We start from the raw sequence: 56,951 nt of genomic DNA on the forward strand, positions 1-56,951 counted from the left end.
TAGGCGGTGGAGCAGAACTGGCAGACCACCTCGACCCGCCCATCGTCGATCTTCAAGCTCTGCACCTCGTCCCGCGGCAGGCGGGACAGCATGTCCGACACCCGCTCGCGCGAGCAGCGGCAGCCGAAACGCAGGGCCTTGGGCTGCCAGACCCGCACGCCGTCCTCGTGGAACAGGCGGAACAGCAGGTCGCGGGCCGGCAGCTCCGGGTCGAGAAGCTCGTCGCCGGTGGTGCTGGACAGCAGGACCATGGCGCGGCGCCACGCGTCCTCGTCGCCGGAGCCGAGCACCTTCTCCGTGGCGTCCTGGGGCAGGCGCTGGATCATGATGCCGCCGGCCCGCCAGGCGCCCTTGCTGCCGTCCGGCAGGGTCTCCTGGTCCACCGACACGGTCAGGCCGGTGTCGATCTGCTCCGACTGCCGGAAATAGTGCTGCACGCAGTCGGCCAGCGTCTTGCCGTACAGCTCGACAATGCCCTGGTAGCGCTCGGTGTTCGGCCCCTGGTCCACGGTGAAGGCGATGTGGCCCTTGCCGAGCAGGGCCGGCGCCGGGGCGATGGCCACGTCGTCGCCGGCCTTGGCCAGCGCTTCCTCGTCGAACTGGGCGTAGGCGCGGATGTCGCCGACCGAGGTGATGTCCGCCACCATCAGCCGGACCGGGCCGTCGCCCTTGGTCTGGAGCGTGAAGATGCCGTCGTACTTCAGCATGCTGGACAGCAGCATGGCGAGCGTCATCGTCTCGGCCAGGAAGCGGGCGACCGGCTCCGGATAGGCGTGGCGGGTCAGGATTTCGTCCAGCGCGGGGCCCAGCTTCACCATGCGGCCGCGCAGGCGCGACGCCTCGATCTGGAAAGGCAGAACGAGATCGTCGGTGATCGGTTGGACGGAAGGATCGTCCATGATGTCCTCGAAGTTACGACAGGCCATGGCCCGGCGCCGCCATCCCGCTCATCGCGGGGGGCGGCGCCGGGCCATGACTCCAATTCCAAGGGCTCTCAGCCCCAAGTGCTCTTAAATAGTGGCGCCGAGGCACCATGCCAGTATGGCCTTCTGGGCGTGCAGGCGATTTTCCGCCTCGTCCCAGACGACCGAATGCCGGCCGTCGATCACCCCGTCAGTCACTTCCTCCCCGCGATGGGCGGGCAGGCAGTGCATGAACAGGGCGTCGGGGGCGGCGAGCGCCATCAGCGCCTCGTTGACCTGATAGGGCCCGAGGATCGCCGCCCGCTCGTCCACGTCGGTGTTGTGCATCGAGGCCCAGGCGTCGGTGACCACGCAGTCGGCGCCGCGCACCGCCTCCTCCGGCGAGGTGGTGACGGTGATGCGCCCGCCCTCGCGCTTGACCCAGTCGAGCAGTTCCGGCGCCGGGCCGTAGATGTCCGGGCAGCCGAGGCGGATCTCCACGCCGAAGCGCACCGCCACATGGACCCAGCTCACCGCCACATTGTTCACGTCGCCGATCCAGGCCACCGTGCGCCCTTCGATGGGACCGCGATGCTCCTCGAAGGTCATCACGTCGGCCATGATCTGGCAGGGGTGCGACTGGTCGGTCAGGCCGTTGATGATCGGCACCGAGGCGAACTCGGCCAGCTCGTGCACGCGCTCCTCGCCCATGGTGCGGACCATCACCGCGTCCACGTAGCGCGACAGCACGCGGGCGGTGTCGCCGATGGTCTCGCCGCGGCCGAGCTGCATGTCGTCGGGCTTCAGCACCACCACGTCGCCGCCGAGCTGGCGCATGCCCACCTCGAAGGAGACGCGGGTGCGGGTCGACGGCTTCTCGAAGATCATCGCCAGCGTGCGGCCCGCGAACAGCGAGCGGTAGGCCGGGATGTCCTTCTTGATGGTCGCGGCCATGGCGAGGATCTGGCGCAGGGTCGCCTTGTCCAGCCGGTCGATGTCGAGGAAATGACGAACGGCGGACATCACACCAGCTCCTTGGCGGTCTTGGCGAGGATGGCCACGGCCTCCTCGACCTCGGCTTCGCCGATGTTCAGCGGCGGCAGCAGCCGGACCACGTTGTCGCCGGCCGGAACGGACAGCAGGCCGTTGGCGCGCAGCGCCACCACCACGTCGCCGACCGCCGGGCCGCAGGCGAGGCCGAGCATCAGCCCCTTGCCGCGCACGCCCTTGAAGACCGCCGGATTCTCGGCCACCAGCCCGGCCAGCCGGTCCTGGAGCAGGCCGCCGATGCGCTGCACATGGTCGAGGAAGCCGGGCTCCAGCACCTTGTCCAGCACGGCGTTGCCGACCGCGGTGGCCAACGGGTTGCCGCCGTAGGTCGAGCCGTGGGTGCCGGCGGTCATGCCCGACGCCGCCTTTTCCGTGGCGAGGCAGGCGCCCAGCGGGAAGCCACCGCCGATGCCCTTGGCCACCGCCATGACGTCCGGCGTGATGCCGGCCCATTCATGGGCGAACAGCTTGCCGGTGCGGCCCATGCCGCACTGAATCTCGTCCAGGAACAGCAGCATTCCGTGCTGGTCGCACAGCGCGCGCAGGCCGCGCAGGAACTCGACCGAGCCGGCGCGGATGCCGCCCTCGCCCTGGATCGGCTCCAGGCAGATGGCCGCGGTGCGGTCGGTGATGGCCGCGCGCACCGCCTCCAGATCGCCGAAGGGCACGAGGTCGAAGCCGTCGAGCAACGGGCCGAAGCCCTTGATCAGCTTCTCCTGCTGCGCCGCCGACACCGCGGCCAGCGTGCGGCCGTGGAAGGCCTGCTCGAAGGTGATGATGCGGGTGCGGGCCTTGTCGCCCTTCTCGTAATGGTATTTGCGGATCAGCTTGGCGCCGCACTCCCACGCCTCGGCGCCCGAGTTCGTGAAGAACACGGTGTCGGCGAAGGTGGCCTCGGTCAGCCGCTTGGCGAGGCTCTCCTGCCCGGCGACCCGGAACAGGTTGGAGGTATGCCAGAGCTTGTGGGCCTGGGCGGTCAGCGCCTCGACCAGATAGGGATTCGCGTGGCCGAGGACGTTCACCGCCACACCGGCGGCGAAGTCGAGGAATCGTCGCCCGTCGGTCGCGTACAGATACGGACCTTCGCCGCGCTCGAACACGATGTCGGCGCGGGCATATGTGGGCATGACGACCGGAATCACAGCGAAAACCTCCAAATGAGGAAAGCCCGGCGGGCACCCTCGCCCGCCGGGAACCGTCGAATATCAAGATGTCACTTCACCCTGTCAACGGATTGGCTACGCCGACCGGCTGAATTCGGCCGAATTCCGGCGGATTTACGCCTTCAGCTTGTAACCCGTCTTCAGCATGCGCCAGGCCAGCCACCACAGGCCGCCGTTGACGGCCAGCATGACGAGAATCCCGATCCCCAGCGTGCCGTCCGACCGCCCGATGAAGCCGTAGCGGAAGCCGTCGATCATGTAGAAGAACGGGTCGAAATGGGCGATCCACCAGAACACCGGCGGCAGCGTCTCCACCGAATAGAAGGTGCCGGACAGGAACGACAGCGGCGTCACCACGAAGTTGGTCACCGCCGCGATGTTGTCGAACTTCTCCGACCAGATGCCGCCGACCAGCCCGAGCAGCGACAGCAGCATCGAGGCCATCAGGGCGTGGAAGATGACGAACTCCGGATGGGCGATGCGCACCGGGACGAAGGCCCAAATGGCCAGCCCGGTGACCAGCCCGACCAGCAGGCCGCGCGTCACGCCGCCCATGACGAAGCCGAAGGCCAGCTCCAGAGGGGCCATCGGCGGCATCAGGATGTCGACGATGTTGCCCTGGACCTTCGCGATCACCACGGAGGAGGAGGTGTTGGCGAAGGCGTTCTGGGCCATCGCCATCATGATCAGGCCGGGGGCCAGGAACTCCAGATAGGGCACCGTGCCGATCATCCGCACCGCACCGCCCAGCGCCAGCGCGAAGACGGCGTAGAACAGCAGGGTGGTGACCACGGGCGCCCAGACGGTCTGCTGGTGCACCTTCAGGAACCGGCGCACCTCGCGCGCGTAGAGGGTCCACAGGCCGACCCAGTTGACGGCGCCGACCTGGCGGGGCATGGGAGGGAGAGGATGAGTCATCGCACCACGATTCACAGGAACGGACCGGACTTTAGGGCGCGCCGCCCGTTCCGGCAACCGCCCCCGGACGGGAGACAGCCATGACCCGCGACCAGCCGCCGGCCCGCAAGCCGCCGCGCCGCGTGACCGCCCAGTATCTGGAGAACGCGGCCCTGCACTATCTCCAGCGCTTCGCCAGCTCCTCGGCCAGCCTGCGGCGCGTGCTGATGCGCAAGGTCGACCGCTCCGCCCAGGCCCACGGCACCGACCCGGCGGAGGGGGCGCGCTGGGTCGAGGACCTGATCGCCCGCTATCTGCGCAGCGGCCTGCTCAACGACGCGGCCTATGCGGAGATGCGGGCGGCCAGCCTGCACCGCCGCGGCACCTCGACCCGCGCCATCCGCGAGAAGCTGTCCGCCAAGGGCATCGGCCGCGACGAGGCCGACCGCGCGCTGGAGTCGCTGGACGAGGAGGTGGAGGGCGACCTGAACCTGACCGCCGCCCTGGCGCTGGCCCGCCGCCGCCGGCTCGGCCCCTACCGCCTGCCGGAGAAGCGCGCGGAATTCCGCGACAAGGATCTGGCGGCGCTGGGCCGCGCCGGCTTCGCCTACGACATCGCCCGGCGGGTGGTGGACGCCGAAGACCCCGACTCGGTGGAGTAACCCCCTCCCCTCCGTGGCCCGTTCGCCCCGCCCGGCTGTTGTTGGGCAAACGCCACCGGTTCGGGAAAGCAGACATGCGCCACGCCGCTCTCGCGGGCCTCACCCTCGCCGCCGGGCTGCTGGCCCTTGCAGGCACCGCCAGTGCGCAGGACGACAAGCGCATGGCGCTGTCGTCGGAGCTGCCGATCACCGTCGAGGACGCCGCCGCCATCGAGAAGGGCAGCGTCGATGTGAAGGTCCGCGCCTTCTTCGACCGGCTGAAGGGGGACGGCGGGCGCAACCGCCTGTCCTTCGATCCGGAACTCCAGGTCGGCGTGGCCAACGGCTTGGCGCTGAAGGTCAATCCCGGCTACCGCGTGGGCAACGCCGACGACGCGCAGCAGGGCGACGTCAAGCTGTCCGCCGAATACAACATCCGCGAACCGTCGCAGGGACGGCTGGGCCTCTCGGTGGAGCCGCTGGTCAGCATCCCCTACGGATGGGGAAGCAAGACGACCGAAGCCGGGATCACCGGGCGCCTGACCCAGCCGCTCGGCACCGCCGCCGGCGCGCCGCGCCTGCACGCCAACCTGTCCTGGCGGCATCTGTTCGATCCGGCTTCGGACGAGCGCGACAACCGCTTCATCATGGCCGCCGGGATGAACGCCCCGGTCGGCCCGGCCACCGCCGTGGCCTTCGACGTGGTCCGCGAGCAGTCGCAGGAGCGCGGCAAGGCCGACAATTTCGTGGAAGCCGGCGTCCGGCATCTTGTCGGCGAAGACCTCGCCGTGGGTGCCGGTGTCGGCGTCGGGTTCGGCCCCGATTCGCCGCGCTACCGCCTCCTGCTCGGCGTGCAGCGATCGTTCTAGACTCGTTGTCCGGAAACGACAAAACGCGCGCAAAGCCTTTCGGCGATGCGCGCGGCACTCTCAACCGGGGTTCGGTGCAACCGAGAGTCGGAGTCGTCCTGGTGTGGGGCTCAGCACCCGGCCGCGGAGTTTGCCGCTCCGCGGTAACATCACCAGAATCGCCTGGATGCGCTCCGGCGCCTCCAGGCGGTCAGCCTCAGGCCGCGACGGCCTGCTGCTTGTCCTGGGCCTTGGCGATGCGGCGCTTCAGGCGGCGCGCTTCCAGGCTGAGGACGTCGTCCTTCGCGTCGAGCAGGAAGGCGTCGAGGCCGCCCTTGTGCTCGATCGAACGGATCGCGTTGGTGGAGATACGCAGGCGCACCATCTGACCCAGAGCGTCGCTCAGCAGCGCGGTTTCCTGCAGGTTCGGCTGGAAACGGCGGCGGGTCTTGTTGTTGGCGTGGCTGACGTTGTTGCCAAACTGCGTGCCCTTGCCGGTCACGGAGCACCGACGTGCCATCGGAGTGATCCTTTATTTTAGCAAATGAAACCCGGTCCCGGGCAGCATACCGCCCGAAGGAGGCGGCGTTATAGTCGAACAAGCGCGCGCCCGTCAAGGAAGGAAGAGACGGGCGCGCGCCGATCGACGGTCCCCGGGCCGGCGGGGACCGCGATCCGGTGGAATCACTCGGCGGCGGGAGCGGCGGCCTTCTTCTCCTCAGCCTTCGGGGCGGCCTTGGGCGCTTCCGGCTTCGGCGCGTCCGCCTTGGGGGCCTCCGCCTTCTTCTCCTCGACCTTCGGGGCGGCCTTCACGTCAGCCTTCACCTCGGCCTTCGGGGCCTCCGCCTTGGGCGCCGGGGCGGGAGCCGCCTCGACCTTCGGCGTTTCGGCCTTCACCGGCTCCGCCTTCGCAACGGGCGCCTCGGCCTTCTTCTCTTCAGCCTTGGGCGCCTCGACCTTCGGAGCGGCGGCCTTGGCCGGAGAGGCCTTGCGGGCCGCCGGAGCCTTCTTCGGCGCCGGGGCGGGAGCCGGCTCGGCCTTCGCTTCCGCCTTCACCTCGGCCTTCTTCTCTTCGACCTTGGGCGCCTCGACCTTCGGAGCGTCCGCCTTCGCGGCGGCCTTCGGAACCGGCGCGGCGACCGGAGCGGCCTTGGGCGACGGGGCGGCCGGCGACAGGGCCAGCGGGCTGACGCCCAGTTCGGCGGCGATCTTCGAAGAGACGTCGAGGACGGTCTGCACTTGGTTGACGACGCGGGCCTGGGCGACGGTCGCCCATTCGCGCTGCACGGCGACGAGGTCCGCCGGGCTGCGCACCTTGGCGAATTCGCTGGCGAGGTGGGTCGTTTCGCCGATGCCGGCGGTCACGCCGTCGAGCAGGCGCCGGCAGCCGTCCTGCATCACGCCGGCGACGCGCGTGCCGCGGGCGGCGTAGGTCTCGGCATTCGCCTTGCCCAGCGGCGACAGGGCGAGAGGCCCATTGGTCAGGGGATTGAAGCGCTCGAAAAGATCCAGAAAATTGGCGGCCATGTCCTAAGGTCTCCCGTTGACGACTCGACGCGGAGGCGGTGTCGGACAAGTCAACTCCGGCTCATACCCCAGGAGACTGCGGGCAAACCTCTCGCCCAAGCGCCACGGAGGCGCTCCTTTCCCGCCCAGGCCACCTTATGCACGGGAGAATCGCGGCGCAACGGAAATGTTGCGGTGCAGCATACCCGAAAGGACCTACTCCACCGCGCGCCCGAGGAACTTTTCAAGCAAAACGCGTGCAGCGGCGGTGGGGGTGATGGCGCCGCCGGTCACGCGGGACTCCAGCGCGGACAGGTCGGCGCGCACGGCGGGATGCGCCTTGAAGGCGTCCACCAGCGTCTCGCGGATCTCGCTCCACAGCCAGGCGCGGGCCTGCTCGGCGCGGCGCGTGGCGCGGACTCCGGACGCTTCGGTGATCGCCTTGTGCTCCCCGATGGTGTCCCACACCGAATCGATGCCGGCCCTGGTGATGGCCGAGCAGCTCAGCACCGGCACGCGCCAGTCGCCGTGGCGCAGCAGGGTCAGGGCGTGGCGGTAGTCCGCGACGGTATGCCGCGCCGTGTTGGCGAGGTCGCCGTCCGCCTTGTTGACGACCACGAGGTCGGCCAGTTCCACGATGCCCTTCTTGATGCCCTGAAGCTCGTCGCCCCCGGCGGGCAGCAGCAGCAGCATGAACAGGTCGACCATGTCGGCCACCGCCGTCTCCGACTGGCCGACGCCCACCGTCTCCACCACGATCACGTCGAAGCCCGCCGCCTCGCAGATCAGCATGGCCTCGCGCGTGCGGCGGGCCACGCCGCCCAGCGTGGCGCCGGCGGGCGATGGGCGGATGAAGGCGTTCGGCTCGCGCGACAGGTCCACCATGCGGGTCTTGTCGCCGAGGATGGAGCCGCCGGTGCGCTGCGACGACGGGTCGATGGCCAGCACCGCCACCTTGTGCCCCCGCGCGATGACGTGCTGCCCGAACGCCTCGATGAAGGTCGACTTGCCCACCCCCGGCACGCCGGAAATGCCCACCCGCACCGAGTTGCCGGTGTGGGGCAGCAAAGTCTCCAGCAGGGCGTCGGCCTGGGCACGGTGGTCGCGCCGGGTCGATTCGATCAGCGTGATGGCGCGGGCAAGCGCGCGGCGGTCACCCCGCAGCACCGCGTCGGCGAGCGCGGCGGGGGTGTTGAGGGCGGGAGCGGTGGTCATGCAGGGAACCTAGCGGGCGCGGCGGGCGCGGTGAAGCCCCCGCATCGATCCGCTGCGTCGATCCGCCGGCCCCTGTAAGCGTCACGCCGCCTTCGCGGCCAGCCCGTCCAGCCAGACCTCCAGCGCGGCGAACAGGGCGACCGTCGTGGCGCAGGCGGACTGCGCCGACTCGGGCGCCTCCAGATCGCTCTCCAGCCGGGCGAGCAGCGCCTTCCACCGGCCGGCCATGTCGATCCCGGCGGATGCCAGGAAACGCGCCCCGCGCGTGGCGTCGAAGCCCAGCGCGCGGGTGACGTTGGGCAGCATCGCCCGCCCGCCATGGGCGGAGCCGTCCAGCACATAGCGCGCCGCCAGCCGCGCCGGCAGGCCGTCCAGCGCCGGCAGCGACCCGGCCACCGGCAATGAGTCCGCGTCCACCCCCAGATCGGCCAAATCGGCGCGCAGCAGGTCCAGCCGTTCGGCCCCCTCGCCCAGCGCCCGTTCGATGGGGGCGTTGAAGCCGTGCAGGGCGATCAGGGCGTCGCGGTACTCCTCCACAGAGATTGTCGGGCTGGTCAGCGGGCGCAGGACCGCCGCGCGGTCCAGCCGTTCATGAATGTCGCGGGTCGCCTCGCGCAGCGCCTGCCGTACCGGTCCCAAAGGGAAGCTCCGTCGTGATGATGGGATGAGGTGGGAAAGGGCTCAGGTGGGGGCAAGGACTTCCGGAACCGGTTCCGGCCCCTGGGAGGATTCCTGCTGCCGCGCCCACAATGCGGCATAGGCGCCGCCGCGCGACAGCAGTTCCATGTGGCGTCCCCGTTCGATCACACGCCCGGCCTCCATCACCAGGATCTCGTCGGCATCGATCACGGTGGACAGGCGGTGGGCAATCACCAGCGTGGTGCGGCCCCGGCTGACCTCGCGCAGGTTGGCCTGGATCTCCCGCTCGGTGTGGGTGTCGAGCGCCGAGGTCGCCTCGTCGAACAGCAGGATCGCCGGGTTCTTCAGAATGGTGCGGGCGATGGCGACGCGCTGCTTCTCGCCGCCGGACAGCTTCAGCCCGCGTTCCCCCACCGTGGTCTCGTAACCGTCGGGCAGCGCCATGATGAAATTGTGGATGTGGGCCAGCCGGGCCGCCTGCTCGACCTCCGCCGGGCTGGCGCCGGGGCGGCCATAGGCGATGTTGTAGTAGACCGTGTCGTTGAACAGCACCGTGTCCTGCGGAACGATGCCGATGGCGCCGCGCAACGATTGCTGGGTCACCTCCCGGATGTCCTGCCCGTCGATCAGGATGCCGCCGCCCGACACGTCGTAGAAGCGGAACAGCAGCCGGCCGATGGTCGATTTGCCCGCCCCGGACGGCCCGACGATGGCCACCGTCCGCCCGGCGGGCACGGTGAAGCTCACCCCCTTGAGGATCGGGCGCCGCGGGTCGTAGCCGAACTCCACCCCGTCGAAACGCAGCTCGCCCCCGGTGATGGCCAGCGGGGGAGCGTCCGGCCGGTCGGCCACCTCGCGGTCCACCGACAGCAGCGTCACCATCGACTCCACGTCGATCAGCGCCTGCTTGATCTCGCGGTACACCACCCCGAAGAAGTTCAGCGGCTGGTAGAGCTGGAGCAGGTAGGTGTTCACCAGCACGAAGTCGCCCAGCGTCATCGTGCCGTTGACGATGCCGCGCGCCGCCATGCCCATGACCACCGCCAGCCCCAGCGAGATGATCGCCGACTGGCCGATGTTCAGCAGCGACAGGCTGCGCTGGCTCTTGACCGCCGCCTGCTCGTAGGAGGCCAGCGCCTGGTCGTAGCGCCGGGCCTCGTGCCCCTCGTTGCCGAAATACTTGACGGTCTCGTAGTTCAGCAGGCTGTCCACCGCCTTGGTGTTGGCCTTGTTGTCGGTCTCGTTCATGGCGCGGCGGAACTGGATGCGCCATTCCGACACGAAGAAGGTGTAAGCGATGTAGCTTCCCACCGTGGCGAAGGTTGCCAGCGCGAACCAACCGTCGAACATCCGCCACAGGATCACGCAGACCAGCGTGATCTCGACCAGCGTCGGCACGATGGAGAACAGGGCGTAGCGCAGCAGCGTCTCGATGGCGCGGGTGCCGCGCTCCAGCGAGCGGGTCAGGCCACCGGTCTGCCGCTCCAGATGGAAGCGCAGCGACAGGGCGTGCAGGTGCTGGAAGACCGACAGGGCGACCTTGCGGATCGTGCGCTGGGCGACGTTGGCGAACACCGCGTCGCGCAGTTCGGCGAAGACCAGCGACATCACCCGCGCCAGACCATAGGCGACGATCAGCCCCAGCGGGATCGTCACCAGCGCTCCGGCATCGCCCGGCGACAGGGCGTCGACCGCCCGCTTGTAGAAGATCGGCACCCAGACGTTCGCCACCTTGGCGCCGACCAGCAGGATCAGCGCGACCACGACACGCAACTTGGTCTCGAAGGAATCCCGCGGCCACAGATAGGGGACGAGCGAGCGCAGCGCCGCCATGTCGCCGGTGCTGGACGCGGCCTCCGCATAGGAGGGGGCCGGGCTGGGGTTGCTGGTGCGGCGGCGCATGGAGGAGTCCGGGAAAAGGGTCGGTTGCCAAAGGCGGCTGCCCTAACCTAGGGCCAGTTACCGCGCCAACCAAGGAAGACGGGCCGTGCGCCGGCTGCATGGCGGTCCGCCGGAGCCCTTCCACACGGTGGACGAGAATCGGTCTCTGAAAAATTGCACGCGGACGAATGGATAAAACCGTATTAGACTTATTGTCTATCTCCGTTGGCGAGGGCTGCGGAGCGATTGCCGCATAGGGCCGAACGTGCTGAAAAACCTCTCCCTGACCGCCAAACTGTCCCTGCTGAACGTGCTGGGGCTGTTCATCCTGGCCATCGTGCTGACGCTGGCCTCCAGCCATGTGCTGAGCGACCGCAGCGCCGCCTCCGCGCAGGAGCAGCGGGAACGCAGCATGGCGCTGGCCCACATGCTGCTGAAGCAGAACGGCGCCGACTACAGCCTGCGCGACGGCGCGCTTTACGTCGGATCGGTGCGGGTCGACGGCGACACCCGCATGGTCGACCAGATCCGCGAGCTGACCGGCGGTGCGGCCACGGTGTTCCGCGGCGACACCCGCGTCGCCACCACCGTGCAGAACCCCGACGGCAGCCGGGCCAACGGCACGAAGCTGGGCGCCGGGCCGGTCTTCGACAGCGTCATCACGCAACGCAAGCCCTACCGCGGCGAGGCCGACATCCTGGGCGAGCGCTACTTCACCTCCTACGACCCGCTGCTCGACGCCTCCGGCTCGGTGGTCGGCGTGCTGTTCGTCGGGCTGAAGCGGGCCGACGTGATGAGGGTGGTGGACGAGGTTGAGCGCACCATCCTTGTGGTGGCGCCGCTGGTCACGCTGGCCTTCGGGCTGGTCAGCTTCTTCCTGGTCCGCCGCCAGATGGGCGCGGTGCGGGCGATGAGCGCGACCATGCACGACCTTGCCGCCGACAAGCTGGACGTCGCCGTTCCCGGCCTCGACCGCGGCGACGAGATCGGGCAGATGGCCCAGGCGGTGCAGGTGTTCAAGGACAACGCCATCCAGAAGAAGGCGATGGACGAGGCCGAGCGCGCCCGCCTGGAGGCCGAGCGCCGCGCCGACGAGGCGCAGCGCGCCCGCGAGACGGCCATCGGCGAGGAGATCGCCGCGCTGATCGACGGCGTGTCGAAGGGCGACCTGTCGCGCCGCCTCGACCTGACCGGCAAGGACGGCTTCTACAAGACCATGTCGGCGGGCATCAACCGCCTGACCGACACGGTCGAGGCGGTCATCGCCGATCTCGGCGCAGTGCTCAGCGCGCTCGCCCAGGGCGACCTCAACAAGCGGGTGCAACGCGACTATGAAGGCGCTTTCCAGACGCTGAAGACCGACGTCAACGCCACCTCCGCCAAGCTGTCGGAGATCGTCGGCCAGATCACCCAGGCGGCGGACACCATCGCCTCGGCGGCGGGCGAGGTCTCCATCGGCTCGTCCGACCTTGCGGAGCGGACGGAGCAGCAGGCGTCCTCGCTGGAGGAGACCGCGGCGAGCATGGAGGAGCTGGGGGCGACGGTACGCTCCAACGCCGACAACGCCCAGCGCGCCAACGGCATGGCCGCCGACGCCCACACCGCCGCAGAGTCCGGCGGCACGGTGGCGGGCTCGGCCATCGACGCGATGAAGCGCATCGAGGCGTCGAGCCGCAAGATCACCGACATCATCGGGGTGATCGACGAGATCGCCTTCCAGACCAACCTGCTGGCGCTGAACGCGGCGGTCGAGGCGGCGCGGGCCGGCGACGCGGGCCGCGGCTTCGCCGTGGTGGCCCAGGAGGTGCGCAACCTCGCCCAGCGCTCCGCCCAGGCGTCCAAGGAGATCAAGGGCCTGATCCTGGACAGCGACGCCCAAGTGAAGGACGGGGTGGAGCTGGTCAAGAAGGCCGGCGACGCGCTGGAGGGCATCGTGTCGGGCGTCCAGCAGGTCGCCGGGCTGATCGCCGAGATGGCCTCCGCCTCCTCGGAGCAGGCGGCGGCGCTCGACGAGATCAACGCCACCGTCTCGCAAATGGACGAGATGACCCAGAAGAACGCCGCGCTCGTCGAGGAAACCACCGCCGCCGCTCAGGCCATGGCCGGTCAGGCCAACGACCTGAAGGGGCTGATCGGCTTCTTCAAGCTGGACCCGCGGGCCGTGCCGGTCGCGGTTGCGAGCACCGCTGCGCCACCGCGGCACGTCGCCCCGGTGGCCCGTCCGGCCGCTCCGGCGTCCCGTCCGACCCGCGCCGCGGCCAAGCCGGCGGCTCGCGCAGTGGCCCATTCGGGGGCCGCGCTCAAGCGCAACGTCAGCGAGGATGACGACTGGAAGGAGTTCTGAGGGCCAAAGTCATCATTGCCCCCACCCTAACCCTCCCCCGCTGACGCAGGGGAGGGGACTTTTCTCCCTCCCCCGCCCAGCGGGGGAGGGCCGGGGTGGGGGCAAGCGGTCCCCCCGCCTCAGTTCGCGATCGGCGTCGCCTCGATCTTGCGGCGCGGGGCGGCCTTGATCGAGGGGCCGGCGTTGTCCTCCGGCTTGGCGACGGTGGTCGTCGTGCCCCGGGCGGTCTGGATGGGCGCGCTGCCGCGCAGGCGCAGCAGATGCATCCGCACATAGGCGGTCGACCCCACCGCCTGCACCGCCACCCAGTCGGTGCCGCGGGCACGGCCCAGAACCTTCAAAGGCTGGCCGGGCGGGAAGGTCGCGACGATGGGCGCGCCGTTGCTCGGCTGCGACCGCAGCGCGGTGGTCTTGTCGGTTTCCCACTCGCCGGAAACGGTGTCGAGTCCGGCCGGGGAGGCGCTGGCGGTCCCCTGCACCACGGGCGCGCGGTTGGTCCGCTCGCCCGTCTGGCAGGCGGTCAGCATCACCGCGCAGGCCACGGCGAGGGAGACGGGAACGAGGCGCAGACGTCTGGTCATCACGGACTCGGTTGGGTAGCCCTTTCGATCGGGCGACCATACAGGATGCGCCCCCACCCGCGCCACCGCGCCGCGGCAGAACGGCTATGCACTGTTTGTGGCAGGAAAGTGGCAACCGCCCTTAGGCGAGAACGCCCAGCTGCCAAGTAAAGAAGACGCCCAGCGCCACGGCGATGGTGAGAAGCTGCTTGCCCGTCACCACGCAGGCCAGCACGGCGGCCAGCGCGCCGACCAGCTGCGGGTTCGTCCAGGTCAGCTCCAGCCCCTCGCCGCTCGGCGACAGGATCATCGGCACGATGATGGCGGTCAGCACCGTCACCGGGACGAAGCCCAGCGCCTGCTTCAGCAGCGGTGGGAAGACCACCCGGTCGCCCAGCACGAACAGCGCCGCCTTCACGAAGACGGTGACCGCCGCCATGCCCAGGATCATGACGGTGTTGGTCAGGACGGTCCCGGTCATGCCGCTTCCTCCTCCCGCCGTCCGGCCTCCAGCCCGCCGGAGCGCCAGCGCTGCAGGGCCATCCCGACGGCGACGCCGGCCACCACGGCGGCCATCAGCCCCAGCTTGTAGGGCACCTCCTGCCCCAGATAGGCCACGCCCCCCGCCGCCACCGCCGCCGCGAAGTTGGGCAGGCTGGCGAGCTGCGGCACGACGATGGCGATGAAGGTGGCGACCATGGCGAAGTCGAGCCCCAGCGACTGGAGCTGCGGGAAGGCCGCGCCGAACAGCAGGCCGACCAGGGTCCAGAACTGCCAGTTCGCGTACATTGACAGGCAGGAGCCCAGGAAGTACCAGTGCCCGAGCGGCGCCCGCGGGTGCCGGGCGTAATAGCCGGCCATCACCGCGAAGGTCTCGTCCGTCAGGAAGAAGCCCAGCGTCCAGCGCCAGCGCGCCGGCAGATGCGCGACGTGCGGCAGCAGTGTGGCGGCGTAGAGGGCGTGGCGCAGGTTCACGATGAGGGTGGTCAGCCAGATCACCGCCAGCCCGGCGTGCCCGGCCACCAGACCCAGCGCGATGAACTGGCTGGACCCCGCATAGACCGACAGGGACATGAGCTGCCCCTGCCACGCCGCCAGCGGCCCGGCGGCCACCAGCGTGCCGAAGATCACCCCGAAGGGCGCCGCACCGATGACCATCGGCAGGGTGTCGCGGGCGCCGGCAGCGAAGCTGGATCGTCTGGTCATGATCGTTCTGAAGCGTCTTGTCTGACCGGTCCCTAGAACCGTGTCGGGCTGCGGACCATAGCGCTGCGACGGGCGCGCCGCCCGCCTTTTATTGTCCGGGAGACAAGTCCGACCGTCTCCGCTCACCCTTGCGAGGGGGTACCGATTCCGATGGGGACGGGAATGCCGGGGGGAGGGCTTTCCATCCGCCCGCCTTTCCGGCAGGCTGGTCCCATGAAACCCGATTCCTGCTTCGAGTTTCCCGTTTACACGGCGGGGGAGCGTGCGGCGGACGCGGTCATCCACGCCATCGGCGTGATCGCCGGCCTGATCGGCGCATCCTGGCTGCTGGCTGTGACAGCGGGCCATGCCTCCGCGACCGAGATGGTGTCGCTGGCGGCCTACGGCGCCGGGCTGGTCGGCATGCTGAGCGCGTCGGCCGCCTACAACATGTCCCCGCCGGGGCGGCGCAAGGCGGTGCTGCGGCGGGTCGACCACGCGATGATCTATGTGATGATCGCCGGCAGCTACACCCCCTTCACCTTGAACCGTCTGGACGGCGCCGCGGGAATCCCGCTGGGCGTCGCGGTGTGGGTGGTGGCGCTGGGCGGGGTGGCCCTGAAGCTGTTCGCCTCCTGGCGGTACGAACGGCTGGGCTTCGTGCTCTATCTCGGGCTCGGCTGGGCCATCCTGTCGGTGGCCGAACCGCTGTGGCGGTCGCTGTCGCCGACGACGCTGCTTCTGCTGGCGGTCGGCGGGGTGGTCTACACGGTGGGGGCCTTCATCCACACGCTGGACCGCCTGCCCTACAACATCCCGGTCTGGCACGCGCTGGTCATCGTCGCGGCCTCCTGCCACTTCGCCGCGGTGGCTCGGGAGTTTGCGGTGACGTGACGAACGAAGGGCCTCGCGACAGGCCCCTCGCCGATGACCGTCAATGCACGGCCATCAATGAACCGTCGTCACCGGCTGCGTCGCCGCGCTGCGCACCTGGGCGGAGACGGGCAGGCCGTTGATGGTCAGCTCGCCGCCTTCCGCCCCCACCTTGACCGTCTGGCCGTCGGCGACGCGGCCCTCCAGGATCATGGTGGCCAGCGGATTCTGAAGCTCCCGCTGGATCACCCGCTTCAGCGGGCGCGCGCCGTAGACCGGGTCGTAGCCGGCCTCGGCCAGCCACTGCGTCGCCGCCTCGTCCACCTCCAGCGTGATGTCGCGATCGGCCAGCATGCGGACCAGCCGGCCGAGCTGGATCGTCACGATCCCGCCCATGTGGCTGCGGTCCAGGCGGTGGAACAGCAGGATCTCGTCCAGCCGGTTCAGGAACTCCGGCCGGAAGTGGGCGCGCACCACCTCCATCACTTCGTCGCGCACGGCGCCGCTGTCCTGGCCTTCCGGCTGGGCCGCCAGCACCTCGGAGCCGAGGTTCGAAGTCATGATGATGACCACGTTGCGGAAATCCACCGTCCGCCCCTGCCCGTCGGTCAGGCGCCCGTCGTCGAGCACTTGGAGCAGCACGTTGAAGACGTCCGGGTGGGCCTTCTCGACCTCGTCGAACAGCACGACCTGATAGGGCCGGCGGCGCACCGCCTCGGTCAGCGCCCCTCCCTCCTCATAGCCGACATAGCCCGGAGGCGCGCCGATCATGCGGGCGACCGAGTGCTTCTCCATGTATTCCGACATGTCGAGCCGGACCATCGCCGTCTCGTCGTCGAACAGGAACTCGGCCAACGCTTTGGTCAGCTCCGTCTTGCCGACGCCGGTCGGGCCGAGGAACAGGAAGGAGCCGATCGGCCGGTTGGGGTCCTGCAGGCCGGCGCGGGCGCGGCGGACGGCGTTGGAGACCGCCACGATGGCCTCGTCCTGGCCGATCACGCGGGTCTTCAGGCGGGTCTCCATCGCCAGCAGCTTCTCCCGCTCGCCGGCCAGCATCTTGTCGACCGGCACGCCGGTCCAGCGGCTGACCACGGCGGCGATGTCGCTGTCGCGCACCTCCTCGTTCAGCATGCGGTTGGCGGCGTGGGCCTCCGCCTCCTTCAGACGCTTCTCCAGGTCGGGGATGACGCCGTAGGCCAGCTCGCCGGCCCGTCCCCAATTGCCGTCGCGCTGGGCCTGCTCCAGCTCGGTGCGGGCCTTCTCCAGGTCCTCCTTGATCTTCTGGGCGCCCTGGAGCTGGTCCTTCTCGGCCTGCCACTTGGCGGTCAGCTCGGCGGATTCCTGCTCCAGATCGGCCAGCTCGCCTTCCAGATTGGCGAGCCGGGCGCGCGAGGCGTCGTCGGACTCGCGCTTCAGCGCCTCCCGCTCGATCTTGAGCTGGATGATGCGGCGGTCCAACTCGTCGATGTTCTCCGGCTTGCTGTCCACGGCCATGCGCAGGCGGCTCGCCGCCTCGTCGATCAGGTCGATGGCCTTGTCGGGCAGGAAGCGGTCGGTGATGTAGCGGTTCGACAGGGTCGCCGCCGACACGATGGCCGCATCGGTGATGCGCACGCCGTGGTGCACCTCGTAGCGCTCCTTCAGGCCGCGCAGGATGGAGATGGTATCCTCCACCGTCGGCTCCGGCACGAAGACGGGCTGGAAGCGCCGCGCCAGCGCCGCGTCCTTCTCGATGTGCTTGCGGTACTCGTCCAGGGTGGTCGCGCCGACGCAGTGCAGCTCGCCGCGCGCCAGCGCCGGCTTCAGCATGTTGGAGGCGTCCATGGCGCCGTCCGCCTTGCCGGCGCCGACCAGCGTGTGCAGCTCGTCGATGAAGACGATGATCTCGCCCGCCGCCGCCTGGATCTCCTGGAGCACGGCCTTCAGCCGCTCCTCGAACTCGCCGCGGTACTTGGCGCCGGCCACCATGCCGGCGAGGTCGAGCGACAGCAGCTTCTTGTTCTTCAGCCCTTCCGGCACGTCGCCCTTGACGATGCGCTGGGCAAGGCCCTCGACGATGGCGGTCTTGCCGACGCCCGGCTCGCCGATCAGGACGGGGTTGTTCTTGGTGCGCCGCGCCAGCACCTGGATGGTGCGGCGGATTTCCTCGTCGCGCCCGATGACGGGGTCGAGCTTGCCCTCGCGCGCCGACTCGGTCAGGTCGCGGGCGTACTTCTTCAGCGCGTCGTAGCCCTGCTCGGCGCTGGCGGTGTCGGCGGTGCGGCCCTTGCGCACCTCGTTGATCGCGGTGTTCAGCGCCTGCGGGGTCACGCCCGCGCGCTTCAGCACGGCGGCGGACGGCGTGCCGTCGGCCATGGCGAGCGCCAGCAGGATGCGCTCCGCCGTGACGTAGCTGTCGCCGGCCTTCTTGGCGACCGTCTCGGCCTGCTCGAACACGCGGGACAGTTCCGGCGTCAGATACACCTGCCCGGCCCCGGCACCTTCCACCTTGGGCTGCTTGTCCAGCTCGGCGTCCACGCCCGACAGCGCCAGGGCGGGGTCACCGCCGGCCGCCCGGATCAGGTTGGCGGCCAGGCCTTCCTTGTCGTCCAGAAGGGTCTTCAGCAGATGTTCCGGCGTCAGCCGCTGATGACCGCGCCGCAGGGCCAGGGTCTGCGCCGCCTGCACGAAGCCACGGCTGCGCTCGGTGTATTTTTCGAAGTCCATGTTGTGCTCCCTTCATCGCCGACCGTCCGCGAGGCAGCCCGGTCAGTCCGATCCACGTTACCAGTGCGATCCGCAAGGATGCATGCGTCGCCGTAGATGTGGGAGAGGCCCATCCGTATGCAAGACCCCCCGGTACGCGTGGTTATTGCTTTTGTCGGACCCGCGCCGAAAGGGTGGCTTTCCGCGGCCCGCCGGAAGGGGCTAGGGTTTTCATTCAAAGCCACGGAATGCTTTTTTCATGACGGCGACGCCCACCAGCACCCCGCGCAACCCCGCGCCCACGACCCTGCGGCCCGCCCTGACCACCCCCCTGATGCGGCTGGCCTGGCACGGCCGCAACATGTGGCATTGGGTGGCGCGCCCGCTGACCATGGGGGTGCGGGGGATCATCCTTGACGACTCGGACCCTGGGGGCGGGGCGGCCTCGGTCCTGCTGATCCGCCACAGCTACGTCGGCGGCTGGCATTTTCCGGGCGGCGGAGTCGGAAAAGGGGAGTCCCTGGTGGAGGCCATGAAGCGCGAGGTGCGTGAGGAGGTCGGGTTGACCGTGGAGAGCGGCCCGCAGCCCTTCGGCGTCTACGCCCGCTTCCGGCACGGGGCGAGCGACCATGTGGCGGTCTTCGTCGCGCGCGGATGGTCGGGAACGCTCCAGGCCGACGGGGTGGAGATCCTGGAGGCGCGCTTCTTCCCGCTGGACCGGCTGCCGGAGGACACCTCCCCCGCGACGCGGCGGCGAATCGCCGAGTTCCAGGGTCGGGAGCCTTTGGCCGAGCGCTGGTGACGGTTTTCGATTGCGACGGTTGACAGAAGCGAACCGGTCCCACCATTGTGCGATGCAATGCCCGCGACCGTCGCCGCCATACGCCGCTACCCCGTGAAGGGGCTGAGCGGCCAGGATCTTCCCGCCGTTGACCTCGTCACCGGCCAACCCATTCCCTTTGACCGGCGCTTCGGCCTGCTGCACGGCCCGGCCGCCCTGACCCCGGATGTCGAGGGCTGGCGACCGAACGAGGATTTCTTCACGCTCGACCGGAACGAGAAGCTGGCGCTGCTCGATTCCGAGTTCGACGAGGCCACCCAGTCGCTGATCATCCGGCGCGGCGGCAAGCAGGTGTCGCGCGGGCGTCTGGACCAACCGATGGGCCGGATGCTGGTGGAGCAGTTCTTCGCCGCCTATCTGGCCGGCGCCGCTCCCGGCCTGCCCAAGCTGGCCGAGGCAAGGAATCCGGCGCAGGGCGGCGGCGTCTCCTTCACCGACCGCGAGGAGGCCGCGGTCTCCATCCTCAATCTCGCCAGCGTGCGCGATCTGGAGGAGCGGGTGGCCAAGCAGCCGGTCGATCCGCGGCGCTTCCGCGCCAACCTGATGATCGACGGGCTGGAGCCCTGGGTGGAACGCCAGTGGATCGGCGCGCTGCTGACCGTCGGCGAGGTCACCCTGCGCATCTGCGACCACAAGGATTGCCGGCCCTCCAGCGAGGTCAACCCGGCGACCGGTGCCCGCGACCTCAACACGCTTCCCATTCTGGAGCGCGGTTACGACCACACGCAGTGCGGCGTCTATGCCCGGGTGGTGCATGGCGGCCGGATCGCGGTGGGCGACCCGGTGGCGCTGGCCGACGACCTGCCGGCCTGAAAAAACGCGATCCTGAAACCCGTCAGGCCTGAAACCCATCGGTCCTGAAGCCGGAACTCCCCGACCTCAGGACCGACGGTCATCAAACGGACGGTCAGGCGCTCATCGGGGTGCGTTCGTCGGCGGCCGTCTCGGACTCGTCGCCCATCTCGCCGCCGTCCTCGTCATCCGTCGAACCGCCCAGGCTGGGCTGCGGGCCGAGGCCCGCGGCGCCGACGTTGCCGCGCTGGCGGTTCTCGGATTCCTGGATCTGGTTGATGATGCGGAAATAGTGTTCCGCATGCTGAAGGTAGTTTTCCGCCTGGACGCGGTCGCCGGACGAAGAGGCGTCACGGGCTAGCGCCAGATACTTTTCATGGACCTGCCACGCGTTGCCGCGGATGCGCACGTCCGGACCATTGCTGTCGAAGGTCTGGTGACGCAGCGGAACGTTCTGCCGGCGGTTGCCACCGCCACCTCCGCCGCCGCCACCTCCGCCACCACCGCCGCCGTTGCCACGACCGCGCGAGCGCCTGGAGTTCGGTCCTTGTCTCATTTGGCTCTTATGGCCCCATGTAAGAGAAGTGCAATCCCGCAAACGCCCTGGCTGACCATCCGGTCGCCGGGCCCGCCGCGGAACCAACCGCGGATGGGTCGCAGGGATCAAATCGACGCGCCCAACCGATCAACCGGTCTGCCTTCTCGGACGTCCGCCCAACCGCGCGGGGTTTCCGGAGGCCATGGGTACGCCCTGGGATGATCGTCCCCGGGCCATCGTCGTCCTTGCACCCTACTGGGGACCGCGCGTCAATCCAACCTTTTTTTTGGGGGGATGGGGCGAAATCACGACCGCTTCCACCCCAGGACGCAGCGTTCCACGCCGCCCAGATCCCGGAAGACGCCCGCCGGCTCCAGCCCCGCCACGGCCAGCAGCCCCGCCACGTCCGCCGCCTGCCCCTGCCCGACCTCCAGCCCGGCCAGACCGCCCGGCTGCAGCAAATCCGGCGTTTGCGCGGCGATGATCCGGTAAGCGTCCAGCCCATCGGCGCCGCCGTCCAACGCACGCAGCGGGTCGTGCTCCCGCACCTCCGGATCGAGCGCGGCGATGTCGGCGCTGGGGATGTAGGGCGGGTTGGAGACGACAACGGCGAACCGCTCGGCCAGCCCGGCGCCCCAGTTGCCGGTCTGGAAGCGCGCCCGCTCCGCCAGCCCGTTGCGCGCCGCGTTCTCGGTGGCGGCGGCCACCGCGCCGGGGCTGAGGTCGACGCCGAGGCCGGTGGCGTTGGGCAACTCCGCCAGCAGGGCGAGCAGGATGCAGCCGGTGCCGGTGCCGAGATCGAGCAGCCGCAGCGGGGCGCTCCGGTCCGGCAGCGCCTTCAGCACCGCCTCGACCAGCGTCTCGGTGTCGGGCCGGGGTTCCAGGGTGTCGGGGTTGAGGGCAAGGTCGATCGTCCAGAACTCGCGATGGCCAAGGATGCGCCCCACCGGTTCCCGCGCCGCCCGCCGCTCGACCAGGGCAAGGAGGCGCGCGGCGTCCGGTTCGGGCACGGTGTCGTTGGCCCGGGTGAACAGGTCGTGGCGGGTGAGGCCCAGCGCGTGCTCGACGAGCAGGCGCGCGTCGAGGTCAGGGGTGTCCACCCCGGCCTCGCGCAGGCGGGCCTCGGCGGTGCGGCGGAGTTGCTGAAGCGTGATGGTCATGGTTCCCCCACCCCGACCCTCCCCCGCTGGGCGGGGGAGGGAGATTGAACGCTGCGTCGCTTTGTCCCCTCCACCGCGCAGCGGGGGAGGGTTAGGGAGGGGGCAGGAGGTTGCCCGCCATGCCCCGCATTAAGGAAGACACGCGCGACCGCGCCCGAACCATGCGCCATGTCCCGACCGACGCGGAGCGCAAGCTGTGGTCCATCCTGCGGCGGCGCCAGATTGGTGGATGGTACTTCCGGCGTCAGCACCCGATCCCTCCCTACATCGCCGATTTCGCCTGCGTCGAAGCGCGGCTGGTGGTGGAGGCGGACGGCGGCCAGCACGCCGACCCGCCTACGACTCCACCCGGGACGAGCATCTGCGGCATCACGGCTGGCGGGTCCTGCGCTTCTGGAACAACGACGTGCTGAACAACGCGGAAGGCGTGGCCCGCATGATCGGCGACGCGCTCGGCCCCCTCCCCGACCCTCCCCCGCCGTTGGCGGTGGAGGGGGAATAGATAACCCGCCCTATTGCAGCTCCGACAGCCGCGCCGCCTCGTCTTCGGCCGTCAGCGCGTCGATCAGCTCGTCCAGCGCCTCGCCGGCCATCACCTTCTCGATCTTGTAGAGCGTCAGGTTGATGCGGTGGTCGGTCACCCGCCCTTGCGGAAAGTTGTAGGTGCGGATGCGCTCCGAGCGGTCGCCGGAGCCCACCTGGCTCTTGCGGTCGGCGGCGCGGGCCTTGTCCTTCTCGGCGCGCTCCCGCTCGTAGAGGCGGGCGCGCAGCACCTTCAGGGCCTTGGCCTTGTTCTTGTGCTGGCTCTTCTCGTCCTGCTGGCTGACGACGAGGCCGGTCGGCAGGTGGGTGATGCGCACCGCGCTGTCCGTCGTGTTCACCGACTGGCCGCCGGGGCCGCTGGAGCGGAACACGTCGATGCGCAGGTCCTTCTCGTCGATGTGGATGTCCACCTCCTCCGCCTCGGGCAGCACCGCGACGGTGGCGGCGGAGGTGTGGATGCGCCCCTGCGTCTCGGTCGCCGGGACGCGCTGCACGCGGTGGACGCCCGATTCGAACTTCAGCCGGGCGAAGACGTTGCGGCCGGTGATGTTGGCGATGGCCTCCTTGTAGCCGCCGATGCCGGTCTCGCTGACCTGCATCGTCTCGAACCGCCAGCCCTGAAGCCCGGCGTAGCGGCGGTACATCTCGAACAGTTCCGCGGCGAACAGGGCCGCCTCGTCGCCGCCGGTGCCGGCGCGCACCTCCAGGATGGCGTTCTTCTCGTCCGCCTCGTCCTTGGGCAGCAGGGAAATCTGCACCCGGCGCTCCAGGGCGGGGATGCGGCGGGTGAGGTCGGCAAACTCCTCCTCGGCCAGCGCCTTCATGTCGGCGTCGCCCGCCGGGTCGGCGATCATGCCCGCCAAGTCCGCGGCCTCCGCCTTCGCCTTCTTCAGCTCGGCGATGGCCTCGGCCACCGGGGTCAGGTCGGCGTATTCCTTCGACAGCCGGGCGAAGTCCGCCGGGTCCACCGTCCCCGCCGCCATCGCGTCCCGCAGCTCGTCATGGCGGGCCACGACCCTATTGAACTTCTCGTCCAGGCTCACGTCGCTCGTCCTTATTCAAATCGCTTCCGGCGCCGTTGCCGGCGGGCTCGTCCAGCCGGAACAGCCGGAACAGCAGCCGTTCCGCCGCCGCCCGCTCCGCCAGCCCGGCCCCGCCCGGGTCCGCCGCCATGGCGCGCAGCGCCTCCGACGGGCCGTGCAGCAGCCGGTTGACCAGCAGCCGCGTCGCCGACGCCGCGTCCAGCCCCCGTTGCTCGTCCAGCAGGCGCCGCCGCTCCGTCTCGAAATGCGTCCGCAGCGCCGCCACGGCGGGCACCGCGGCGCGCTCGGCCCGGTGGCGGGCAAAGGCCGCCAGGGCTTCGTCCACGATGGTCCAGGCCGCCTGGGTTGCCGCCTCGCGCCCCACCCGCCCCTGCAGCGCCACGCGCTCCAGATCGGCGAGATCGTAGACGAAGGCCTCGTCCAGCCCGGCGACGTCCGGATCGACGTCGGCGGGGATCGCCGCGTCCACCACGAACACCGGGCGCCGGCGGCGGCGCTTCAACGCCGCCCCCAACTGCGGTGCGGAGAGGATATAGCGCCCCAGACCCGCCGCGGTCACCACGATATCCGCGCTGGTCAGCGCCGAATCGAGATCGGCCCAGGGCGCGAAGTGGCTGTCCATCCGCCGCGCCGCCGCTTCGGCCCGGCGGTCCACCGGGGCGGCGACGATCAGCCGGCCGAGTCCCGCCTCGCGCAGGCCCTCCAGCACCAGGGCGCCCATGTCGCCCAGCCCCATCAGCAGGCCGGTGCAGCGCCTCAGGTCGCCGTGCAGGTCGCGCGCCACCTGGACCGCGGCGGCGACCAGCGAGGTGGCGCCCTCGGCGATCGGCGTCTCGCGGCGCACCCGCTTGGCAGCGCCGTAGGCGGCCTGGAGAAGCCCCTCCAGCTCCGGCCCGGACAGGCCGGCGGCGGCGGCGTGGCGGTGGGCGGCCTTGACCTGCCCCAGGATGTGCGGCTCGCCGACGATCTGGCTGTCGAGCGAGCAGGCGACGGCGAAGACGTGACGCACCGCCGCCGGCCCGGTCAGGGTGTAGAGCTGCCCGGCGAGGTCGGGCTCGCTCAAGCCCACTCGCTCCGCCATGATCCCGGCGATGGTGAGAGCGGCCTCGTTCGGGCGCTCGTGCACCGCCTGGACCTCGACCCGGTCGCAGGTGCTGAGCCACATCGCCTGGGCGATGCCGGCGGCGCTCAGCCGCTCCAGCATCGCCGGCACCTCCGCCTCCTCCGTCGTCAGACGGTCGCGGATCGCGCCGGAGCAGGACCGATGGCTGGCGCCGATGACGAAGTAGGAAGCGGTCACTCTGACTCTGGCCCAGGCCGCGGCACGGCCGACAAGGATGACGGGATTGCCGCGGATTTAAGCACGGATGGCACGGAGCGTCCTTAACTCAATTTCCGCCCGCGCCGGTTCCGTCATTCGGCGGCGTTTTCCGCCGCTTTCTCCGCCGCCTTGCCCGCCTCGATCTTGCCCGCCTCGATCTTGGCAGCCTCAATCTCGGCGGCCTTCTTCTCGACCAGCCCGACGAGGTGGTCGACGATGTTCTGGTCCTTCAGCCGGTGGTCGGTGACGCCGGACAGATAGACCTGATGGGTGTTGTTGCCGCCGCCGGTCAGGCCGATGTCGGTCTCGCGCGCCTCGCCGGGGCCGTTGACCACGCAGCCGATGACCGACAGGGTCAGCGGCGTGGTGATGTGGGCCAGCCGCGCTTCCAGCGTCTCCACCGTCTTGATGACGTTGAAGTTCTGCCGCGCGCAGCTCGGACAGGAGATGACCGTGACGCCGCGCCGCCGCAGGCCCAGCGACTTCAGCATCTCGTAGCCGACCTGGACCTCCTCCGCCGGCTCCGCCGACAGGGAGACGCGGATGGTATCGCCGATGCCCGACCACAGCAGCATGCCCAGCCCGATGGACGACTTCACCGTCCCGGCGCGCAGGCCGCCGGCCTCGGTGATGCCGATGTGCAGCGGATAGTCGCAGGCCTCGGCCAGCCCCTGGTAGGCGGCGACGGCCAGGAACACGTCGGACGCCTTCACCGAGATCTTGAACTCGGTGAAGTCATGGTCCTCCAGGATCTTGGCGTGGTTCAGGGCGCTCTCGACCAGCGCCTCCGGGCAGGGCTCGCCGTACTTCTCCAGCAGGTCCTGCTCCAGAGAGCCGGCGTTGACGCCGATGCGCATGGAGCAGCCGTAGTCCTTGGCCGCCTTCACCACCTCGCGCACCCGCTCCGCCGAGCCGATGTTGCCGGGGTTGATGCGCAGGCAGGCCGCCCCGCTCTGCGCCGCCTCGATGGCGCGCTTGTAGTGGAAATGGATGTCCGCGACGATCGGCACCGAGACCTGCGGCACGATCTGCTTCAGGGCCAGCGCCGATTCCTGGTCGGGGCAGGAGACGCGCACGATGTCGGCGCCCACCCGTTCCGCCGCCTGGATCTGCGCCACCGTCGCCGCCACGTCGGCGGTCGGCGTGTTGGTCATCGTCTGCACCGAGATCGGCGCGTCGCCGCCGACGAGCACGTTGCCCACCCGGATCTGGCGGGACTTGCGGCGAAGGATCTGGCGGTAGGCGCGCACGCTGCTCATGGGCTGTGGCCTCGGGGCATGAATCGGGTCCGGCGCGGTCTTATAGCGCAGCCGGCGTTACGCCTGAAGTGCGGTCCGCCGCGCCGGATTCAAGGGAAAAAGCCGTCGCCGGCTTGTCTTTGGCGGCCCGTCCTCAATGGGCGGGGGCGGCGCCGCGCAGGGTCGGGGCGTGCTGGTCCAGCGACACGTCCCGCAGCACCTGCCCGACCGCGCCCATCGGCGCGCCGTCCACCCCGTCGGTGACCACGACCAGTCCGCCGGCGTTGCCGGTGCGCACGCGGATGCCGGAGCGGTCGGGCACGCGGTAGACGTCGCCCGGCTTCAGCACGCGGGTGAAGATGATCTCGCCGCTGTTGTCGCGCACCTGGATCCAGCTGTCCTGCGTGGCGCGCAACTGGATGCGCGAGGCCGCGTTCTGCGTGCCGTAGACCTTCGACGGCAGCGCCCCGTCCACGGCGGGCGGCGGTGCCGTCGGGGCCGCGGGCGGCAGGCTGGCGATGGCCGGAGCGGCGGGGGTGAGCGGGGTCGGCTCCTGCGCGGCGCCTTCGGACTCGTCGTCCTCGGCCGGGGGCGGCGGGACGTTCACCATGGCCGACGGCGCGGCGGACGGAGCGGGAGCCGGAGCCGCCGTGGAAGCGGTCGGCTTGGCGGGAGCGGCCGGCGCCGGCTGGGCGACCACCGCCGCAGGGGCTGGGGTGGGCTTCGCCGGAGCCACCGTCGCAGGGGCCTGGGCGGCCGGAGCCGGAGCGGCGGGAGCCGGTGCTGCCGGAACGGGAGTCGCCGACGGAGCAGGCACCGCCGTGGACGCTCCACCGGCCGCGGGCGGAGCGGCCACCGGGGAAACCGCCGGAGTGGACGGAGCCTCCGCCATCACGGTCGGGACGGACGCCGGGGCGGCGGGCGTTTCGGCGGGGGCCGGCACCGACGCGGTTTGCCCGCCACCAGTCTGGCTGGCGTTGAAGGGCAGCGTGTCGAGCAGCGAGACCAGCCGGTCGGGCAGGGTCGGGACCAGATCGACCATCGAGCGGTCGGTCGCCGACAGATAGTACCAGCCGCCATAGACGATGCCGGCCAGCACCATCGTGCCGAGCAGGACCGTGCCGCCGGGGATGCGGCCTTCCGGCACCGGAGTCGGGAAATAGAGCTGCTGGCTGCGCGTGCGGCCCGCCGCCTCGTCCTTGTAGCGGGTGAGGATGGTGTCCGGGTCAAGCCCCAGGCATTCCGCGTAGGAGCGCAGGAAGCCGGCGGCGTAGGTGGTGCCCGGCAGATCTTCGAACCGGCCCGCCTCGATGGCCTGCAGGTAGGGGTAGCGGATGCGCAGCATCGTCGCGACCTCGCGCAGGTCGTAGCCGAGGCTCTCGCGCGTCTCGCGCAGGGTGTCGGACACGCTGGGGCCGGTCTGCGCCGGGCCGTCCTGCGTGGGGTCGTAGGAGCCGAAAACCTTGCGCTTGCCCATCATCTCAACCGTACCGTCGCCTCGGATGACTTGTGGTCGCACCCCCGGCATGGGTACGCCAGCCGCGGGAGCGGCGCAACCGGGAACGACCGTGATCCTGCCATCTTGTATACGCCCTTCGTCCAAACCGCTGTAACAAAACGCCGCCGCAGCGGGCTCCAGCGCCGGATATGGCTCCAGGGTGGACGAAGCGGCCTTGAACGTGACTTTGGGCGCGACCTCAGATGATGACGCCGTGGTCCTTGGCGAAGCTGCGCAGCTTGTCGCGCAGGCTGTGGTCGCCGCGCAGATACAGCCCGTTCATGTATTGGCGCAGCACCGCCACGTCGAGCGAGCGCAGCATCGTCTTCACCGGCCCGACCGAGGGCGGCGACATCGACAGGGTGCGGAAGCCGATGCCGATCAGCGCCATGGCGTCGAGCGGCCGGCCGGCCATCTCGCCGCAGATGCTGACCGGGACGTTGGCGTCGCCGCAGGCCTCGACCAGCCGCCGCAGCAGGCTGAGCATGGCCGGCGACAGCGGGTCGTAGCGGCCGGAGGTGCGCGGGTTGCCGCGGTCGCTGGCGAAGATGTACTGGGTCAGGTCGTTGGAGCCGACCGACAGGAAATCCACCCGCGGCAGCAGCGCCGGCAACTGCCAGAGCAGCGCCGGCACCTCGATCATCGTGCCGACGCGCACACGGCTGGGCAACTCGCCGCCCTGAACCTTCAGCCGGTTGATCTCCAGATCGAGCAGGCGGCGGGCGGCGTCGAACTCCGCCACCTCGGCGATCATCGGGAACATCACCGACAGCGGACGCCCGGCGGACGCCCGCAGCAGGGCGCGCAGCTGCTGGCGCAGCAGCGACGGGTGGTCCAGCCCGATGCGGATGGCCCGCCAGCCGAGCGCCGGATTCTCCTCCCCCTCGCTGGCTGCGATGTAGGGCAGCATCTTGTCGCCGCCGACGTCGAGCGTGCGGAACACCACCGGCTTGTCGTCGGTCTGGTCGAGGATGCGGGAATAGAGGTCGGTCTGCGCGTGGACGTCCGGGTAGGTGGAGCGCACCATGAAGGGGATTTCGGTGCGGTAGAGGCCGACGCCCTCCGCCCCGCTGGCCTTCAGGTGCGGCAGGTCGATCAGCAGGCCGCAATTCAGCTGGATGGAGATCGGCACGCCGTCCCGGGTGACGGAGGGCAGCGCACGGATCTTCTCGTACATCTCCTCCTTGCGGACGCGCAGGGCCACGGCCTCCACGAAGGCCATCTGGATGTCCTCCGCCGGGCGGACGAAGGCCTGCCCGTGGTCGCCGTCGACGATCACCGGGTCCAGCGGCTCGATCCGGTTCAGCGCGTCGGGCGCCTGCACCACCGGGATGTTCAGAGCGCGGGCCACGATGCAGACGTGGCTGGACGGCGAGCCTTCCTCAAGAATCACGCCGCGCAGGCGGCGCTGGTCGTAGTCGAGAAGCTCCGCCGGCCCCATGGACCGCGCGACCAGGACGATGTCCTCAGGCAGCGTGCCGCCGTCGGCCTCCGACTTACGCCCGGCGAGGTGCTGGAGCAGCCGGTTGGTCAGGTCCTCCAGATCGAGCAGCCGCTCGCGGATGTAGGGGTCGGTCAAGTGGCTCATGCGGGCGCGGGTGTCGTTCTGCACCTGCTGCACCGCGCCTTCCGCCGTCAGCCCCATGCGGATCGCCTCGCGGATGCGCGACAGCCACCCGCGGTCCTCCGCGAACATGCGGTAGGTTTCCAAAATGTCCTTGGGCTCGCTCAAGCCCGCCAGTGCCGCCGCGTTCAGCAGGTCGTCGATGGCGCTGTGCATGGTGGCGATGGCGGCGTTCAGGCGCGCCAGCTCGCTCTCCGTGTCCTCGGACACCATCTGGCGGATGGTCAGCTGCGGGCGGTGGATCACCGCCAGCCCCATCGCCAGACCGCCGGTCAGCGAGGTGCCCGACAGGCGCGCCGGCAGCAGCGCCGGATCGCCGGTGGAGGCGACCTCCTGCGGGTTGACCAGCTCGCCCTGGGCGACCAGCTCGGCCACCACCATGGCGATGGTCTGGAGCGTCTCGACCTCGACCTCGGTGTAGCGGCGGCGGTCCTTGTGCTGGATGACCAGGACGCCGCGGACCTTGCCGCCGCGCAGGATCGGCACGCCGGCCAGCGACAGGAAGGGGTCCTCCCCGGTTTCCGGGCGGTAGGCGAAGCTGGGGTGCGACGGCGCGTTGTCCAGCGCGATGGGCCGCGCGTGGCCGGCGATGTCGCCGACGATGCCCTCGCCCACGCGCAGGCGGGTGTTGTGCACGGCGTCCTGGTTCAGGCCGAGCGTGGAGAACAGCTCCAGCACCTCGCCCGCCCGCATGACGTAGCAGGAGCAGACGTCCGCCCCCATCTCCATGCCGATTAGGGTGACGATCTTGTCCAGCCGCTCCTGGCCGGAGCCGGAGCCCGCCATGACGTCGCGCAGCCGCGCCAGCAGGCGGCGCGAGGCGGCGCCGTCGAAGCCCGGCGAACCGGCGGGGATGTCGCCCACGACGCCGTTCATCTCATGCCGCCCCCAGGATCGCCGATTGACCAATGACCGGCTGCTCGCCTTCTTCGGGCGATCGGTCCGAGGACGATGGCCAGCGGGCGGCCAGCGCCGCTTCGGCCTGGACGATCAGGTCGCCGATGATCTCGGCCACCGGCTGCTCGCGCGTGACCAGCCCGACGCTCTGCCCGGCCATCAGCGAACCGCTCTCCACGTCGCCGTCGATCACCGCGCGGCGCAGCGCGCCGGCCCAGAAATGCTCGATCTCCAGGATGCCCGCGTCGCGCGTCGTCTCGCCACGGTCGACCCGAGCGATGACCTCGCGCTGAAGCTCCATGAACCGCTTCGACCCGGCGTTGGCCAGCGCCCGCACCGGGATCACCGGGAAGCGCGGGTCGATCTGCACCGACGCCTGGGCGTCGCGCGCCGAGGCCTTGATGAAGACCTGCTTGAAGCGCTGGTGCGCGATGGATTCGGTGGCGCAGACGAAGCGGGTGCCGATCTGCACGCCCGCCGCCCCCTGCTCCAGATAGGACAGGATGGCCTCGCCGCGCCCGATGCCGCCGGCCACGAAGACCGGGACCTCGCGCAGGTCGGGCAGGATCTCCTGCGCCAGGACGGTGGTGGAGACGGGGCCGATGTGGCCGCCGGCCTCCGTGCCCTCGATCACCAGGGCGTCGATGCCGATCTTGACCATCCGCCGGCCGCTGACCAGCGTCGGGGCGAAGGCCATGGCGCGGGCGCCGCCGTCCTTGATGCGCTTGATGGTGGCGCCGCTGGGGAAGCCCCCGGCGATCACCACATGGCTCACCGCCAGCTCCCGGCAGACGTCGATCAGACGATCTAGGTCCGGGTGCATGTTGATGAGGTTGACGCCGAAGGGCTTCGCCGTCAGCGCCCGCGTGGCGGCGATCTCCGCCGCCAGCAGGTCCGGCGGCATCGAGCCGCAGGCCAGCACGCCGAAGCCCCCGGCGTTGGAGATGGCGGAGACGAGATGGCGCTCCGACACCCAGCTCATCGCACCGCCCATGATGGCGGTGCGCGTGCCGAGGAAGGCGCAGCCACGCTCCCACAGCCGGTCGAGTCGGGCGCCTGCGACCGCGTCGGACCTGGCGTCGGTCATCGCCGCCCCTCCCCCTTCACCCGGCTCAGGCCGCGTCCAGCCCGTAGGCGGTGTGCAGCGCGCGCAGCGCCAGCTCCGCATACTCCTCGGCGATCAGGACGGAGATCTTGATCTCGGAGGTGGAGATGACCTGGATGTTGATGCCCTTGTCGGCCAGCGCCTTGAACATGCGCTGCGCGACGCCGGCGTGGCTGCGCATGCCGACGCCGATCACCGACACCTTCACCACGTTGGCGTCGGAGACGATGCGCTTGTAGTTCAGCTCGGCCTGGGCGTCCTCCAGCACCTTGACGGCGCGGGCGATGTCGGCCTTGCCGACCGTGAAGGTCATGTCGGTGGACTTGCCGTCTTCCGACACGTTCTGGACGATCATGTCGACATTGACGGCGGCGTCGGTCAGCGGACCGAAGATGCTGGCCGCCACGCCCGGACGGTCGGCGACGCCGATGAGGGTGATCTTCGCCTCGTCGCGGCTGTAGGCGATGCCGCTCACAACTTCCTTTTCCACGATCTCGTCCTCGTCAACAACAAGGGTACCGGGAAGCGCGCTGCCGGCGGCCTCCTCGAAGCTCGACAGAACCTGCACGCGCACGCGGTGGTTCATCGCCATCTCGACCGAGCGGGTCTGCAGGACCTTCGCCCCCTGCGACGCCAGCTCCAGCATCTCCTCGTAGGTGATCTTGGAGAGCTTGCGCGCCTTGGTGACGATGCGCGGGTCGGTGGTGTAGACGCCGTCCACATCGGTGTAGATGTCGCAGCGGTCGGCCTTCAGCGCCGCCGCGAGGGCGACCGCCGAGGTGTCGGAGCCGCCGCGGCCCAGCGTGGTGATGCGGCCGCTTTCGGTCACGCCCTGGAAGCCGGCGACCACGGCGACCTCGCCGGTGTTCATCCGCTTGTCCAGCTCCGCCGTGTCGATCGACACGATGCGCGCCTTGCCGTGCGTCTCGTCGCTGTAGATCGGAATCTGCCAGCCGAGCCAGGACCGCGCCTGGATGCCGAGCGACTGCAGCGCGATGGCGAGGAGACCGGAGGTCACCTGCTCGCCCGAAGCGACGATGGCGTCGTACTCGCGCGCGTCGTGCAGCTTGTCGATGTCGTTGCAGTATTTCACGAGCTGGTTGGTCACGCCGGACATCGCCGACACGACGACGGCGACCTGATGCCCCGCCTTGACTTCCTGCTCGACCTTTCGGGCCACGTTCTTGATGCGGTCGATGTCGCCGACCGACGTGCCGCCGAACTTGAGGACGATCCGCGCCATACCTCACACCATGTCTGGGCCGGCAAAAAAGCCGGCAGTCCGCGCCCCCGCTCTACCGTTGCCGGCGCGGGGCGGCGTATCCATACTCTGTCGCTCACAGCGAGGCAAGTTCGCCCCGCAATTGTTCTCGCAATCCAAGCATACGGGATTTCTTTCATGACCGCGACCGCCGGAACCGCAGGCACCGCAGGCACTGTCGACCCCCAGGACATCGCCCGCTTTTCGGCCATCGCCGCGGAATGGTGGGACCCCACCGGCAAGTTCCGGCCCCTGCACCGGCTGAACCCGCTGCGGCTGGCCTACATCCGCGACACGCTGTGCCGCCGCTTCGGCCGCGACCCGCTGGCGGCCGAGCCGCTGAAGGGCCTGCGCATCGTCGACATCGGCTGCGGCGGCGGCCTGCTGTCGGAGCCGATGGCCCGCATGGGCGCCACCGTGGTCGGCGTGGACGCGGCCGAGCGCAACGTCCGCACCGCCGCCGCCCACGCCGCGGAGACCGGCACCCCCGTCGATTACCGCGCCACCACCGCCGAGGCCCTGGCGGCCAGCGGCGAGCGCTTCGACGCCGTGCTGGCGATGGAGGTGATCGAGCATGTCGCCGACGTGCCGCTGTTCGTGAAGTCCTGCGCGGCGCTGACGGCGCCGGGCGGCGCGCTGTTCCTGGCGACGCTGAACCGCACGCCGAAGTCCTTCGCGCTGGCCATCGTCGGGGCGGAGTACATCCTGCGCTGGCTGCCCCGCGGCACCCACAACTGGCGCCAGTTCCTGCGCCCCGGCGAGCTGGCCGCCGCCCTGCGCGCGGAGGGGCTGGCGATCCGCGACCTGACCGGCATCACCTACAACCCGCTGTCCGACGAGTTCCGGCTGAATCCGCGCGATCTCGAGGTGAACTACATGGGCTGGGCGGAGCGGGCCTGAGCGTACAGGGCGGCGAGGCGTACGGACGTACATACGTACGCTTCGCCGCCGCAGTCTGGAAAGACGGCGCCGGGTGCCGGAAAACGAAAACGGGAGAGCCGACGGCTCTCCCGTTTTCATGTTCGCCCCGTTTTCATGTTCGCAAGGAAACGCGCCTTACGCCGCGTGGCTGGCTTCGTGCTGGGTCAGCAGCGCGTAGATCGCGTCCGCCGAGTCCGAACCGCGCAGCTTCTCGCACATCGATTGGTCGCGCAGCAGGCGCGACACACGGGCCAACGCCTTCAGATGGTCGGCGCCGGCATGATCCGGAGCCAACAGCAGGAAAATCAGATCGACCGGTTGCTCATCGATCGCATCGAAGTCGATGGGCCGCTCCAGCCGGGCGAAGACGCCGTGGACACGGTCGAGGTTGGGCAGCTTGCCGTGGGGGATGGCGATGCCATGCCCCACGCCGGTGGTGCCCAACCGCTCGCGCTCCAGAAGGACGTCGAAGATCGCCCGTTCGTGCTGGCCGGTCAGCTCGGACGCCTTGCGCGCCAAGTCCTGCAGGGCCTGCTTTTTGCTGCCGGCCTTCAGGTTCGGGAGAATGGCGTGCGGCGTGATGAGATCGAGCATGACGCTATGGGTGTGGTTGGAACAGAGACCGGACTTAGGCGCCGGCCTTCTCCGCCGGGTCCACCCAACCGATGTTGCCATCGGCGCGGCGGTAGACCAGGTTCAGGCGGCCATGGGCGCCGTTGCGGAACATCAGCGCCGGAGCGTCGGCGAGTTCCATGCGCATCACCGCCTCGCTGACCGCCAGGGTCGCGATGTTGGTTTCCATCTCGGCGATCACGATGGGCTGCGCCTCCTCGGCAGCGGCCTCTTCGCTCTCCACATGGGCCTCGTCCTTCTCCGCTTCCAGGATCTGGTAGCGGGCCGGGAAGGCTTCCTGCACGGGGGCTTCGACGCTGTGGTGGTCGCGCAGGCGGCGCTTGTAGCGGCGCAGGCGCTTGGCCAGCTTCTCGCACGCGGTGTCGAAGGCGGGATACGGCTCGGTGGCGTCAGACGCGCTCTGAAGGACGATCCCACGACCGACGTGCACCTGGATGTCGGCCTTGAACAGATGCGCTTCGCGCGTCAGGACGACGTTGGCCTCGATCGGCTTGTTGAAATACTTGCCGACGATGGTGTTCAGGCTGTCCGCGACATGGCTGCGCAGAGCGTCGCCAACGTCAAGCTGCTTGCCTTTGACGGTCAGTTGCATTTTGGGATGTTTCCAATCTGGTCCGCGATAGACATAGGACGACGGAAGGCCGCCACGTGCGGACGGGGACCATAGTGACGGCGGTATGGGCTGTCAATCAAGGACGGCCCCCTCCCGGCCCGGTTACATGCGTGACATCTTGGCACGGCGTCGCTGCACCGATGACGGAATGCGCATCGCTTCACGATACTTCGCGACCGTCCGGCGCGCAATGTCGATCCCTTCACCACGAAGGATTTCGACGATTTTATCGTCCGACAGCACGTCGTCCGGCTTCTCGGCGTCGATCATCGCCTTGATGCGGTAACGCACGGCTTCCGCCGAGTGGGCCGCCTGCCCGTCGGCCCCCTGGATGGCGGAGGTGAAGAAATACTTCAACTCGAACACGCCGCGCGGCGTCGCCATGAACTTGTTGGTTGTGACACGGCTGACCGTGCTCTCGTGCATGCCGATCGCCTCGGCGATGTCGCGCAGGATCAGCGGCTTCAGATGCGAGACGCCGTGGATGAAAAAGGCGTCCTGCTGCCGGATGATCTCGCTGGCCACCTTCAAAATCGTGGTGGCGCGCTGGTGCAGCGACTTGACCAGCCAGTTCGCCGACTGGAAGCGCTCGGTGATGTATTCCTTGTCCGCCTTGTTGCGGGCGGTGCCGGAAATGCGCGCGAAATAGCGGTGGTTGACCAGCACCCGCGGCAAAGTGTCCGGGTTCAGGTCGATCAGCCAGCCGCCGCCGGGGTTGGCGCGCATCAGGATGTCGGGGGTGACGAGCTGGGCGGGCGTGTGGTCGAAGCTGAGCGCCGGCTTGGGGTTCAGCTTGCGGATCTCCGCCACCATGTCGGCGACGTCCTCGGCGTCCACCCCGCAAACCTTCATCAGCGCCGGCAGGTTGCGCGCCGCCAGCAGCTCCAGATGGTCGAGCAGGGCTTCCATCGCCGGGTCGAAGCGGTTCTTCTCGCGCAGCTGGATCGCCAGACATTCCTTCAGCGACCGCGCGAAGATGCCCGGCGGGTCGAAGCGCTGGCAGGCGGCGAGCACCCGCTCCACCCGCTCCGGCGCGCAGCCGAGCTGCCCCGCGAGGCTCTCGACCTCCAGCCCGGTGATCCAGCCGGCCTCGTCCAGCATGTCGATCAGCGCCAGACCGATGAGCTGGTCGCCGAGGTCCGGCAGGTCGATCTTCAGCTGCTCGGTCAGATGGTCGCGCAGGCTCTTTTGGCCGGTCAGCGTGGCTTCCAGGTTGGACTCGTCGTCCTCGAAGCCGCCGCGCCCGCCGCGCTCCTGCCAGGAGCCGTAGACGTCGCTGGAGCCGTCCGTCCCATCGGAGAAACGGTCGTCGGAATAGACATTCTCGAAATCGGTGTCGAGCGGCGCATCGGAGGCCGACCCCATCGTCTCCGACGATGTCATCTCCACCGTGTCGCGGGTGCGCCCGTCGGTCATCGGCGGCTGGCGCTCCTCCGGCGCGGCGAGGTCCACCGCTCCGGGCTCGCCCCCGCCGTCACCGGCACCGTCGCCCCCGGACTCGCCGCCGCCCTCGCCGGGGCCGCCGTCGCGCTCCAGCAGGGGGTTCTGCTCGATCTCGCGGTCCACGAAGTCCGACAGTTCGATGTTCGACAGCTGCAGCAGCTTGATGGCCTGCTGCAGCTGCGGAGTCATCACCAGGGACTGGGTCTGACGAAGATCGAGGCGTTGGCTGAGCGCCATGGGCAGGGAAACCGCACTAGAGGCTGAACCGGTCCCCGAGGTAGACCCGGCGCACGTCCTCGTGCGCCACGATCTCGGCCGGCTCTCCCTCCATTAGTACCACACCATCGTGCAAGATGTATGCCCGATCGACGAGATCGAGCGTTTCACGCACGTTGTGGTCGGTGATGAGCACGCCGATGCCGCGGTCGCGCAGGTGGCTGACCAGCTCGCGGATGTCGTTCACCGCGATCGGGTCGATGCCGGCCAGCGGCTCGTCGAGCAGGATGAAGTGCGGCTGGGAGGCCAGCGCGCGGGCGATCTCGACGCGCCGCCGCTCGCCACCCGACAGGGCCAGCGCCGGGGCGCGGCGCAGGTGGGTGACCGAGAACTCCGCCAGCAGCTCGTCCAGCATCTGCTCGCGCGTGTCGCGGTTGGGCTCCACCACCTCCAATACGGAGCGGATGTTGTTCTCCACCGACATGCCGCGGAAGATCGACGCCTCCTGCGGCAGATAGCCGATGCCCAGCCGCGCCCGGCGGTACATGGGCAGCGCCGTGATGTCCTGCCCGTCGAGCAGGATGGTCCCGGAGTCGGCGGCGATCAGCCCGGTGATCATGTAGAAACAGGTCGTCTTGCCCGCCCCGTTGGGGCCGAGCAGGCCGACCGCCTCGCCGCGCTGGACCGTCACGGTCACGTCGCGGACGACCGGGCGCTTCTTGTAGGCCTTGCCCAGATGCAGGGCCACCAGCCCTTCGGTCGGGTGCGCGTCGGTGGCGGGATGGCCCGCCGGGCGGCCCGCCGGGTGGCCCGACTGGTTCGAGGCGGAAAGGGTCGGGCCGCCGAGGTCCCGGTCTTCGATGTCCATGGCCATTGTTTCGCTGCCGGGTCGGTCAGGGCTTCGCGGCGGGGGTGCCGCCCGTTTGCGCGGTGGGCTTGCCGCCCGCCTGGGCGGTGGGGCGCCCACCCGGCGCGCCCGGCTCCTGGCCGGGGACCAGAAGACCCATCACCCGCCCGCCGGTGGCGGGACCGGCGATCACCCGGTTGACCTTGGTCTTCATGTTCATCTCGGCAGCGTCGCCATTGAGCTGGTTGTCGTTGCGGGTGATCTTGACGTTGCCGAGCAGCACCGCCGTCTCGTCGGCCACCGAATAGACCAGCTTGTCCGACAGCGCCACGTCGGTCGCGGTGGTCACCACCACGCTGCCGGCACCGTCGATGCGCTCCATCTGGGTCGAGCCGTCCGGCATCTTCTTGAGCTGGCCGATCAGGATGTCGGCGCGCAGCCGGTCGCCGTTGGCGATGCGCACGGCCACGGCGTCGCCGCGGGCCACCGTCAGGTTCTTGGCCTCGTAATATTCCAGCGTGTCGCGCGCCGTCACGATGTCGGTGCGGGTGACCAGCTTGAGGTTGCGCCCGGTGACCACGGCGACCTGCTTGTCCACGTCATAGACGCCGCGCTCGCCGAAGACCTCCTGGGTCGGGCTGACGATGCGCACGTTGCCTTCGGCGAGGAGCTGGAACACCTCGTTCCCCTTGCCGGGCACCTCGCGGTAATAGGCGGTCAGCACGTCGGCGTAGACGGTGCTGTCGGTGCGCTTGGCCGAGGCGTTGCCGCGCGCCACATAGGCGCGCACGTCCTGGTGCCATTCGATGGCCTGGTCGGCGTCGACCTCGATCGGGTTGGGGCCGCCGCCGAGGCCGGGCAGCCCCTGGGCCGCCGCCGGGACGGACGCCACCGACAGCAGGAGGAGCGCGGCCAGCAGCGGGGCCGCAACGGTGGCTGCACGCGAAGCGACACTCAACGGCGCGTCACTCGACGGCGCGACACTCGGCGGGACTGCACTCAACGCGTCTTTCCTCCGGGGCTTTCGGCGGCCTGGACGTCGGCCTTGGACTGGTTCAGGAACACCATCGTCTTGCCACGGTCGGACAGGCGGAAGCCTTCGGCGTTGATGACGCCCTGCGGCCCCTGGCCCACGACATGGACATCGCCCCAGGCGGTGCCCTTGCGGATGTCGGAGTCCGCTTCCTCGGTGGTGAATTCGTTGCCGTCGTCGCGCATGACGCGGACATGACCCCGCATTTTCAGAATACCGGTGACCTGATTGTACCAGCCCTTGTCGGAGCGCATGGTCACCCAGGTGCCGTCGGTCTGGGTCATCTCGGCCTCCGGCTGGTCGAGCAGGACGATGTCCGGCTCGTCGGCGATGCGGTCGGCCTTGGCCGCCACCAGCGAGAAGGGCTGGTTGTCTTCGTCCACCGCGATGTAGCGCGGCTTGATCATCTCAAGCTGGCCCTTGTCGGCGGAGATGCGCAGGCTCGGCAGCTCGGTCAGCGAGGGCCAGACGGCGATCAGCGCCATCACCGCCAGCGCCAGCGCCGGAAGTACGAACTTCATTCCGGTGACGAAACGGCTGTAGACCCGGCTGACCGGCCGGATCTTCCGGCGCTGGTGGACGCGCTTGGCCGCCTCGCCGTCGTCGGTCGCAGCCGCCGCCGACGGCGACCTCGCCCCCGGCATGGCCATGAGCTGCGCGGCGAGGGAAGGCGCATCGGCGCGCCGCTCCTTCGTGTTCACCGTCCGATCCTTCAGGTCGCTGTCCATGGCGTCAACCGTCCTCCGGCTGCCCGTCACGCCACCCCGGCGCGCAGGCAATCGTGAATGTGCACAACACCGAGCGGCCGGTCCGCCTCCACCACGAACAGGCTGGTGATCTGCTTCTCGTTCATCTCCCGCAGCGCCTCCTCGACCAGCGCCTTGGGGCGGATCGTCTTGGGCCGCGGGGACATGATGCTGTCGGCCCGCTCCGCCCACAGCTCCGGCGTCAGGTGGCGGCGGAGGTCGCCGTCCGTGATGACGCCGGCCAGGGCGCCCGTGGCGTCCACCACGCCGACGCAACCCAGCCGCTTGGCCGTCATCTCGAATATGACGGTGGAAAGCGGCGTATCCAAGGCACACAGGGGCATATCGTCGCCCTTGTGCATCACGTCGGTCACCTTCAACAGCGCCCGGCCGAGCTGGCCGCCGGGGTGGAACTGCTTGAAATCCGCCGCCGTGAAGCCGCGCCGCTCCAGCAGCGCCACCGCCAGGGCGTCGCCCAGCGCCAGCATCATCGTGCTCGACGTGGTCGGGGCCAGCCCCAGCGGACAGGCCTCCGGCGTCGGCGGCAGCACCAGCGCGACGTCGGCCTGCTCGGCCAGGGAGGAGCCGGCGCGCCGGGTAATGCCGATCAGCGGAATGTCGAAGCGGCGGGTGTAGGCGACGATGTCCGACAGCTCGTGCGTCTCGCCGGAATTGGACAGGGCGATGACCGCGTCCTGCCGGGCGATCATGCCGAGGTCGCCGTGGCTCGCCTCGCCCGGATGGACGAAGAAGGCCGGCGTGCCGGTGGAGGCCAGAGTCGCGGCGATCTTGCGCGCCACATGGCCGGACTTGCCCATTCCGGAGACGACGACACGCCCGGCGATCCCGGCCAGACGGTCCAGCGCACGCACGAAGGCGCCGTCCAGCCCGTCCGCCAGCGCGGTCAGGGCGTCGGCCTCCATCCGCAGGACGCGCCGGGCGCTCGCGATGTCGCGGCCGGCCGCGGCGTCAGGCGGGCAGTCGGCCGGGCTATCGATCCGGCTGGTTGCGGTCAGGCTCGTCAAGGCGGTGCTTGCCTCTTCTGGTTGGCCCATCGGGCCGAAAATGGGTACTCCGACTGGCAGCGCGCGTATCCGCGACAACGGGCCAGCCGCCGCGCGGGCAGTATGCCCACCCGCGCGCGTCCGGTCAAATCAACGTCCGAAGGTCCCGGCCTATTCCACCGGGCCGCCTTTCAAGACGATGGCCAATCAATGCGACAGAATGTCCGGCTGTTCCCAACCGCCGAGGTCCAGTTCCCCGCGGGCCGGCAGGAAGTCGAAGCAGGCCTTGGCGAGATGGGTCCGCCCCTCGCGCGCCAGCATGACGTCGAGCTTCTCCTTGAGATCGTGCAGGTGCAGCACGTCGGAGGCGGCGTATTTCATCTGCTCCGGCGTCAGTTCAGCCGCACCCCAGTCGGAGGACTGCTGCTGCTTGGACAGTTCCACCCCCAGCAGGTCCTTCACCAGATCCTTCAGCCCGTGCTTGTCGGTGAAGGTGCGGACCAGCTTGGACGCCACCTTGGTGCAGTAGACCGGCTGGCAGGCGACGCCGAGATAGGCCCGCATCACCGCCACGTCGAACCGGGCGAAATGGAACAGCTTGGTGACCTCGGGATCGGTCAGCAGGCGCTTCAGGTTCGGAGCGTCGTATTCGCCCTTGCGGAACTGGACCAGATGCACCGTGCCGTCGCCGGGGGACAGCTGGACCAGGCACAGCCGGTCGCGGTGTGGGTTCAGCCCCATGGTCTCGGTGTCGATGGCGACGGCGCCGCCGCGGGCGAGGGACTTCAGGTCGAGACCGTCCGGCAGGTCGCCGTCATGGAGGTCGATGGGCATTGGGTGGCTTCCCGCTCAATAGGACGGCCCCCGGCCACGGACCCCAGAAACGACGAACGCCGCTCTGCTACCTTTCCGTCCCGCTGGGGGAGGACCGTAGCATGCGGCGCAGCCGGGTAGATATGGTGCCCAGGAGAAGACTCGAACTTCCACGACATTTCTGCCACAGGTACCTGAAACCTGCGCGTCTACCAATTCCGCCACCTGGGCTCGGTGTGGGCCGCTTATGTAGCCGGCTGGCGGAGACCCGTCAACAGCTTTTTTCACTTTCGCGCCGAAAGCCCGGCTGGGCGCGAAATGGGCCGCGGGCGGCGCGTCAGGCCCTAGCCTCTTCTGGGAGGTTTCTATATAAGCAACCCCCGATCCGGTCGCCCCGCCCCGTCGGCGGGCGGCCCGGCAGGGAAGAATTTGCGGGCCCAACGGCACGGGAGAAGGTCGATGTCCTATCGCTCTGAAGTGGTCACGGTGTTCGGCGGTTCGGGATTCGTCGGCCGCCATCTCATTCGCCGCCTCGCCAAGACCGGCGCCATCGTGCGCGTGGTGTCGCGGCATCCGAACAAGGCCAACTTCCTGAAGACCGCCGGCTCGGTCGGGCAGATCGTGCCGATGGCCGCCGACGTGAAGGACGACCAGTCCGTCGCGCGGGCCATCCAGGGCGCGGACACCGTCATCAACCTGATCGGTACGCTCTACGAGCGCGGGGCCTGGAATTTCCAGACCGTGCATGTCGACGCCCCGGCGCGCATCGCCCGCATCGCCAAGGCCAGCGGCGTGCGCCGTCTCGTCCACGTCTCGGCCATCGGCGCCGACGCCAAGTCCGCCTCGGCCTACGCCAAGTCCAAGGCGGCGGGCGAGCAGGCGGTGATGCAGGCCTTCCCCGGCGCCACCATCATCCGCCCGAGCATCGTCTTCGGGCCGGAGGACGGCTTCTTCAATAAATTCGCCGCCATGGCGCAGGTTTCCCCGGCGCTGCCGCTGATCGGCGGGGCGACGAAGTTCCAGCCGGTCTATGTCGGCGATCTGGCCGACGCCATCGCCGCCGCCGTGACGCTGGACTCGGCCGCTGGCCGGACCTTCGAGCTGGGCGGCCCCCGCGTCTACAGCTTCAAGGAGCTGATGCAGCTCATGCTGCGGGAAATCCGCCGCAAGCGCTTCCTCGTGCCGGTTCCCTGGAACATCGCGGAGACGCTGGGCGGCCTGCTCGAGAAGGTGCCGCCGATCGTCGCCCCGCCGCTGACCCGCGACCAGGTGGAGATGCTGCGGACCGACAACGTCGCCGCCGCCGGCGCGCCGGGCTTCAAGGAGCTGGGCATCACCAACCTGTCGAGCTGCGAGGTGGTCCTGCCGACCTACCTGTCGCGCTTCATCGTCGGCGGCCGCTCCAACACGATGCCGCGCGACGCCGGCAACCATTCCGGCGCGCACTGACCCTACAGGCCCGCGCCATCGACACGAAAGCCTCGGCTCGCCGCCGGGGCTTTCGCCGTTTTCGGTTCCTGCGAACCCGCGCAAGGGTGCCCTGCGGCGCGCGGCCTTGATTCCCGCGCCCGCCTGCCGCATCTGGCCCCTTCATCGGGGCGACGGAAGAGGCGCGGAGAATCATGCAGGCCGCAACGCAGGATTTCACCATACGGGAATTCGCCGACCGCGCCCCGGGCGCCCGGCTGGCCTCCCTGGCGGCCTTCTTCGTCAATGGCTCGGTCTTCGGCGTCTGGGCGACCCAGATTCCGGCGATCAAGGATCATCTGGACCTCAGCCCCGGCGTGCTCGGCGTCGCCCTGCTCTGCCTCGCCGCCGGGGCGCTGACCGCCATGGTCGGCACCGGCCCGCTGCTCGGCCGCGTCGGCAGCGCCCCGGTGATCCGGATCACCGCCGTGGCCTTCGCCCTGATCCTGCCGCTGCCGGCGCTGATGCCGGACCTGCTGTCGCTGTGCGCCGTGCTGTTCCTGTTCGGGGCGGCCGGCGGCACCATGGACGTGGCGATGAACGCCCACGGCGCCTTGGTGGAACGCCATCTTGGGCGGCCGATCATGTCGTCGTTGCACGGCATGTGGAGCCTGGGCGGCCTGTTCGGCGCCGGGGTCGGCGGCCTGCTGCTGCAGATCCTGCCGCCGCCGGTCCAGGCCTCCATCCTCGCGGCGGCGCTGCTCGCCCTGTTCTTCGCGCTGCACCGCCGCTTCCTGCCCGGAAGTGCCGATCAGCAGGCGGAGCCGACGGGCCTCGCCCTGCCCGACCGCGGCACGCTGCTGCTGGGCGCGCTGACCTTCCTGGCCTTCATGAGCGAGGGCGCGATTCTGGACTGGAGCGCCGTCTATCTGCGCGAGGATCTGGGGGGTGCGGCGTCGATCGCGGCGCTGGGCTTCGCTGTCTTTTCCGGCGCCATGGCGGTGGGCCGCTTCTGCGGCGACCGGCTGCGCCAGCGGTTCGGCGGGCCGCTGCTGGTCCGCGCCGGGGCGGTGCTGGCCTTCGCCGGGCTGGCCGTCGCGCTGACCGGCGGCGGGCCGGTGGTCGCGGTCGCCGGCTTCGGGCTGACCGGGCTCGGCCTGTCGAACGTGGTGCCGGTGCTGTTCAGCGCCGCCGGGGCCAAGGCGGAGGGGGAGGCCGGTCAGGCCATCGCCGCGGTGGCGACCCTCGGCTACGCCGGGGTGCTGACCGGCCCGGCCCTGCTCGGCTTCGTGGCGGAGACCAGCACGGTGGGCTTTTCCTTCGCCCTGGTCGCCGCGCTGGCCCTGGTCATCGCCGCGGCCTCCTCGCGCGCCGTCGCCCGGCAGGGCTGAGGCGCGCGGGAGGGGTTTCGTTCAGAGATAGAGGAACGCCAGCATCCCCGTGCCGATGGCGATGCGGTACCAGGCGAAGGGCGCGAAGCCGTAGCGCCCGACGAAGTCCACCAACACCTTCACCACCAGCGCCGCCGCGACGAAGGCGGTGACGAAGCCGACTCCGATCAGCAGCGCGGAGTCGACGTTCATCAGGCTCCAGTTCTTGTAGAGGTCGTAGACCGTGGCGCCGGCCATGGTCGGGATCGCCAGGAAGAAGGAGAACTCCGCGGCGGTTCGCCGGTCTACACCCATCAGCAGCGAGCCGATGATCGTGGCGCCCGAGCGCGACACGCCCGGCACCAGCGCCAGACACTGGCACAGGCCGATCTTCAAGGCGAGCGGCGCCGGGAAGCGCTCGATCTGGTGGTAGCGCGCGACCGGCACCAGCCGTTCCGCCATCAGGATGCCGACGCCGCCCAGGATCAGCGCGACGCTGACCACCGTCGGGTTGAACAGCACCGCCTTGATGACGCCGTGCAGCGCCGCCCCCAGCACCATGGCCGGCAGGAAGGCCAGGATCACCGCCATGGCGAAGTGGCGGGCGCCCGGATCGTCCTTCAGCCCGGTGACCACGTTCCACAGCCGTGCGAAATAGACCGTGCAGATCGCCAGGATCGCACCGAGCTGGATCACTACTTCGAACACCTTGCCCGGCGGCCCTTCGAAGCCCAGCAGGGTGTCGAAAATGATCAGGTGCCCGGTGGACGAGACCGGCAGGAATTCGGTCAGCCCTTCGATCAGGCCGAGCAGAGCGGCGTCCAGATATTGGTCGATCAGCATGCGGCGCGTGGCCTCTGACAGGATGGCGGATGGCAATGTCCGGCTTATAGCAGTGCAACATGGCGAAGGCGACGACCCATGGGGCGATACCCCGAATTGGGCGATAGTCTCGGATCGGACCTAATATTCTTGCTTGTTTTTCAGGCACTCCCGCCGTCTACGGAAGCCTCCGCGACATCGAGTCACGCTTTGGTCAGCCATGCTGTCCTAACGGCGAAAATATGCTCGCGCGGTGCCTTCTCTTGCGGTATATGACGTTCAGACCGCGTGACCGCGGGCTTTCGTTTTCACTGCGGCCACGCCCCTCGCCATGCCCCACCGGCACGAAGAAGGGTCGCCCGGCCGCCGGCGCCGTCCCCATGCACGGGACACGGGAAGAAGGAGCAGGCGTTATGGCGAACCAGAGGATGTTGGGCTTCGTGCACACCGCGCAGCGGATGCCCGACAAACGCCCGGCCGCGGAGCGCCGCCAGGATTTCGCCGAGATCTACGCCCGCTTCAGCGACGAGCGCGCCAACGAGCAGGCCAACCGCTGCTCGCAGTGCGGCGTTCCCTTCTGCCAGGTGCACTGCCCGGTCTCCAACAACATTCCCGACTGGCTGAAGCTGACCTCCGAAGGCCGGCTGGAGGAGGCCTACGAGGTCTCCCAGGCCACCAACAACTTCCCGGAGATCTGCGGCCGCATCTGCCCGCAGGACCGCCTGTGCGAGGGCAACTGCGTCATCGAGCAGTCGACCCATGGCGCCGTCACCATCGGCTCGGTCGAGAAGTACATCAACGACACCGCCTGGGATCAGGGCTGGGTGAAGCCGCGCAAGCCGTCGCGTGAGCTGGGCGTCTCGGTCGGCGTCATCGGCGCCGGTCCCGCCGGCCTCGCCGCCGCCGAGGAGCTGCGCGCCAAGGGCTACGAGGTGCATGTCTACGACCGCTACGACCGCATGGGCGGCCTGCTGGTCTACGGCATCCCCGGCTTCAAGCTGGAGAAGTCGGTGGTCGAGCGCCGCGTGCAGCTGCTGGCCGACGCCGGGGTGATCTACCACCCGAACTTCGAGGTGGGCCGCGACGCCTCCCTGCCGGAGCTGCGCCGCAAGCACGTCGCCGTCCTGGTCGCCACCGGCGTCTACAAGGCGCGCGACATCAAGGCGCCGGGCTCGGGCTTGGGCAACATCGTGGCGGCGCTGGACTATCTGACTACCTCCAACAAGGTCAGCCTGGGCGACACGGTGGAGGCGTACGAGAACGGCTCCCTGAACGCCGCCGGCAAGCATGTGGTGGTTCTGGGCGGCGGCGACACCGCCATGGACTGCGTGCGCACGGCCATCCGCCAGGGCGCCACGTCGGTCAAGTGTCTGTACCGCCGCGACCGCAAGAACATGCCGGGCTCGCAACGCGAGGTCGCCCACGCCGAGGAAGAGGGCGTGGAGTTCATCTGGCAGGCCGCCCCGGAAGGCTTCACCGGCGATACGGTGGTGACCGGGGTGCGCGCCGTGCGCATCCATCTGGGCGTCGCCGACGCCACCGGCCGCCAGACCCCGCAGGTGATCGAGGGGTCGGAGTTCGCCGTCCAGGCCGATCTGGTCATCAAGGCGCTCGGCTTCGAGCCCGAGGACCTGCCCGCCCTGTTCGGCGAGACGGAACTGAAGGTCACCCGCTGGGGCACGCTGCTGGTCGACCACCGCAGCAAGATGACCAACCTGGAAGGCGTGTTCGCCGCCGGCGACATCGTGCGCGGCGCCTCGCTGGTGGTGTGGGCCATCCGCGACGGCCGCGACGCGGCGGAGGGCATCCACGCCTACGCCAAGGCAAAGGCCGAGACGCCGGTCGCCGTCGCGGCTGAATAAGCTGAGCAATCTATAATTCCGCGGGTTCCAGGGGTCCATTTCGGCCCCTGGCGGGGGTGAAGGGGCGAAGTCCCCCTTCCGAACAGACTGATTGAAAGGGTCCACCGATGACCACCGAGTTGAACCAGGGTGAGCAGTTCGTCGCCGACTTCCGCGCCAACGCCGCGGCGCTGACCACTGCCAACGCCTACAACCCGGAGGATGAGCACGACGCCTGCGGCGTCGGCTTCATCGCCGCGATCGACGGCAAGCCCCGCCGCTCGGTGGTCGAGAAAGGCATCGAGGCGCTGAAGGCCGTCTGGCACCGCGGCGCCGTGGACGCCGACGGCAAGACGGGCGACGGTGCGGGCATCCACGTCGCCGTGCCGCAGAAGTTCTTCAAGGACCATGTGAAGGTCATCGGCCACCGCGCGCCGGACAACAAGCTGGCCGTCGGCCAGGTCTTCCTGCCGCGCATCAGCCTGGACGCGCAGGAAGCCTGCCGCTGCATCGTCGAGACCGAGATCCTGGCCTTCGGCTACTACATCTACGGCTGGCGCCAGGTGCCGATCAACGTCGACATCATCGGCGAGAAGGCCAACGCCACCCGTCCGGAGATCGAGCAGATCATCGTCGGCAACAACAAGGGCGTGTCCGACGAGCAGTTCGAGCTGGACCTCTACATCATCCGCCGCCGCATCGAGAAGGCGGTGAAGGGTGAGCAGATCAACGACTTCTACATCTGCTCGCTGTCCGCCCGCTCGATCATCTACAAGGGCATGTTCCTGGCCGAGCAGCTGACCACCTTCTACCCGGACCTGCTGGACGAGCGCTTCGAGTCCGACTTCGCCATCTACCACCAGCGCTATTCGACCAACACCTTCCCGACTTGGCCGCTGGCCCAGCCCTTCCGCATGCTCGCCCACAACGGCGAGATCAACACGGTCAAGGGCAACGTCAACTGGATGAAGGCGCACGAGACCCGGATGGAGCATCCGGCCTTCGGCACCCACATGCAGGACCTGAAGCCGGTGATCGGCGTCGGCCTGTCGGACTCCGGCTCGCTCGACACCGTGTTCGAGGTGATGGTCCGCGCCGGCCGCACCGCCCCGATGGTCAAGATGATGCTGGTGCCGCAGGCGCTGACCAGCTCGCAGACCACGCCCGACAACCACAAGGCGCTGATCCAGTACTGCAACTCCGTCATGGAGCCGTGGGACGGCCCGGCGGCGCTGGCCATGACCGACGGCCGCTGGGTCGTCGGCGGCATGGACCGCAACGGCCTGCGCCCGATGCGCTACACGATCACCACCGACGGCCTGATCATCGGCGGGTCCGAGACGGGCATGGTGAAGATCGACGAGACCCAGGTCATCGAGAAGGGCCGCCTCGGCCCGGGCGAGATGATCGCCGTCGACCTCCAGTCCGGCAAGCTCTACCGCGACCGCGAGCTGAAGGACCATCTCGCCACGCTGAAGCCGTGGGACAAGTGGGTGCAGAACACCACCCACCTGGACGAGCTGGTCAAGACCGCCTCGCTGAAGGGCGAGCCGTCGGACATGGACAAGGCCGAGCTGCGCCGCCGCCAGCAAGCCTTCGGCCTGACCATGGAAGACATGGAGCTGATCCTGCACCCGATGGTGGAGGACGGGAAGGAGGCCATCGGCTCGATGGGCGACGACAGCCCCATTGCCGTGCTGTCCGACAAGTACCGCGGCCTGCACCACTTCTTCCGCCAGAACTTCTCCCAGGTCACCAACCCGCCCATCGACTCGCTGCGTGAGCGCCGGGTGATGAGCCTGAAGACGCGGCTCGGCAACCTCGGCAACATCCTGGACGAGGACGAGACGCAGACCCGCCTGCTGCAGCTCGAATCGCCGGTCCTGACGACCGCCGAGTTCCGCGCCATGCGCGACTACATGGGCGACACGGCGGCCGAGATCGACGCGACCTTCCCGGTCGACGGCGGTCCGGAGGCCCTGCGCGACGCGCTGCGCCGCATCCGCCAGGAGACGGAGGACGCCGTTCGCGGCGGCGCCACCCACGTCATCCTGACCGACGAGGCGATGGGCCCGGCGCGCGCCGCCATCCCGGCGATCCTCGCCACCGGTGCGGTGCACACGCACCTGATCCGCTCCAACCTGCGCACCTTCACCTCGCTGAACGTGCGCACGGCGGAGGGGCTGGACACCCACTACTTCGCCGTGCTGATCGGCGTCGGCGCCACCACGGTCAACGCCTACCTCGCGCAGGAGGCCATCGCCGAGCGTCACCGCCGCGGCCTGTTCGGCGCCATGCCGCTGGAAAAGGGCATGGCCAACTACAAGAAGGCCATCGACGACGGCCTGCTGAAGATCATGTCCAAGATGGGCATCTCGGTCATCAGCAGCTACCGCGGCGGCGGCAACTTCGAGGCCATCGGCCTGTCGCGCGCGCTGGTCGCCGAGCATTTCCCGGCGATGGTCAGCCGCATCTCCGGCATCGGCCTGAACGGCATCCAGAAGAAGGTGCTGGAGCAGCACGCCACCGCCTACAACGAGGAGGTCGTGGCCCTGCCGGTCGGCGGCTTCTACCGCTTCCGCAAGTCGGGCGACCGCCACGGCTGGGAAGGCGGCGTGATCCACACGCTGCAGCAGGCGGTGACCAACGACAGCTACACCACCTTCAAGAAGTACAGCGAGCAGGTGAACAAGCGCCCGCCGATGCAGCTCCGCGACCTGTTGGAGCTGCGCTCCACCAAGGCCCCGGTGCCGGTGGACGAGGTGGAGAGCATCACCGCGATCCGCAAGCGCTTCATCACGCCGGGCATGTCCATGGGCGCCCTGTCGCCCGAGGCCCACGGCACGCTGAACGTCGCCATGAACCGCATCGGCGCCAAGTCCGACAGCGGCGAGGGCGGCGAGGATCCGGCGCGCTTCCGTCCGGACAAGAACGGCGACAACTGGAACAGCGCCATCAAGCAGGTGGCCTCGGGCCGCTTCGGCGTCACCGCCGAGTACCTGAACCAGTGCCGCGAGCTGGAGATCAAGGTCGCCCAGGGCGCCAAGCCCGGCGAGGGCGGCCAGCTCCCCGGCTTCAAGGTGACCGAGATGATCGCGCGGCTGCGTCACTCGACGCCGGGCGTGATGCTCATCAGCCCGCCGCCGCACCACGACATCTACTCGATCGAGGATCTCGCCCAGCTCATCTATGACCTGAAGCAGATCAATCCGGATGCGAAAGTGACGGTGAAGCTGGTCAGCCGTTCCGGCATCGGAACGATTGCCGCGGGCGTCGCCAAGGCCAACGCCGACATCATCCTGATCTCCGGCAACAGCGGCGGCACGGGCGCCAGCCCGCAGACCTCGATCAAGTTCGCCGGCCTGCCCTGGGAGATGGGCCTGTCGGAGGTCCATCAGGTCCTGACGCTGAACCGCCTGCGCCACCGCGTGCGGCTGCGCACCGACGGCGGCCTGAAGACCGGCCGCGACATCGTGATCGCCGCCATGCTGGGTGCCGAGGAGTTCGGCATCGGCACGGCCAGCCTGATCGCCATGGGCTGCATCATGGTCCGCCAGTGCCACAGCAACACCTGCCCGGTCGGCGTCTGCGTGCAGGACGACAAGCTGCGCCAGAAGTTCGTCGGCACGCCGGAGAAGGTCGTCAACCTCTTCACCTTCCTGGCGGAAGAGGTGCGCGAGATCCTGGCCGGCCTGGGCTTCCGCTCGCTGAACGAGGTGATCGGCCGCACCGACCTGCTCCATCAGGTCAGCCGCGGCGCCGAGCATCTCGACGACCTCGACCTGAACCCGCTGCTGGCCCAGGTCGATCCCGGCGAGAACGCCCGCTACTGCACGCTGCAGGGCCGCAACGAGGTGCCGGACACGCTGGACGCCCGCATCGTCGCCGACGCCCGCCCGCTGTTCGAGGAGGGCGAGAAGATGCAGCTCGCCTACAACGCCCGCAACACGCAGCGCGCCATCGGCACGCGGCTGTCCTCGATGGTGACGCGCAAGTTCGGGATGTTCGGGCTGCAGCCCGGTCACATCACCATCCGCCTGCGCGGCACCGCCGGCCAGTCGCTGGGCGCCTTCGCGGTGCAGGGCATCAAGCTGGAGGTGATGGGCGACGCCAACGACTACGTCGGCAAGGGCCTGTCGGGCGGCACCATCGTCGTCCGCCCGACGACCTCCAGCCCGCTGGAGACCAACAAGAACACGATCATCGGCAACACGGTCCTCTACGGCGCGACGGCGGGCAAGCTGTTCGCCGCGGGCCAGGCCGGCGAGCGGTTCGCCGTCCGCAACTCCGGCGCCACCGTGGTGGTCGAGGGCTGCGGCTCCAACGGCTGCGAGTACATGACGGGCGGCACGGCGGTCATCCTCGGCCGCGTCGGCGACAACTTCGCCGCCGGCATGACGGGCGGCATGGCTTACGTCTACGACCTGGACGACAGTCTGCCGCTCTACATCAACGACGAGAGCGTGATCTTCCAGCGCATCGAGGTCGGCCATTACGAGAGCCAGCTCAAGCACCTGATCGAGGAGCATGTGACGGAGACGCAGAGCCGCTTCGCCGCCGAGATCCTCAACGATTGGGCGCGTGAGGTGACCAAGTTCTGGCAGGTGGTTCCGAAGGAAATGCTGAACCGTCTGGAAGTGCCGGTCCATCTGCCGAAGGCCATCTCGGCGGAGTAAGACCCAAGCAGTAAATCCCCAGTGGATTGTGCATACGCAAACGGCGGTCCGGGGTAACCGGGCCGCCGTTTTTCACGTCGGCGGCGGCGCAGGCGTCCTTTTCATGGCGCCGGTTCTTGGAATAATCTGGTGCGGCACGGGTTGTTAGGACCGCCTGGGGGCATCCGCAACCACACGGGAGGGCGTCATGCCGGCAGAGGACGGCTTGCGCATCGACATTCGCTTCGCCACGGCGGCCGACGGGCCACGCTGTGCCGACATCTTCCTGCACGGGCGCCGCGCCGCCTTTTCCTGGCAACCCGAGGACCGGTTCGGCCTGGACGACTATTACGACTGCGTGGATGGGGAGGAGGTGCTGGTGGCTGAACTGGACGGCACCACGCGGCTGGTCGTCGGGTTCGTCTCCGTCGATGCCAGCGAGCGCTTCATCCACACCCTGTTCATCGACCCGCAGTGGCGGGGACGGGGCATCGGCAGCGCGCTGCTGCGCGAGGCGCTGACTCTGCTGCGCGGCTCCGCCGAACTGGCCTGCGCCTCGCGCAACGCGGCGGCCCGCGCCTTCTACGAGCACAACGGCTGGACCCCGGTGCCCGCCACCGAAACCGGAGGGGATGCGGAACCCCTGGTGGTCTACCGCAAATCCGCCCTTTGACACCCCCTCGGCACGGTTAATCCATAAGCCGAAGGAGCGGCGTCACAAGCCAAAGCGCAGACTGTTTTCCACGCTCCCCATACGCTACAGTCCGGCCCGGCATGCGGACACTCCATCACCACCCCCTCCATCCCTTGTCCCGCGTCGCGCGGGTGATGCTGGCCGAGAAGGGTCTTCCCTTCGACACGGTCATCGAGAAGCCGTGGGAACGGCGCGAGGATTTCCTGATGCTCAACCCCGCCGGCGAGCCGCCGGTGCTGGTGGAGGAGGACGGAACCGTCGTGGCCGGCGGACTGCCCGTGCTGGAGTATCTGGAGGAGGCCTATCCCGACGTGGCCCTGATGCCGCGGGAGGTGGCGGCCCGCGCCGAGGTGCGCCGGATCGTCGACTGGTTCACCCGGACCTTCGACCGCGAAGTGACCGAGAATCTGGTCGGTGAGAAGCTCATCAAGCGGCTGTCCGGCCAGGGCCATCCCTACGCCCCGGCGATCCGCGCCGGGCTGGCGAACATCCAGTACCACATGGAATACATCGCCTTCCTGTCCGAACGCCGCCCCTGGCTGGCCGGCTCCAGCTTCACGGTGGCCGACATCGCGGCGGCGGCGGCGCTGTCCTGCGTCGACTACGTGGACAACGTGCCGTGGGACAAGGTGCCGGAGGCCAAGGACTGGTACGCCCGCATCAAGTCGCGCCCCAGCTTCCGCGGCCTGCTGACCGACAGCATCCCCGGCTGCCCGCCGCCGCGCCATTACGCCGACCTGGATTTCTGAATTCCCCCACGATCTCTGCGGGAAAATTCCAGGCAAGGCTCTCGCCGCCCGATCTGTCCGACCGAGATAGGCCCCGCCAAAGGAGGGAACCCCGTCCGTACCGGTCTGTTTCGCTTTTGTAGCAGAACGGCTGAGGAGGATGGGGGCATGGCCCAACACGACTACGTGCGTCACACGCTCGATTGCCTGGAGGAGGCGCAAGCGGCCCTGCGGCTTGCCCAACGCAAGGGCCAGATCGCGCCGGAGGACGAGGACCAGCTGTCCCGCCGCCTCGAAGGAATCACCGAACGCATCGCCCAGGTTCAGGAGATGCATTGAGCCGGGCCGGGCCGCGCCCTCCCCGGCGCGGCCTGCGGCGACAGGCTGCCACGTGTGCCCGGACATGTTTGGAAGGAACAGCACAGGCTTGGCGGCTCGGCTGACCGTGGATGGCCATGGGTTTCCTTGTTGAACCGCCGATCCGGTGAATCGTCCGCCAGTGTCCAGTCACGAGCCGCGCGGTTTCCGACCGCCCTTTGTCGAAAGCGTGGGCCGGTGGATCCGCCACCCGCCCTTGCTTCCCCCTGCCACGCCATGAGGCGCAGATCATTTCCCCGTGACGATTGCAAAGCATCTCACGGATCTCTTCCGTTGAAAATTCACCTCACGAATGTGCGAATTTGCTGCATTGCGCATTAATTCACAATCTAATGGTTATTGATTGAATGATTTCATCTTTTTTATAGACTTAAACTCGCATCTATGCATTTTATAAGAGCGAAGTGTGATGTTTCGCACAACTATAAAATTAATGGAGCATCGGATCAGCACCGTCATTGGGACTGCCGGCAATGATACCCTGCAGGGTTCCGCAGGGGACGACACCATCGTTGGATTGCAGGGCAACGATACCCTTGAGGGCTTCGGGGGTAACGACAGACTCTGGGGCGACGACGGCAACGATGTATTGGATGGTGGCGCTGGGAGCGACGTGCTTTACGGCAATAACGGCAATGACACACTCTTCGGTGGCGGCAACTCTGGAACGGGTGATTTCGCGAACTATGCCGACTACCTTTACGGCGGGTCCGGCAATGATTATTACTTCCATAACTTCGCGCTTGGTGGCGTGACCGTAATCGACGACATGTCTGGCGACCAATTTGGAAACGCTGACGCCCTGTTCATGTACAATGCGACGACGCTCAACCTCTACTGGGCTGGAGACCGTTCGACTTTATACATTTTCCAGCCGGGTGAGTGGGACGACGGCACCTTCGATAATGGCATTGTCATCCGTGGCATGCTGACGAATCAGGGCAATCCAGGAGTGGGTACAATTGAATATGCCGTCCTCAACGGCGGTCAGATCACCACTTGGGACGCCGCGATATTCAACAGCTGGGATGTGCAATTCGCCTGAATTGGCTGATCATCAACTGAGTTTTTCGACAACCGGTCATTCGCCGTAGCTGGAGCCTGCGTTGCAGGCGGGCTCCAGCTTGCATGACGTCCGTCGAGTAACTGCCCCTGCTGGACATGGCGAAGGAGGATGCGACGATGAACGTGCTGGGAACATCGAATTTGACGAACGGTTCGGTACAGAGCCTCAACTCCCTCTCCCAAGCGACATCCGCATCACCAAAGACGGTTGCTGGAATTCCGGCGCCAACAGACCAAGTGTCATTCAGCCCGTTGGCTTCGGCCCTTCGTGATGAATCACTTAACGCCTTCAACGCGTTGTCGGTTGAGACACGGTCTCAGCTTTCCTCTCTCGTCGACAGCGGCGCGCTCTCTGGCGAGGATGTGCACAACGCTTTGAAGCAACGAACCAAGGAGGCACGTCTCGGCGCTTATGCGGCAACCTTCCGCATGACCAACAATGACAACGCCGATCTGTTCTCCAGCGGTTCTGCGACGTCTTCCGATTTCAGGGAGGCGCTGCGCGCGGCTTCGGAAAAGCGGGCGGGAATGATGGAGAAGTTGTCCGCGTTGCTGCAGAGCGGGCAGGATGGCTCCGACGATTACGCCGCTCTGTCCGACCAACTCAAGGCATTGACGCCAAACGCTCGGTTGCTGGCTGGCGGGAGCGGCGTCGTCAACCCGTTCCAACCGATTGACCCAGGGGAATCCCGCCTGATGTCGACGCGCGGCGAAACCGACGCCGTTTACAAGCTGAAAGCCGCAGGTGTCGATTTGTCGGCCATCGACAAGGCTTTGCGCCCGATGGGTGAGCGTGACGCCGCGTCGCTGGTGGCCGAGCGTACTGGTCTCCCGCAGACGCATACAGTCTCGAAGGACCGGGAATTCTCATTGGATCAGGCGCTCATTCAGCCGATAACCGCACAACCTTCGGCGGCGGGGGCAGTTTCCGGTACCGATGGCCGCGTCATCGACACCGACTTCCTGACCAACGTCGGGTCTGCCATCGGACCGTTGAAGGGAAACGCCTTCGGTGAGGACGCAGAGGCAGCTCGCCAGTATTGGCGCGGCCTGCGAGCCAGCTACTGATCATTTATAAAGTGTAGGGCTCCCGCTACGCCACCCCCGCCATGCGCAGCGCCACGCCGGCCAGCGCGCAGGCGCCCAGGGTGGGCAGCATCCCCGCCTTGAAGCGGAACACCGCCAGCACCGCCGCCACGGTCAGCGCCAGGGCGGGCAGGTTGACGCTGGCGAGAACCGGCAGGTCCAGGCTCATTCCGGCGACGGACACCGGTTCCAGCCGGGCGAACAGCGTGTGCAGGGCGAACCACAGCGCCAGATTCAGGATCACACCGACCACCGCCGCCGTGATCGCCGACAGGGCGGCGCCGAGCATCCGGTTGCCGCGCAGCGCCTCGACATAGGGCGCGCCGAGGAAGATCCACAGGAAGCAGGGCACGAAGGTGACCCAGGTGGTCAGCAGCCCGCCCAGCGCCCCGGCCAGCAGCGGCGGCAGCGCCCCCGGATCGCGCAGCGCGCCGAGAAAGCCGACGAACTGCACCACCATGATCAGCGGCCCCGGCGTCGTCTCCGCCATGCCCAGCCCGTCGAGCATCTCGCCGGGATGGAGCCAGCCGTAGGTCTCCACCGCCTGCTGCGCCACATAGGCCAGCACGGCGTAGGCGCCGCCGAAGGTCACCACCGCCATCTTGGAGAAGAAGACGGCGATGCCGGTGAACGTGTTGTCCGGCCCCAGCGTCAGCAGCAGCGCCAGCACCGGCCCCAGCCACAGGGCGAGGCAGACCGCCCCGACCCGCAGCGACCAAGCGGTGGAGGGGCGCGCGTGGTCCGGCGTCTCCTCGCCCAGAAGGCTGCTCCCGTGCGTGGACGCAGCCGGCCCGTGCGGCATCGGCCGGAAGGCGGAGACGCCCAGCCGCGCCCCACCCAGCCCGATCAGGGCGGCGGTCAGGATGATCAGGGGGAACGGGACATTGAAGGCGAAGATCGCCAGGAAGGCCGCCGCCGACAGGGCGACCATCGCCCCGTTCTTCAGCGTGCGCCGCCCGACGCGGACCACCGCTTCCAGCACGACGGCGAGCACCGCCGCCTTCAGCCCGAAGAACAGCCCCTGCACCGGCCCGGTGTTTCCCAGCGTCGCGTAGAGCAGGCTGAGCACCATGATGGCCAGCGCGCCGGGCAGGACGAACAGGACGCCGGCGATCAGCCCGCCCACCGTCCGGTGCATCAGCCAGCCGATGTAGACGGCCAGCTGCTGCGCCTCCGGCCCTGGCAGCAGCATGCAGTAGTTCAAGGCGTGGAGGAACCGCTCCTCCCCGATCCACTTCTTCTCGTCCACCACGATGCGGTGCATCATGGCGATCTGGCCGGCCGGGCCGCCGAAGCTCAGCACCGCGATCCGCGCCCAGACCCGCGTGGCCTCGCCGAGGCTCACCCCGTGGCCGGCGGTGTCCACACCGGGTGCGTTGGCGCTGTCCGCCTGGGTCATCCGTCGTCTCCGGAGCACGCGAAGGGACACCATTCAGACCACAAGGGACGGTCCGCCGCCAGCGCGGAGATGTGACGGAAGTCTTGCGCCGGTCAGGGCGACGCCGCCGGCAGAACCAGCTCCACCCGCAGGCCGCCGAGCGGCGAATCGCCCAGCCGCAGGTCGCCGCCGTAGAGCCGCGCCACGTCGCGCACGACGGCAAGGCCGAGGCCGCTGCCCGGCGTGCTTTCGTCCAGCCGCACGCCGGGGGCCAGCACGGCGTCCCGCCGGTCGGCGGGCAGGCCCGGCCCGTCGTCCTCAACCACCACCGCCAGCATCCCGCCCGCCTCCAGCCGCGACGCGACCTCCACCCGCGACCCCGCCCACGTCATGGCGTTGTCCAGCAGGTTGCCCAGCATCTCGTCGAGGTCCTCGCGCTCCCCGGCGAAGACATGCTCGCGCGGGACGCGGACGGTGACCGTCACCCGTCCTCCGCCCCTGCCCCCACCCTGAAGCTTTTCCAGGACCCGCGCCAGCGCCCCGGCGCTGTCGGCCACCGGGGTAGCGACGCCGGGCAGACCGCGGGCAGCGGCGGCGCGGGCACGGGCCATGTGATGGTCGATGTGGCGGCGCATCTCCGCCACCCGCCGGGCGGCCGCCTCCCCCTCCGCCTCGTTCGCCAGCACGGCGAGGTTCGTCTTTAGCGCGTGGGCGAGGTTGCCGGCCTGGAGCCGCGCCCGGACCACCACCACCTCCGAATGGTCCAGCAGGGCGTTCAGGTCGTCGAGCAGCGGCTGCACCTCGCGCGGGGAATCGCCGCCGAAGCGCTTCCGGCGCCCGGCCCGCACCGCGGCCAGCTCAGCGCGCAGCCGCACCAGCGGGCGCAGCCCCACCGACACCTGGACCACCGCCGCGGCGATCAGCGCCAGCGCCAGCGCCCCCAGCGACAGCCAGAGCACCCGGTTGAAGTCGACCACCACCGCCCGCAGCTCCGACTCGTCCTGCGCC

At 69.0% G+C, this 56,951-nt stretch carries 49 protein-coding genes, 1 tRNA gene and 1 pseudogene (2 of these 51 only partly in view); 17 read left to right on the forward strand and 34 right to left on the reverse strand.

What is annotated here, in order from left to right:
• The 4 genes from ABAZ39_RS15030 to ABAZ39_RS15045 form a co-directional block, all read right to left on the reverse strand.
• A protein-coding gene (locus ABAZ39_RS15030) for an Hsp33 family molecular chaperone (RefSeq protein ID WP_040135213.1) crosses the window boundary here: on the reverse strand, positions 1–899 show its 5' portion. The gene continues 49 nt to the left of window position 1, outside the view; the window shows 899 of its 948 coding nt (coding positions 1–899); its start codon is at positions 897–899; its stop codon lies beyond the left edge, outside the window.
• A 111-nt stretch (positions 900–1,010) separates the two neighbouring features.
• Positions 1,011–1,925, reverse strand: coding sequence for an ornithine carbamoyltransferase (gene argF, locus ABAZ39_RS15035; RefSeq protein ID WP_040133850.1), 915 nt, complete (start codon positions 1,923–1,925; stop codon positions 1,011–1,013).
• The gene (locus tag ABAZ39_RS15040; RefSeq protein WP_051658379.1) at positions 1,925–3,079 is read right to left on the reverse strand and encodes an aspartate aminotransferase family protein; all 1,155 of its coding nucleotides are present in this window, start codon (positions 3,077–3,079) and stop codon (positions 1,925–1,927) included. Before ABAZ39_RS15040 ends, argF begins: the two co-directional genes overlap by 1 nt.
• A gap of 150 nt (positions 3,080–3,229) precedes the next feature.
• Positions 3,230–4,033 carry an ABC transporter permease gene (locus ABAZ39_RS15045; RefSeq protein ID WP_035678066.1) on the reverse strand — a complete coding sequence of 268 codons (804 nt, stop codon included), beginning with the start codon at positions 4,031–4,033 and terminating at the stop codon, positions 3,230–3,232.
• A gap of 80 nt (positions 4,034–4,113) precedes the next feature.
• Between ABAZ39_RS15045 and ABAZ39_RS15050 the strand changes: the two genes are divergently transcribed.
• Together ABAZ39_RS15050 and ABAZ39_RS15055 are read left to right on the forward strand one after the other, a co-directional pair.
• Complete coding sequence (locus ABAZ39_RS15050; protein ID WP_040133851.1) at positions 4,114–4,674, forward strand: regulatory protein RecX; 561 nt, start codon at positions 4,114–4,116, stop codon at positions 4,672–4,674.
• A gap of 74 nt (positions 4,675–4,748) precedes the next feature.
• Complete coding sequence (locus ABAZ39_RS15055) at positions 4,749–5,522, forward strand: hypothetical protein (RefSeq protein WP_040133852.1); 774 nt, start codon at positions 4,749–4,751, stop codon at positions 5,520–5,522.
• Positions 5,523–5,718: 196 nt separating this feature from the next.
• On the opposite strand, the gene rpmB is transcribed toward ABAZ39_RS15055, so the two are convergent.
• From rpmB to ABAZ39_RS15080, 5 genes are all read right to left on the reverse strand, one after another.
• The gene (gene rpmB / locus ABAZ39_RS15060; protein WP_014198082.1) at positions 5,719–6,021 is read right to left on the reverse strand and encodes a 50S ribosomal protein L28; all 303 of its coding nucleotides are present in this window, start codon (positions 6,019–6,021) and stop codon (positions 5,719–5,721) included.
• Positions 6,022–6,185: 164 nt separating this feature from the next.
• Complete coding sequence (locus ABAZ39_RS33065; RefSeq protein ID WP_051658141.1) at positions 6,186–7,028, reverse strand: phasin family protein; 843 nt, start codon at positions 7,026–7,028, stop codon at positions 6,186–6,188.
• Between the two features lie 195 nt (positions 7,029–7,223).
• A complete protein-coding gene (gene meaB, locus ABAZ39_RS15070) occupies positions 7,224–8,222 on the reverse strand; it encodes a methylmalonyl Co-A mutase-associated GTPase MeaB (protein WP_014198080.1) in 999 nt (332 codons plus the stop codon).
• An 81-nt stretch (positions 8,223–8,303) separates the two neighbouring features.
• Positions 8,304–8,861 carry a biliverdin-producing heme oxygenase gene (locus tag ABAZ39_RS15075; RefSeq protein WP_040133853.1) on the reverse strand — a complete coding sequence of 186 codons (558 nt, stop codon included), beginning with the start codon at positions 8,859–8,861 and terminating at the stop codon, positions 8,304–8,306.
• Positions 8,862–8,903: 42 nt separating this feature from the next.
• A complete protein-coding gene (locus ABAZ39_RS15080) occupies positions 8,904–10,763 on the reverse strand; it encodes an ABCB family ABC transporter ATP-binding protein/permease (protein ID WP_040133854.1) in 1,860 nt (619 codons plus the stop codon).
• A gap of 244 nt (positions 10,764–11,007) precedes the next feature.
• On the opposite strand from ABAZ39_RS15080, the gene ABAZ39_RS15085 reads away from it, so the two are divergent.
• Positions 11,008–13,086 carry a methyl-accepting chemotaxis protein gene (locus ABAZ39_RS15085; RefSeq protein WP_081863067.1) on the forward strand — a complete coding sequence of 693 codons (2,079 nt, stop codon included), beginning with the start codon at positions 11,008–11,010 and terminating at the stop codon, positions 13,084–13,086.
• A 119-nt stretch (positions 13,087–13,205) separates the two neighbouring features.
• Here ABAZ39_RS15085 and ABAZ39_RS15090 read toward each other — a convergent pair whose 3' ends face one another.
• From ABAZ39_RS15090 to ABAZ39_RS15100, 3 genes are all read right to left on the reverse strand, one after another.
• Complete coding sequence (locus ABAZ39_RS15090) at positions 13,206–13,667, reverse strand: SH3 domain-containing protein (RefSeq protein ID WP_040133855.1); 462 nt, start codon at positions 13,665–13,667, stop codon at positions 13,206–13,208.
• Positions 13,668–13,788: 121 nt separating this feature from the next.
• On the reverse strand, positions 13,789–14,112 hold the full coding sequence (locus ABAZ39_RS15095; protein ID WP_103040714.1) for an AzlD domain-containing protein: 324 nt from the start codon (positions 14,110–14,112) through the stop codon (positions 13,789–13,791).
• Between the two features lie 11 nt (positions 14,113–14,123).
• Positions 14,124–14,852: an AzlC family ABC transporter permease gene (locus ABAZ39_RS15100; RefSeq protein ID WP_040133857.1), complete on the reverse strand. Its 729-nt coding sequence runs from the start codon at positions 14,850–14,852 to the stop codon at positions 14,124–14,126.
• A gap of 213 nt (positions 14,853–15,065) precedes the next feature.
• Between ABAZ39_RS15100 and trhA the strand changes: the two genes are divergently transcribed.
• Complete coding sequence (gene trhA / locus ABAZ39_RS15105; protein ID WP_040133858.1) at positions 15,066–15,725, forward strand: PAQR family membrane homeostasis protein TrhA; 660 nt, start codon at positions 15,066–15,068, stop codon at positions 15,723–15,725.
• A gap of 54 nt (positions 15,726–15,779) precedes the next feature.
• Here the strand turns inward: trhA and clpB are convergent, their stop codons facing one another.
• Positions 15,780–18,410 (reverse strand): ATP-dependent chaperone ClpB, encoded by a 2,631-nt coding sequence (gene clpB / locus ABAZ39_RS15110; protein ID WP_040133859.1) that lies wholly within the window; start codon positions 18,408–18,410, stop codon positions 15,780–15,782.
• Between the two features lie 238 nt (positions 18,411–18,648).
• Here clpB and ABAZ39_RS15115 point away from each other — a divergent pair, with 238 nt between their 5' ends.
• Both ABAZ39_RS15115 and ABAZ39_RS15120 read left to right on the forward strand, forming a co-directional pair.
• Positions 18,649–19,191: an NUDIX domain-containing protein gene (locus ABAZ39_RS15115; RefSeq protein WP_051658142.1), complete on the forward strand. Its 543-nt coding sequence runs from the start codon at positions 18,649–18,651 to the stop codon at positions 19,189–19,191.
• 57 nt (positions 19,192–19,248) lie between these two features.
• Complete coding sequence (locus ABAZ39_RS15120) at positions 19,249–20,043, forward strand: MOSC domain-containing protein (protein ID WP_040133860.1); 795 nt, start codon at positions 19,249–19,251, stop codon at positions 20,041–20,043.
• A gap of 94 nt (positions 20,044–20,137) precedes the next feature.
• On the opposite strand, the gene ABAZ39_RS15125 is transcribed toward ABAZ39_RS15120, so the two are convergent.
• Both ABAZ39_RS15125 and prmC read right to left on the reverse strand, forming a co-directional pair.
• Entirely contained in the window at positions 20,138–20,578 is a 441-nt protein-coding gene (locus ABAZ39_RS15125; RefSeq protein ID WP_040133861.1) for a DUF4167 domain-containing protein, read from the reverse strand.
• Positions 20,579–20,865: 287 nt separating this feature from the next.
• Positions 20,866–21,720 (reverse strand): peptide chain release factor N(5)-glutamine methyltransferase, encoded by an 855-nt coding sequence (gene prmC, locus ABAZ39_RS15130; RefSeq protein WP_040133862.1) that lies wholly within the window; start codon positions 21,718–21,720, stop codon positions 20,866–20,868.
• Between the two features lie 119 nt (positions 21,721–21,839).
• Between prmC and ABAZ39_RS37715 the strand changes: the two are divergent.
• A pseudogene (locus ABAZ39_RS37715) lies at positions 21,840–22,222 on the forward strand (endonuclease domain-containing protein).
• 10 nt (positions 22,223–22,232) lie between these two features.
• On the opposite strand, the gene prfA reads toward ABAZ39_RS37715, so the two are convergent.
• The 7 genes from prfA to ABAZ39_RS15170 all read right to left on the reverse strand — a co-directional run bounded on the left by prfA (position 22,233) and on the right by ABAZ39_RS15170 (position 32,232).
• Entirely contained in the window at positions 22,233–23,306 is a 1,074-nt protein-coding gene (gene prfA / locus ABAZ39_RS15140) for a peptide chain release factor 1 (protein WP_040133863.1), read from the reverse strand.
• Positions 23,281–24,606 carry a glutamyl-tRNA reductase gene (hemA, locus tag ABAZ39_RS15145; RefSeq protein ID WP_040133864.1) on the reverse strand — a complete coding sequence of 442 codons (1,326 nt, stop codon included), beginning with the start codon at positions 24,604–24,606 and terminating at the stop codon, positions 23,281–23,283. The genes prfA and hemA overlap by 26 nt, the downstream gene beginning before the upstream one ends.
• 113 nt (positions 24,607–24,719) lie before the next feature.
• Positions 24,720–25,886, reverse strand: a complete 1,167-nt coding sequence (gene ispG, locus ABAZ39_RS15150) for a flavodoxin-dependent (E)-4-hydroxy-3-methylbut-2-enyl-diphosphate synthase (protein ID WP_040133865.1) — start codon at positions 25,884–25,886, stop codon at positions 24,720–24,722.
• A 133-nt stretch (positions 25,887–26,019) separates the two neighbouring features.
• Positions 26,020–27,345 (reverse strand): helix-turn-helix domain-containing protein, encoded by a 1,326-nt coding sequence (locus ABAZ39_RS37525; protein WP_282184648.1) that lies wholly within the window; start codon positions 27,343–27,345, stop codon positions 26,020–26,022.
• A 217-nt stretch (positions 27,346–27,562) separates the two neighbouring features.
• Positions 27,563–29,863 carry a phosphoenolpyruvate--protein phosphotransferase gene (gene ptsP / locus ABAZ39_RS15160; RefSeq protein WP_040133866.1) on the reverse strand — a complete coding sequence of 767 codons (2,301 nt, stop codon included), beginning with the start codon at positions 29,861–29,863 and terminating at the stop codon, positions 27,563–27,565.
• Between the two features lies 1 nt (position 29,864).
• On the reverse strand, positions 29,865–30,971 hold the full coding sequence (locus tag ABAZ39_RS15165) for an NAD(P)H-dependent flavin oxidoreductase (RefSeq protein WP_040133867.1): 1,107 nt from the start codon (positions 30,969–30,971) through the stop codon (positions 29,865–29,867).
• Positions 30,972–30,996: 25 nt separating this feature from the next.
• Positions 30,997–32,232 (reverse strand): aspartate kinase, encoded by a 1,236-nt coding sequence (locus tag ABAZ39_RS15170; RefSeq protein WP_040133868.1) that lies wholly within the window; start codon positions 32,230–32,232, stop codon positions 30,997–30,999.
• Positions 32,233–32,388: 156 nt separating this feature from the next.
• Between ABAZ39_RS15170 and ubiG the strand changes: the two genes are divergently transcribed.
• Positions 32,389–33,150, forward strand: coding sequence for a bifunctional 2-polyprenyl-6-hydroxyphenol methylase/3-demethylubiquinol 3-O-methyltransferase UbiG (ubiG, locus tag ABAZ39_RS15175; RefSeq protein ID WP_040133869.1), 762 nt, complete (start codon positions 32,389–32,391; stop codon positions 33,148–33,150).
• A 156-nt stretch (positions 33,151–33,306) separates the two neighbouring features.
• Here ubiG and ptsN read toward each other — a convergent pair whose 3' ends face one another.
• The 9 genes from ptsN to ABAZ39_RS15220 all read right to left on the reverse strand — a co-directional run bounded on the left by ptsN (position 33,307) and on the right by ABAZ39_RS15220 (position 40,750).
• A complete protein-coding gene (gene ptsN, locus ABAZ39_RS15180; protein ID WP_014198055.1) occupies positions 33,307–33,765 on the reverse strand; it encodes a PTS IIA-like nitrogen regulatory protein PtsN in 459 nt (152 codons plus the stop codon).
• A 34-nt stretch (positions 33,766–33,799) separates the two neighbouring features.
• Positions 33,800–34,396, reverse strand: a complete 597-nt coding sequence (hpf, locus tag ABAZ39_RS15185; protein WP_040133870.1) for a ribosome hibernation-promoting factor, HPF/YfiA family — start codon at positions 34,394–34,396, stop codon at positions 33,800–33,802.
• A gap of 123 nt (positions 34,397–34,519) precedes the next feature.
• Positions 34,520–36,097: an RNA polymerase factor sigma-54 gene (gene rpoN, locus ABAZ39_RS15190; protein WP_040133871.1), complete on the reverse strand. Its 1,578-nt coding sequence runs from the start codon at positions 36,095–36,097 to the stop codon at positions 34,520–34,522.
• 16 nt (positions 36,098–36,113) lie between these two features.
• A complete protein-coding gene (gene lptB, locus ABAZ39_RS15195; protein ID WP_372441550.1) occupies positions 36,114–36,944 on the reverse strand; it encodes an LPS export ABC transporter ATP-binding protein in 831 nt (276 codons plus the stop codon).
• Between the two features lie 25 nt (positions 36,945–36,969).
• On the reverse strand, positions 36,970–37,881 hold the full coding sequence (locus tag ABAZ39_RS15200) for an LptA/OstA family protein (protein WP_040133873.1): 912 nt from the start codon (positions 37,879–37,881) through the stop codon (positions 36,970–36,972).
• A gap of 41 nt (positions 37,882–37,922) precedes the next feature.
• The gene (gene lptC, locus ABAZ39_RS15205) at positions 37,923–38,684 is read right to left on the reverse strand and encodes an LPS export ABC transporter periplasmic protein LptC (RefSeq protein WP_040133874.1); all 762 of its coding nucleotides are present in this window, start codon (positions 38,682–38,684) and stop codon (positions 37,923–37,925) included.
• A gap of 26 nt (positions 38,685–38,710) precedes the next feature.
• Entirely contained in the window at positions 38,711–39,727 is a 1,017-nt protein-coding gene (locus tag ABAZ39_RS15210) for a KpsF/GutQ family sugar-phosphate isomerase (RefSeq protein WP_144243565.1), read from the reverse strand.
• A 186-nt stretch (positions 39,728–39,913) separates the two neighbouring features.
• Complete coding sequence (locus tag ABAZ39_RS15215; RefSeq protein WP_040133875.1) at positions 39,914–40,540, reverse strand: ribonuclease D; 627 nt, start codon at positions 40,538–40,540, stop codon at positions 39,914–39,916.
• A 123-nt stretch (positions 40,541–40,663) separates the two neighbouring features.
• Positions 40,664–40,750: transfer RNA gene (locus ABAZ39_RS15220), tRNA-Leu, on the reverse strand.
• A gap of 228 nt (positions 40,751–40,978) precedes the next feature.
• On the opposite strand from ABAZ39_RS15220, the gene ABAZ39_RS15225 reads away from it, so the two are divergent.
• Entirely contained in the window at positions 40,979–41,968 is a 990-nt protein-coding gene (locus ABAZ39_RS15225; protein ID WP_040133876.1) for a complex I NDUFA9 subunit family protein, read from the forward strand.
• A gap of 173 nt (positions 41,969–42,141) precedes the next feature.
• Positions 42,142–43,317, forward strand: coding sequence for an MFS transporter (locus tag ABAZ39_RS15230; protein ID WP_051658143.1), 1,176 nt, complete (start codon positions 42,142–42,144; stop codon positions 43,315–43,317).
• A gap of 21 nt (positions 43,318–43,338) precedes the next feature.
• Here the strand turns inward: ABAZ39_RS15230 and ABAZ39_RS15235 are convergent, their stop codons facing one another.
• Complete coding sequence (locus ABAZ39_RS15235) at positions 43,339–44,139, reverse strand: undecaprenyl-diphosphate phosphatase (protein ID WP_040133877.1); 801 nt, start codon at positions 44,137–44,139, stop codon at positions 43,339–43,341.
• 392 nt (positions 44,140–44,531) lie between these two features.
• Between ABAZ39_RS15235 and ABAZ39_RS15240 the strand changes: the two genes are divergently transcribed.
• The 7 genes from ABAZ39_RS15240 to ABAZ39_RS35630 all read left to right on the forward strand — a co-directional run bounded on the left by ABAZ39_RS15240 (position 44,532) and on the right by ABAZ39_RS35630 (position 54,547).
• Positions 44,532–45,980 (forward strand): NAD(P)-dependent oxidoreductase, encoded by a 1,449-nt coding sequence (locus ABAZ39_RS15240; RefSeq protein WP_040133878.1) that lies wholly within the window; start codon positions 44,532–44,534, stop codon positions 45,978–45,980.
• Between the two features lie 107 nt (positions 45,981–46,087).
• A complete protein-coding gene (gltB, locus tag ABAZ39_RS15245; protein WP_040133879.1) occupies positions 46,088–50,635 on the forward strand; it encodes a glutamate synthase large subunit in 4,548 nt (1,515 codons plus the stop codon).
• A gap of 187 nt (positions 50,636–50,822) precedes the next feature.
• The gene (locus tag ABAZ39_RS15250; protein ID WP_040133880.1) at positions 50,823–51,287 is read left to right on the forward strand and encodes a GNAT family N-acetyltransferase; all 465 of its coding nucleotides are present in this window, start codon (positions 50,823–50,825) and stop codon (positions 51,285–51,287) included.
• Positions 51,288–51,388: 101 nt separating this feature from the next.
• Complete coding sequence (locus ABAZ39_RS15255) at positions 51,389–52,057, forward strand: glutathione S-transferase family protein (protein ID WP_014198042.1); 669 nt, start codon at positions 51,389–51,391, stop codon at positions 52,055–52,057.
• A gap of 147 nt (positions 52,058–52,204) precedes the next feature.
• Positions 52,205–52,375 carry a hypothetical protein gene (locus ABAZ39_RS36170; RefSeq protein ID WP_014198041.1) on the forward strand — a complete coding sequence of 57 codons (171 nt, stop codon included), beginning with the start codon at positions 52,205–52,207 and terminating at the stop codon, positions 52,373–52,375.
• A 448-nt stretch (positions 52,376–52,823) separates the two neighbouring features.
• Positions 52,824–53,459, forward strand: coding sequence for a calcium-binding protein (locus ABAZ39_RS33070; protein ID WP_081863068.1), 636 nt, complete (start codon positions 52,824–52,826; stop codon positions 53,457–53,459).
• Positions 53,460–53,596: 137 nt separating this feature from the next.
• Positions 53,597–54,547 carry a hypothetical protein gene (locus ABAZ39_RS35630; protein ID WP_144243566.1) on the forward strand — a complete coding sequence of 317 codons (951 nt, stop codon included), beginning with the start codon at positions 53,597–53,599 and terminating at the stop codon, positions 54,545–54,547.
• Positions 54,548–54,572: 25 nt separating this feature from the next.
• Here the strand turns inward: ABAZ39_RS35630 and chrA are convergent, their stop codons facing one another.
• Positions 54,573–55,964: a chromate efflux transporter gene (gene chrA, locus ABAZ39_RS15270; protein ID WP_040133882.1), complete on the reverse strand. Its 1,392-nt coding sequence runs from the start codon at positions 55,962–55,964 to the stop codon at positions 54,573–54,575.
• A gap of 92 nt (positions 55,965–56,056) precedes the next feature.
• Positions 56,057–56,951: the 3' portion of an ATP-binding protein gene (locus ABAZ39_RS15275; protein WP_040133883.1), read on the reverse strand. The gene runs 464 nt beyond the window's last position; the window shows 895 of its 1,359 coding nt (coding positions 465–1,359); the start codon falls outside the window, past its right edge — the gene reads right to left on this strand; the stop codon is at positions 56,057–56,059.

This window comes from Azospirillum argentinense (assembly GCF_000632475.1).
Classification (GTDB): domain Bacteria; phylum Pseudomonadota; class Alphaproteobacteria; order Azospirillales; family Azospirillaceae; genus Azospirillum; species Azospirillum baldaniorum.

Bases quoted from the DNA above. Each gene is read 5' to 3' on its own strand.
- argF (WP_040133850.1), bottom strand. From the start codon at position 1,925: ATGTCCGCCGTTCGTCATTTCCTCGACATCGACCGGCTGGACAAGGCG.
- ABAZ39_RS15040 (WP_051658379.1), bottom strand. From the start codon at position 3,079: ATGCCCACATATGCCCGCGCCGACATCGTGTTCGAGCGCGGCGAAGGT.
- ABAZ39_RS15045 (WP_035678066.1), bottom strand. From the start codon at position 4,033: ATGACTCATCCTCTCCCTCCCATGCCCCGCCAGGTCGGCGCCGTCAAC.
- ABAZ39_RS15050 (WP_040133851.1), top strand. From the start codon at position 4,114: ATGACCCGCGACCAGCCGCCGGCCCGCAAGCCGCCGCGCCGCGTGACC.
- ABAZ39_RS15055 (WP_040133852.1), top strand. From the start codon at position 4,749: ATGCGCCACGCCGCTCTCGCGGGCCTCACCCTCGCCGCCGGGCTGCTG.
- rpmB (WP_014198082.1), bottom strand. From the start codon at position 6,021: ATGGCACGTCGGTGCTCCGTGACCGGCAAGGGCACGCAGTTTGGCAAC.
- ABAZ39_RS33065 (WP_051658141.1), bottom strand. From the start codon at position 7,028: ATGGCCGCCAATTTTCTGGATCTTTTCGAGCGCTTCAATCCCCTGACC.
- meaB (WP_014198080.1), bottom strand. From the start codon at position 8,222: ATGACCACCGCTCCCGCCCTCAACACCCCCGCCGCGCTCGCCGACGCG.
- ABAZ39_RS15080 (WP_040133854.1), bottom strand. From the start codon at position 10,763: ATGCGCCGCCGCACCAGCAACCCCAGCCCGGCCCCCTCCTATGCGGAG.
- ABAZ39_RS15090 (WP_040133855.1), bottom strand. From the start codon at position 13,667: ATGACCAGACGTCTGCGCCTCGTTCCCGTCTCCCTCGCCGTGGCCTGC.
- ABAZ39_RS15100 (WP_040133857.1), bottom strand. From the start codon at position 14,852: ATGACCAGACGATCCAGCTTCGCTGCCGGCGCCCGCGACACCCTGCCG.
- trhA (WP_040133858.1), top strand. From the start codon at position 15,066: ATGAAACCCGATTCCTGCTTCGAGTTTCCCGTTTACACGGCGGGGGAG.
- clpB (WP_040133859.1), bottom strand. From the start codon at position 18,410: ATGGACTTCGAAAAATACACCGAGCGCAGCCGTGGCTTCGTGCAGGCG.
- ABAZ39_RS15115 (WP_051658142.1), top strand. From the start codon at position 18,649: ATGACGGCGACGCCCACCAGCACCCCGCGCAACCCCGCGCCCACGACC.
- ABAZ39_RS15120 (WP_040133860.1), top strand. From the start codon at position 19,249: ATGCCCGCGACCGTCGCCGCCATACGCCGCTACCCCGTGAAGGGGCTG.
- ABAZ39_RS15125 (WP_040133861.1), bottom strand. From the start codon at position 20,578: ATGAGACAAGGACCGAACTCCAGGCGCTCGCGCGGTCGTGGCAACGGC.
- prmC (WP_040133862.1), bottom strand. From the start codon at position 21,720: ATGACCATCACGCTTCAGCAACTCCGCCGCACCGCCGAGGCCCGCCTG.
- ispG (WP_040133865.1), bottom strand. From the start codon at position 25,886: ATGAGCAGCGTGCGCGCCTACCGCCAGATCCTTCGCCGCAAGTCCCGC.
- ABAZ39_RS37525 (WP_282184648.1), bottom strand. From the start codon at position 27,345: ATGATGGGCAAGCGCAAGGTTTTCGGCTCCTACGACCCCACGCAGGAC.
- ptsP (WP_040133866.1), bottom strand. From the start codon at position 29,863: ATGAACGGCGTCGTGGGCGACATCCCCGCCGGTTCGCCGGGCTTCGAC.
- ABAZ39_RS15165 (WP_040133867.1), bottom strand. From the start codon at position 30,971: ATGACCGACGCCAGGTCCGACGCGGTCGCAGGCGCCCGACTCGACCGG.
- ABAZ39_RS15170 (WP_040133868.1), bottom strand. From the start codon at position 32,232: ATGGCGCGGATCGTCCTCAAGTTCGGCGGCACGTCGGTCGGCGACATC.
- ubiG (WP_040133869.1), top strand. From the start codon at position 32,389: ATGACCGCGACCGCCGGAACCGCAGGCACCGCAGGCACTGTCGACCCC.
- ptsN (WP_014198055.1), bottom strand. From the start codon at position 33,765: ATGCTCGATCTCATCACGCCGCACGCCATTCTCCCGAACCTGAAGGCC.
- hpf (WP_040133870.1), bottom strand. From the start codon at position 34,396: ATGCAACTGACCGTCAAAGGCAAGCAGCTTGACGTTGGCGACGCTCTG.
- rpoN (WP_040133871.1), bottom strand. From the start codon at position 36,097: ATGGCGCTCAGCCAACGCCTCGATCTTCGTCAGACCCAGTCCCTGGTG.
- lptB (WP_372441550.1), bottom strand. From the start codon at position 36,944: ATGGACATCGAAGACCGGGACCTCGGCGGCCCGACCCTTTCCGCCTCG.
- lptC (WP_040133874.1), bottom strand. From the start codon at position 38,684: ATGGACAGCGACCTGAAGGATCGGACGGTGAACACGAAGGAGCGGCGC.
- ABAZ39_RS15215 (WP_040133875.1), bottom strand. From the start codon at position 40,540: ATGCCCATCGACCTCCATGACGGCGACCTGCCGGACGGTCTCGACCTG.
- ABAZ39_RS15225 (WP_040133876.1), top strand. From the start codon at position 40,979: ATGTCCTATCGCTCTGAAGTGGTCACGGTGTTCGGCGGTTCGGGATTC.
- ABAZ39_RS15230 (WP_051658143.1), top strand. From the start codon at position 42,142: ATGCAGGCCGCAACGCAGGATTTCACCATACGGGAATTCGCCGACCGC.
- ABAZ39_RS15235 (WP_040133877.1), bottom strand. From the start codon at position 44,139: ATGCTGATCGACCAATATCTGGACGCCGCTCTGCTCGGCCTGATCGAA.
- ABAZ39_RS15240 (WP_040133878.1), top strand. From the start codon at position 44,532: ATGGCGAACCAGAGGATGTTGGGCTTCGTGCACACCGCGCAGCGGATG.
- gltB (WP_040133879.1), top strand. From the start codon at position 46,088: ATGACCACCGAGTTGAACCAGGGTGAGCAGTTCGTCGCCGACTTCCGC.
- ABAZ39_RS15250 (WP_040133880.1), top strand. From the start codon at position 50,823: ATGCCGGCAGAGGACGGCTTGCGCATCGACATTCGCTTCGCCACGGCG.
- ABAZ39_RS15255 (WP_014198042.1), top strand. From the start codon at position 51,389: ATGCGGACACTCCATCACCACCCCCTCCATCCCTTGTCCCGCGTCGCG.
- ABAZ39_RS36170 (WP_014198041.1), top strand. From the start codon at position 52,205: ATGGCCCAACACGACTACGTGCGTCACACGCTCGATTGCCTGGAGGAG.
- ABAZ39_RS33070 (WP_081863068.1), top strand. From the start codon at position 52,824: ATGTTTCGCACAACTATAAAATTAATGGAGCATCGGATCAGCACCGTC.
- ABAZ39_RS35630 (WP_144243566.1), top strand. From the start codon at position 53,597: ATGAACGTGCTGGGAACATCGAATTTGACGAACGGTTCGGTACAGAGC.
- chrA (WP_040133882.1), bottom strand. From the start codon at position 55,964: ATGACCCAGGCGGACAGCGCCAACGCACCCGGTGTGGACACCGCCGGC.